Raw genomic sequence first — 57,671 nt, forward strand, 5'->3', positions numbered from 1 at the left:
GGTGTTTAATCCTCAGGGCCACCGGATTGCCTATATCCCGGTTCCTGAAAAGTGGACCGCCAATGTTTGTTTTGGAGGAAAGAACCGCGACCTGCTTTTTATGACTGCCGGAACCAGTATCTATACGCTTCGGATGCAGGTAAAAGGCATCAAGAAGTTTTAAAGGTGCCGTACCCGAAACACTTGCAGGTACAGGCAAAATCATTCTTTTGCCGGTAAAAAGGACTGGCTTTAATTGCCAGGCAGCGCCGATAGGCGCCTTTTTATTTTAACAGGTATTACTTTTTTCTGACGACCAGTAACCAGTCGTTTTCCAGCTGCAGATACCCGTAATCGTAGCAAAAAAAGTAGGTGAGCCCTTTTTTCGTTTGGTACTGGTTGGTCATGTATTTGAACTGAAATCCGGCCAATCGAAGCTTGTCGCGATGTATGGCAATTGTTGTCTCTGTTTGTTTCAGTTGCTCCTGCAGTATTTTCCGGTTTTTCCGAAGAATGGCATTAACATTCCGGATGAGTTTCTCGGGGCCGTTTTTTAATGAGTTATTGTGTTGATTTCGGCAAAAATCATCACAGAACTTTTTATCGGCCCTCCCTTTTATTGGTTTTTGGCAGGAAAGGCATAATTTTCCTAAGGTGTCGGTGTTTGGCATAATTACTTGATTTTCCTTATACAATATACAAAATTATTCTATTATAAGTGTTTGTAAACGCTTATAAACGTTTACTTCCGTAAGTAAACGTTTAATAACCGGATAATACTTTTAAAGAGATGCATCTTTGGGGTGCAGATCCGATAGCGCTGTCGGTTCAGCAGCATAACAAATATGATCATCGCCGAAAGGCCCAAAACCAAAGTCATGCACACAATTAAAAACAAAGTTCAACTGATCGGTCATTTAGGCAGTGCCCCGGAAATAAAAGCAATTGCCGGTGGGAAAAAAATGGCCCGTTTTAGTATTGCCACCAATGAGCGTTATAAGAACACCAAGGGTGAAAAAGTAACCGAAACTCAATGGCATAACCTGGTAGTCTGGGGCAAACTTGCCGATATGGCCGCAAAGTACCTGGAAAAAGGCAGGGAGATTGCTATTGAAGGAAAACTGGTCAGCCGCCAGTACGAAGATAAAAATGGCCAGAAGCGTTATTACACCGAGGTACAGGTACAGGAGTTATTGCTCCTGTCCGGCGGTCACCGGGGTGTTGCCGAATAACACCTTTTGAAAAGCGCCGTTGCTAACCACAGGGTTGCCCTCATAGCCGGCAGCCCTTTTTGACGTGTTGAGGGAGGATGGCATTCCTGACCATACGCTTTATATCTTTCCAATGGTTACCGTTGATGCGGAATTAGAGGAGATCGTGTTTGTGCGATCCTTTTTAGCAATGAACAGTAATTTTCCGTTTGGGGAATTACCGAATGCGAAACTGTACATCCGTTGATAATTGCTCTATCTTTGTATTGCACAAATATTCCTGTGAACTTAAAACCTGTCATCATGAGAAAAATGATTTTCATGCTCGTAGCGCTTGGCACCCTTTTCTTCGCCGCATGTAATACTTCAAAGCAGCCCAAAAGTGGAAATGCCGGCGGCACAACGGCCATCCTGGGGCAAAAATGGAAACTGACGGAACTGGCGGGTAAGCCGGTACCGGACCAGATCAATCAAAAAGAACCCTTCCTGCAATTACAGGGCAGTGATTCACGATTTACTGCTTCCGGAGGCTGCAACGGCCTTGGTGGAACCTTTAGCCTGCAAGACAATAACCGGATCCGTTTCAAGCCCGGTCCGTCAACTTTAATGGCATGTGAGCATATGGAAATAGAGCAGGGACTGATAAAGGCGTTGGAATCGGCGGATAATTACACGATTCATGGCAGCGAACTTTCGCTCAACAAAGCGCGGATGGCACCACTTGCGCGTTTCCGGGCGGTGTCCGCTGAAACGGGGGGCAGTGCCTTAAATGGCACCTGGGAACTGAACTATATTTCGGGCTCACGGATTGCGTTTGAAGGGTTGTATCCTCGTATACGCCCCACGATTGTTTTTAACCTACCGCAGACTACAGCCAATGGAAACAGCAGTTGTAACCGGTATAATATCTCTTTCACGATAGATGATCATTCGATCCGGTTTAAAGAACCTGCAAGCACAAAAATGTTCTGTGAGGGAACAGGAGAGGCCACCTTCTTTAATACCCTGAAAACAGTGAACAGGTACGATATTGTAGGGAATTCGTTACACCTGATTATGGGCGATATTGCAGTGATGCGGTTCGAACGTAAATAAGCGGAAGCCATTGTACATGCCGGCCAAGTGTTTATGAAGGCTCCGGTGATTATTGGAAGCCGCTGATTCATGATCATATAAAAGATGCAGTCTGGTTGGAGTGGCTGTTTAATGGGCGAAGCGGATACGGGCCGGAACAATCCTTTAAAAATTGCATGACAAACACAGGAATGGGTATAACAAAATCCAGGAGGCAGCTCCCAAATAGGGACGGTTTATAAAGCCGCCTGTAAAGCAATCATGTTGAATCGTTATAAATAAAAAGAAGGTATCATCAATCTTTGCCTTGCTACCCGGTATAGACCAGGTCCATACGATAGCAGGCTGCAACGGATTTTTGATACCACCTTTTTTAAACTTAAACGTTCGGTTACGCGATGTTAACCTCCTGCCCGGGTTTATTTGTTTCCGGGTTTTTACGGAATGTAATTTTTAATACACCGTCGGTATAGTTCGCGTGGATCTCATCTGTCAGTACTTTATCGCTCAACTGGAAGGAGCGCTCAAAGGCGGCCGGCTGATACTCCTGGTAAACATAGTTTCCGTTTTCTCTTTGATCGGGGGACGTATACCGGATGGTAAGGATAGATTCCTTTACTGAAATCTTAAAATATTCCTTTTGAAGACCGGCCGCATACAAGGAAATAATAAAGGCGGTTTCTGTTTCTTCAATGTTAACAGGTTTTGAGCCGTTCATATATTCCTGTAATTTTTGCATCCATGGATGTCCGCCACCAAACGGGCGGCCTCCAAACTTTTTGCCAAAGAAGCACCGCTGCTGATTAAAACGGGGATCGAAGTGCTGTTGCGTATTGCCGCCTATAGATTGATTTGTAAACATGATTTTTTTGTTTTTGTGTTTAATAAAAGATAATTAATGAATGGGAATAATGGCCGGAGTGCCCTGGCTTTTTTTACCAGCGATGGGCTGCAGGGTGCTGTTATGGTGTAGCTCTTTAAGATAGGGATTGGCACTCCATTCGAGACCGTTACCCTCCGCCCATTTTTGCCGGGTTTTTTTAATGATCTTACCGGCGATAAGAGCGATCAGGCTAATACCGATTGCCAACAGCATCAGTTTAAAGAGCAGGAACAATACCAGTGATGCTAAACCGATCAGCAAGGTAAGTCCGGCAAGTCGTGGAAGCATGAACAGGATTTTGTGTTTCATTTTTTCATTTTTTAATTTTAAAACGGTTGTTTCTATTGAAGACGACGGCGTTTTATTTTTACTTTAAAAACGGAAGATTATTTTTTTGAGTGCCTATTGTTATTTTCGAGGAAACCCTTCAACCGTTCATTCGCGGCATAAAGAGTAGCCCTCATCTAACCGGAAGGTTGCAGAAGGTAACAGAACGCCGTTCCGGGTGATCAGGTGATCATCGCTGTTTCATTTTTATTGTTGGAGACTGATGCTTTTTTGGATGCATTATGTACAAACATCCGGTTCGCTGTTTTTATGGCACCGGATGTTGAAGTGCTTTTGCTTTTTAGCGCAATGCCGGTTGAAGTGGCGATTGTCACTTTTGCCGCTGAATTTGACGCATTCGCACTGGTGCTCCGGAGTTTTGTTTTTTACTTTTGCAAAAGAAGACCGCTTCTGTAAGAACGGACGAAATTAATAACCTTTAATTTGAGGATCAATGGGTGTGGATCAAATGAATAAACCTGCCGGGCAGTATGTATCGGTAAACGGGATTCAAATGTATTATGAAGTTCACGGAAATGGAAAGGGTATGCCGCTGGTATTAATACACGGCGGTGGCTCTACCATTCCTTCCAACTGGGGTGTATTGCTTCCGCTATTTGCGGAGCACCATACAGTCATTGCCATGGAACTACAGGCACATGGCCGTACCGGCGACCGCAACCAACCCGAATCGTTCCGGCAGGATGCTGCAGATGTACAGGCGTTGCTAAAGCTCCTGCAAGTGACCAGCGCAAATATCATCGGGTTTAGCGATGGTGCCTGTACCACAATGGAAATGGCAATCCGGTATCCGGAGATGGTTCACAAGATCGTGCTCATTTCCGGTAATTACAAAAGAGAAGGGATGATCCCCGGATTTTTTGAAGGACTGGAGGCCGCCACGTTTGCTGATATGCCCGGGCCGTTAAAAACAGCCTACCTCGATGTAAACCCCAATCCGGAAGGACTATTGAATATGTTTCAAAAAGACCGGGAAAAACGGCTGGCGTTTCAGGATGTTCCGGAAGAACTGCTGAAGCGTATAAAAGCCACCACGCTGCTAATAGTTGGTGATCAGGATGTGATTACTGTATCGCATACGGTTGAAATGCTGAGCCAGATACCTGGAGCCCGGTTGGCAGTACTTCCGGGCAACCACGGATCATTTATCGGGGAAGTGCTTGCAGGAACGGCCGGAAGCCCTATGCCGGAGATTGCCGCAGGTATTATCAGGGATTTCCTAGGCAACGACTGATTGCTGTTGCTATGCAGAACGATCGCTGTTACTGATACATCGTTTAAAACCGGAGATTGGCATCGGCAACGCAGAACACTGATGCAGATTACATGAAATAAGATTGTGTGGAGCATCCGGCCGAGACCGGTGGTTGCTTTTACGCTATTGCGGGGCAAATAACTTTGTCTCCGTAATAGCAAGCTATCATCTTTATGAAACAGAATATTAGAATCCCGCAACTAACATATGGGCAATGGCTGTTCCGCAGAGAACTGCGAACACCCATTACGCAAGTGATTTGTATAATAAACAAAGTATTTACTTTGTTTATTATGATAGTTTCTTTATCTTTGACCCGTAAAAGCGATGAAGGATAGCATGCTGGCCGGTCTGGTACTGCGCGCTGTTGTTGCAGGCTGTTCCGCATGGTACTTCTGATCGTAAAAATATTCACCAAAAAAGAGAATCACATGACACATCAATTACCCGAGCTGCCGTATGCATACGATGCATTAGAACCTCATATCGATACAGCAACCATGCAGATCCATCACACCAAACATCACCAGGCCTATGTCGACAACCTGAATAAAGCCATTGCCGGTACGGAACATGAACAAAAGACACTGGAAGCGCTTGTCGCCGCAGCCGGCTCCATCAGTCCGGTTGTACGCAACAATGCCGGAGGGCATTGGAATCATTGTTTTTTCTGGAACAGTCTTTCTCCCAAAGGAGGTGGCATACCCACCGGTGCATTGGCGGCAGCCATTGATCAGGGGTTTGGTTCTTTTGAAAAGTTCAAAGAACAATTTCAGACGGCAGCGATTTCGCGCTTTGGTTCCGGATGGGCGTGGCTGGTGCTTACGGATGACGGCCAGTTGGTGATCACCTCTACTCCCAATCAGGACAATCCTTTAATGGATGTAGCCGAGGTAAAAGGCCGGCCGATTATTGGTGTAGATGTGTGGGAGCACGCGTATTATCTTCGATTCCAGAACCGGCGCCCGGAGTACCTGAACGCTTATTGGCAGGTTGTAAACTGGGAAGCCGCGGATGCCTTATTCAATAACCGTTAAGGCATAACTGGTGGGCGGGCGCCCGAAGACCCGGAAACAGTGCCGATACGATATATGCAGCATGCGAAAAAAGCAAAAAGTTTTTTTGCAGTCTTTTTGTTGAAACGAAAGAAATGCTTATCTTTGCCCCCCACAAAACGGCCCCGTAGCTCAATTGAATAGAGCATTTGACTACGGATCAAAAGGTTTCAGGTTTGAATCCTGACGGGGTCACTTAAGATCAAGGAGTTACAGATAATGTAATTCCTTTTTTTATGTATATTGTTTGGTATGATCCTTGACAATCTTGTTTGAATTTTTGATCCGTGTAGCAATTCATAAATCTACAGTACATGAAAATAGCTTTTTGGGCGTTGGGAAAGCAGCACGAGGCTTATGTTAAAGAAGGAGTGGAAGCGTTTTCCAGCCGCATCGGCAATTATTTCCGGCTGGAATGGGAGCTGATCCCGGCGCCGAAAGATGCGGCACAGCTCGGTGCTCCGGAGCTGAAAAAAAAGGAAGCAGCGGTAATTCTTTCCAAAATTGCAAAGGAAGATTATCTCGTGGCATTGGAGGAGCGCGGACGCCAGATGAGCTCCGAAGGATTGGCCGCTTTTTTGCAAGGTCGCGCCAATGCCGGTACCCGGCGCATTATTTTTTTGATCGGCGGCGCCTATGGGCTGGATGAAACGGTTTTGAGAAGAGCCAATACGTTATGGAGTTTGTCGCAACTGGTGTTCCCGCATCAGCTGGTGCGTCTCATTCTTGCGGAGCAGGTATACCGTGCCTGTACCATTATGAAAAACGAAAAATATCATCATTCCTGAAACAAAGAGTAAGAAATGGAAAATTAGAAATGAGAAATGGGAATTTGTCGCTATTTTTAGCACATGGAACTAACCATTACGCTCATTATCACTATTATTACCGTGGCTGTTTCCCTCTGGGGCTTCAGTAGCTCAAAAGTGATCGACAACCTTATTTTTTTCGGACCTGCCATTTCCCGGAACCGCCAGTACTACCGGTTTATTACGCATGGACTGATTCATGCAGATCTGATGCACCTGGCGTTTAATATGATCGCGTTGTATTCCTTCGGTATTGCACTGGAAACGTATTTTTTCCCTGACGACCGGGTTTTTGGTGCAGATGCACCGATGTATTTTGCCGGCTTGTATATCGGAGGGCTGGTAGTGGCGAGTCTTCCGGACTATTTTAAGCATAAGGATGATTATTACTTCAGAAGTCTCGGTGCTTCGGGTGCCGTTTCTTCGGTGATCTTTGCTTGTATCGTATTATTCCCTACACTTCCCATCCGCTTTTTATTCCTGCCCGTGGACATTCCTGGCTGGATATTCGGCGGGCTATACCTGCTGATCTCGGCCTATCTTGACCGGCAGGGTGGTGGACGCATTAATCATGGCGCGCATTTATGGGGCGCAGTATTTGGCATTGTTTTTATCGTGCTGTTTGTAAGTATGAAGGGGCAGCTGAATGTTTTCGAAAACTTTATCCACCAGATACGGAGGTAGTTTCGGCTCCGGGCTGTTTTAGATATTTATTCCGGGCAGTTGGTCTTTGCAGAAACATTACCGAATGAAGCACCTGTTCGCTTAAATCAACATTTAGCCCTTGACCTTACTGCCTATAATAAGTATGGGGACCTTTAACCGATGCCGTACATTGTTGATGGTGCTGCCATATATAAAATCTTTCAGTCCCTTATGTCCATGCGCCCCCATCACCAGCAGGTCGGCTTTATGATCCATAACGATCCTTGGGATTTCACGGGATGCAATGCCATAGCCAAGTTCCCATACTACGTTGTATCCTTTTTGACGGATCTGTTTGGCATAGCCGTCTAAATATGCCTTATCTGTTTTTGATTCCTCGTCTTTTATTTCCTTGTTATTGAACCGTGCCGCCACGCTTTCAACCACGTGGATCAGTACGAATTTTGTCTGGGTGTTTCCCTGTCGTAAAGCCTGTGTGATGAGTATGCTGTCAGTTTTCCCAAAATCAACCGCAATGGCGATGATGTGATATATGTTAACGCCGTTTGTAAGATCAAGAGCCGCAGGCTCGGGATGAACGGGGGAAAAGCTTGGTTTAAGCTTTCTTTTGCTGAAAGGATAAAAGATGGTATAGGCTAACAAGATCAGGATTCCGGTGCTCGCCAGGATGATCAGCAGCTTCCAGCCCCAGGAAGCAGTGGTGGCAAAATAACCGGTGATGGCGTCGGCGACCATGCGGCCGTTTAAATAGATCAGCACGGCCGTGATGATCCATGCAAACAATTTCGTAACCGTTTTGATGGTAAATACCCCCATGGTGTTCCGGTCGCTTACAAAATGAATCAGCGGAATGATAGCAAATCCCAGCTGCATGCTCAATACCACCTGGCTGAAGATGAGCAGCTGGTCTACTTCGTTTTCGCCGTAAATGCCAATGACCAGGATAGCGGGAACGATAGCAATAAGCCGGGTCAGCAAACGGCGCACCAAGGGATTGATCCGCAGTTTTAAATATCCTTCCATAATGATCTGCCCCGCCAGCGTGCCGGTTACCGTGCTGCTTTGGCCGGCAGCGATTAATGCCACAGCAAAAAGCTTGGAGGCAAAGTTGCTGCCGAGATGGCTGGGCAATAACTCGTAGGCCTGGCGGATCTCTGCTACATCGGTTCTGCCGGTTTTAAAAAAAACGGTAGCAGCCAGCACCAGGATGGCGGCATTGACCAGGAATGCCATATTCAGTGCAATGGCACTGTCCCAGAAATTATACTTTAGTGCCTTCCGGATGCCTTCTTCAGTATTTTTAAATTTCCGGGTCTGTACCAGGGCCGAGTGCAGGTAAAGGTTGTGCGGCATTACCGTGGCGCCAATGATACCGATGGCAATATATAAGGCGGCATCATTCTGGATATGGGGTACAAAGCCGGAGGCCATTTCCCGGGGATCGGGTGATGCAATAATGATCTGCACCAGGAATGACATGCCAATGATAAAGATCAGCCCGATCACAAAGGCTTCCAGCTTGCGCATGCCGAACCGCTGCAACAGCATCAGTAAAAAAGTATCCAGCACGGTAATCAGTACCCCATACATCAACGGCATGCCCGTTAGCAATTGCAACCCGATAGCCATGCCCAGCACTTCTGCCAGGTCGGTAGCGGCAATGGCAATTTCCGCCAGTAGGTACAGGATAAAATTGACGCCCCGCGGATAGGTCTCGCGGTTAGCCTGCGCCAGGTCCTTATGCCGTACGATTCCTAAACGGGCGGAAAGGCTTTGAAGCAGGAGCGCCATCAGGTTGCTCATCAGCAATACCCACAATAAGCTATATCCAAACTGGCTGCCACCAGCGAGATCCGTTGCCCAATTGCCGGGATCCATATATCCCACGCTGACCAGGTATGCCGGTCCGAAAAATGAAAGGATCCGCCGCCATTTGGGCTTATTGGTTTGAGTCGTATCTACCGACTGATGTACTTCGCTCAATGAAATATCGGAATGATGTTTATTCATGGCCCTTTACTAAAATGTTTTGCGATAGTTCTTTTGATATCTGTGTCGTTTGTTTGCCCCCGGTTTTTATTTCCAGCGACTGGTCGTACGAAAACCGTTTCCGGACTTCAAGCAGGGTGCCGATTTTTATATTTTTTTCATCCAGCAGCTCCAGTATGCCTGTTGATTGATCGGCGATCTGAACCACTTCTACGGGCGTCTGCAACGGTATCTCCGATAACAGCTTATTGGAGCGTTTGGCAATATGTCCTTTTTCATCCGGGATAGGATCGCCGTGGGGGTCAATGCGGGGAAACCCTAAAAAGGCATCGAGCTTGTTGATCAGACTGATGCTGCCTACGTGCTCCAGCTCTTCTGCAATATCGTGTACTTCATCCCAATTAAACCCAAGTTTTTTTGAGAGGAAGTATTCCCAGAGCCGGTGCCGCCGGATGATCATCAGGGCTGTTTTCCGGCCTCCATCGGTGAGGTTACAGCCATAATAGGCCCTATAGTGAACGATTTTTTTCTGTTTTAGTTTTTTAAGCATATCCGTAACAGAAGCAGCTGCTGTTTTCAGCAGCTCTGAAAGCTCGTTGGTGCTCACCGGTTTCCCGTCCCGTTCCAGGTGATAAATCGCTTTTATATAATTTTCTTCCGTATGCGAAAGATTTGAAGACATCAAAATAAAAATTTAGACAAATCTAAAAAAAAGTTACAAGTAAGCGAAAATTTTATTTTTTACACAGTTGCACCGGATTTTATTTATTTTGTTGTATAATTGAATGTATGCGTAAACCTTTATACTGGTCCCTGATTATAGCGGCTGTATTTCTGATTGCCTGTGGCGGAAAAAAGAAAAAGAAGATGACCGGCGATGAGGCGGTGAATATTGAGGAGTTTATGGAGGCGTATCCAACCTTGTCTCTTCCGTTTGTTTATGGGGATACGTCCTTTCCGGCGCATGAAAAGGATTCGCTGCGCATTGCTCCTGAAGTGTTACACCAGTTTATACCGGATTCCGTTACCCTTAAGGTTTTTGGTCCCCGTTCTCATCCGGCCTACTACCCGGTAGGGGCGGTTCAGGCAGGAAAAGGTGCTTTTTACCTGCTGACGAGAGGCATCGACCGGGACCGGAAGGTATTGCTGATTACTGCACATGATCAAAAAAAACAGTTCATCGCCGGTTTTCCGGTGATCAAACTGACACCGAATACCAACGTATCCATTTCTGTAACGATTGATCCGCGACTGAATATCAATAAGGATCTGACCCAGAAGTTGCCAAACGGTATTGAGATCAGCGGGCATGATGTTTTTGTGCTGAATGAAGCCGCAAAAAGCTTTTCACTGATTATGACGGACAGCCTGGGGGATGGTTTTACAGAATTGATCAATCCGATCGATACCCTGCCCCGCAAACAAAAATATTCCGGCGACTACGGCGATAATAAAATGAACCTGATATCCATCCGCGACGGACAACGGGAAGGCCGGGTGCGGTTTTTTATCCACCTGGAGAAAAACGATAAAGAATGTGTGGGCGAACTAAAGGGAGATGCCCTGTTTGCTTCGCCAACCATTGCAGAGTACCGTCAGGGCGGTGATCCCTGCGTATTGCGTTTTATATTTGAAAACGACCGGGTTTCACTGGAAGAAGTAGAGGGGTGCGGTTCCAGGCTGGGCGCTTTGCAGTGTTCTTTTAACGGGGAATATTTAAAGAAAAAAGAAAAGAAGAAAGCAAACACCTCACACGGAAAATAATCACCGCAGCAGTACCCGGAATACGTACACGTACATATGGTCGCTAAAACAAACTTACATAAGGGGCTGCTTCAAAGTCATGATATTGGGGCAAGCTTTTGTCATAAAACAGGTCGCTTCATTGCCTGAAATCTTCGTGCTAATACGCTCATGCTTTTGCCGGATGGTATCTGCCTGGCAGACGGATCTCAAAGGCTGCGGGTCCTGGGTTTCTATGGGGAAGACCGCCAGTTGATCACATTGGTAAACCGGAAGCCGGTGCTATAGCCGGCCGATACGGATGGAGCAACAAAAGGAAGCGGCCAGGGTTTGATTAAAGCATCCCTGGTGCCGGTAAGAGCCGTGTTCCCGTATTTATTTGTACCTTGTAGCGGAATCATTGCTTAAACGATTAAATTTTCGCATATGAAAAAACAAACTGGTTCGCTTATACTGGGGACGCTGGCTGCATCCCTGGTTTTTTCTGCCTGTTCACGACAACAGGAAAATACGGCGGTGACGCCTGTACAAACAGTAGCGAAACGGAGCGCGTCTTCAATGGTTACGCCCGCAGCGCTGGACCTGATGAGCGGAAACCCGGTATTGCCTCCCTTTACTGCGGATCCGGATATCCTGTATGCCAACGGGCGCTATTATATTTATACTACCGCCAATGGTCCTACGGTAAACGAATTTCACGCCTACTCCTCGGCTGATCTGCTGAACTGGACAGATGAAGGCGTGGTATTTAATTTGAACAACGTCAGCTGGTCGCATGCCGATGGCTGGGCCCCCAGCGTGGTGGCCCGCAACGGTCAGTATTATTTTTATTTTACGGCCAGTAAAAAGATCGGAGTGGCAGTGGGGCCGGGCCCCACCGGGCCGTTTACCGATATCGGTGCACCGCTGGCCACAGGACTCGGTACGGATCCGATTGATCCGATGGCGTTTATTGATACAGACGGGCAGGCCTACCTGTACTGGGGGAATACGACGCTGAACATCCAGAAACTGAACAACGATATGATCTCGTTCACCGGCACCCGGAGCAATACGAAGCCATCGAATTATTTTGAAGCCCCTTATATGATCAAACGCAATGGGACGTATTACCTGATGTACTCCGTAAATGACTACCGCAACAGCGATTACCATGTGGAATACGCCACTGCTGCGTCACCCATGGGCCCCTGGACCGTTAAAGGGCGTATTACGGCTCCTAACGGCAATATTCTGGGGCCGGGGCATAATGCGGTGATTTCAAGGCCGGGCTGCAGTAGTGAATATTATTTTGTGTATCACCGCAGAACCAGTACCAATGTAGATGAGCGGCAGGTGGCCATTGACCGCATGTTCTTTGATGCAGCGGGCAATATTATGCCGGTGAATATTACTACCTCCGGTGTGATCGGGATTACGGGATCTGCACCCTGTACGGTTCCCAACCCGATGGCCAATGGAATCTATGCGATCCGGTCGAAAGTGAATACCAGTTCCGGGCAGGGACTTTACCTGGATATTCCTGCCTGTGCTACCGGGAATGCGGATGTGCGTACCTGGACGCGCACCAACTGTAACGGGCAGCGCTGGGCATTAACCTACCAGGGAAACGGATTTTACAAGATCATCTCGCAACAGCCCAATCATAAATCACTGGACCTGGATGCCTGCAAACTGGCCGTGGGAACTAATATACAGGTTTGGGACCAGCTCAACAATGACTGCCAGCTCTGGCGGATCGAAGATGCCGGCAACGGTTGGTATCGTATAGTAGCAAAAGCCAGCGGCAACGTCATGGACCTGGCCAACGGAGATCCCACGCCGGGTGCCGATATCAGATCCTGGTCGTGGAATGGAAGCGATGCCCAGCTTTTCCGGTTTGAAGCGGCACCCTGACGCCTGTTAATAACGCGATTGTTTAAATGCAGCATCCATTGCGGCAGCTTCCGGAATAGTCAGGTCCTGCTGCGCTATAACGATCCGATAGGTAAATGTTTGCGACCGGCCCGGTTGCAATACCAGGTTTAAGGAGTCGCGTCCATTACTAAATACGGCCCTGCCCAGCGGATTAAGCGCAAACAAACCGTAACCACGCGCATGCCAGTAAGTAGGATAGCCGGTATTGGAGGGATGGTCAAACATGGCAATGGTAACAGATGCCCCGTCTTTTTTTCCTTTGAGCATCGCCCAGGTTCCCTGGCTGCTCCATACGGCATCCCCGGTTTTTCCATTGGAGGCATAATACATACCTGTAGGTACCCCTGTGCCCGGAGCAGGCACCGTTGTTATGTTCCCTTTATCATCTGTAAATGATTTTGAGGTTGCGGAAGGCATTTCCAGTTCTTTGGCAAGCCTGATGGCGAAGAAACCATCCTTTACATCTTTAAATACAACCGGGTTCCTGAGTGCGGTTAGCGTGGTCTTACGGGTAATATAAAACCGGTTGTCCTTTATTTCAAAGAAATAGGTTGTATGCTCATTCAGAAATGTTTCCTGCGCCTGATTGACCCAGGTTGCTGTAACCCCCAGTGTTGCCTTACGCCCAGACGCCGACTGATTCAGGATCTTTTGATGCACAATGGTGCCATAGTGCTCTTTTTTTGCGGCAGCAATAGCTGATGAATTGTTCCAGAAATCGATCCCGTTTACGGATTCATAATTCATCCAGATGCCTACGTGATGCGGATGGTCGGTACTTTCACCGGGGATGGGCTTTACCGGGAATCCTCTGGTAACCGTGATCCCTCCAAGTGTATTTACTGGATACAGAAAGGGCTTGGCAATACTGTCTGTATAGCAGTAGGCGGTCAGCAGTTGCCCGTTATACAAAATATCTATCTGTTTCTGAGCAGGACGGGAGATCAGTTCGAAACCGTTCCGGGTGGTTTGTGCGGCCACTGTTGTGCAAGCAAAAAATGAGAACAGGACAAGGAGACTTTTTTTCATATGATGCTTTTAAAGAATCGTGAAGGAGTTCAAAGATAAGAAAGGCCAACAAAGAGGAGAAATGAAAACTGCGGCTTACCATTTTCACCTGGTGACCGCAGTTTTCTGTGGTGGATATTGGATCAGAAGCGGTAGCTGACACTGAACCGGATGTTGCGCGGCGGTTCCGTTTGGTAATAATAGGCCGGTTTTACCGAGCTCCAGTCACCATATACGGCAGGCAGCTCGTAATAGGAGCCGGTGTACAGATAGCTGTTAAGTACGTTGAACAGATTTAACGTAAAGCGGTACCGGTCCTGTGTATAAAATAACCCGGCATCCAGCTTGAAGTAATCCGGCAACTGCTGACCCTGTGTGGACCAGCCGGTGTGCCGGCCGATCAATGAGGTAAATCCTCCAGAAATACCCAGGCCCTGTAGTATTCCTTGTTGCAGCTCATAAGAGAGCCAGGCATTGGAAGTATGTTTTGCATAGCCAGGTATGATCGTTCCTACGGTATAGCTACCCGCTGCCCCCGACGAAACTTTGGTAATCAGACTTTCCGTAAAGGCATAGTTAGCCATAGCGGTGAATCCGGGAAGGATGCTGCCTCTTGCGTCGAATTCGATACCCCGGGCCGTTTTTTCTCCGAGAACAATGCTGGTGGGCTGATTGGGATTAGGCGCATTAGGATCGGCTGTCAGCTCGTTTTGCTTTAAGATACGGTATACAGACAGTGTGGTCAGCCACCGGTCGTGAAGCCAGCTTTTCTTGATCCCCAGCTCCATGTTATTGCCGGTGATGGGTTTTATTTTACCTCCGTTGCTGAGTGTACCCGATTGCGGAATAAATGCCTGGTCATATAAGCCATATACAGACAGGTTTTTGCTAACTGAATAACTAAGACCGGTTCGGGGGGTAAAATGCCTTGCCTTCGAATAGTTGGTCCCCGTTCCATAGATCTGGCTCACGTCAGTATAGCGGCCGGCAAGGGTCCATCGCAAACGGTCCTGAAAGAAAGCCAGCTCATCTTGTATATATACGCTGGAATACCGCTGTGTCTGGATTCCTCCCGCTGCAATAGCCCGTTCTTCTAACGGTTTGCTTCGGTCAAATTCCGGGTAGCCATTTACCGGAATGTTATAATCCGGATGTGCGGGATCAAATAATGCTCCTATGGAATCGAGATTATGTGATTGTCCCCAGTCTGCATAATATTTTTTATTAGCGGCATCCACACCCGTCAGCACGTGGTGCCGGATGCTGCCGGTGTGAAATGCTCCGTTTAAGAATACCTGTCCCAGTGCCATATTGCTTTTGGCGTCCCAGATACCAACATTGCGGATCAGGTGGCCGGTAATGGAATCCATCATGGATGGCCAGGAACTCATACCTGCCTGGTTGTAGTTAAAATAAGCACCTTGTGCGGTAATCTTCCAGTTGGTATTAAACGCATGCTCAAACGTAAGGTATCCGCTTTGATCATTGATGCGGGTGGGTGGCAGGCCGGGATTGGTAAAGCTGAGGTTGCGCGGATAAGTGCCATACCCGGATTTAGAGAAGATGTAATACGATCCAACCTCCGTCATCTTTGCAAACTGGCCATTATACTCCAGTGTTAGCTTGGTGTTTGGGTCGAGCTGATAAGAGATCACGGGTGCCAGCACATACCGGTTGTTGTATTCAAAATCACGGTGCGCACCGCGGTTCTGTGCTGCCATGTTCAACCGGTATAAAATTTTTTTGTCTTTGCTAAGCGATCCGTCAAGGTCAAGACTGCCCCGGTAAAGGTCGAAGCTGCCCATGGTAAGATCGATAGCTCCTTTGGTGGTGCCCGTGGGTTTTTTGGTAACGATATTATATAGGCCGCTGGGATCTCCATTGGCCAGCATAAACCCTGCAGGACCTTTTACAAACTCCACCCGGTCTACAAAACTCATGTCTTCAGTAAGCGGCCCCCAGTACGAAGCCACTACGTTAAAGCCATTTCGAAACGCCTGTATCTGGGAGCCGCGTGTGGTAATATTGGCATAGAGATCGCCCCAATGCTCAATCCGTGTAGTGCCGCTTACGTTCCGTACCAGTCCATCACTCATGCTGATCGTCTGCTGCTGTGCCAGGGTGGTCTGGTCAATCACCTGTATGTTTTGTGGCGTTTCAAGCAACGGGGTTTTCAGGCGCAAACTTACCGAAGCGTGTTCGATACTCTTACGCGCATTTACAAATACCGCGTCCAGCTGTTGGGCCGTTTCGTTAATTACAAAATCGGCTTTAAGCGTTGTTCCTTTTGCGAGGGTGATGTTTTTTTGCTGGGTGGTGGTTTCGGCAGCCGAGAGCAACAGGGTCCAGGATCCCGGTTTGATATTTTTGATTTCATAGAATCCCCGGTCATCACTTTGTACGGCATGTGGTGTGCCCTCAACGGTGACGGTGATATAGGGCGCAGGCTTTCCATCGGAGGTGGTAACGAAGCCCTGTATTTTTCCGGACTGGGCAAAAAGGGGCGCAACGGTCAAAAAGAGGAGTATTGATAATAATGTGTGCTTCTGTTTCATAATCGTTCTGCATTAAGAAGCGCAAATCTATTTTACAGTAAAAAGGATCGTTTACGCTATCGGGAAAAAGAAAGCGCGGGCCGTTTTTATTACATTGAGATTACAATTGAAGAAACGGATGGGCACCCATCGCATAGATGAGCTCGTCTGAAGAATGACGGGAATAGCTATGATTGATTGTGCAGCAAGCCCTCACGGTAATCCCCGCCGGACTGGAGATGTCAGCAGCGGCTCGTAGTATGGTTTTGCGCATGTCTTCGATTTCAACAGGTGCCAAGTGACCCGCTGCCGCTATTATTCGTACAACAAAAAGAAGAGACCACCGTGAGGTGGTCTCTTTATCATTCAGCATACAATAAATCCTGATTAGTGATGCTCCGGCTGCACTTTTACAGCGGATCCTGTTTTGCTTTTTCTCAATCCACCTCTCAGATCCACCAATACTGGTGCCGCTACAAAGATAGAAGAGTAAACCCCGGTTATCACCCCGATCAACATCGCAAAGGCGAATCCTCTAACGGCTTCCCCGCCAAATATGAACAGGATCAATACCGTAATAAATACAGTAAAGGAGGTCATAACAGTACGGCTCAACGTGTCGTTAATGGCTTTATTCACCAATGTTTTCTGGTCCATATTCGGGTATAGTCTTCCGTCTTCACGGATCCGGTCAAATACCACCACGGTATCATTCATTGAGAAACCAATCACCGTAAGAATGGCCGCAATGAAATGCTGGTCAATTTCGAGCGGGAAAGGTACCCAGTCTCTTGCATAAGAGAACACGATCAATGTTACCAATGCATCGTGCAGCAGCGAGAAGATGGTTCCCAGCGAATATCTCCAGTCGCGGAAACGAAGGAAGATGTATACGAAGATGGCCAGTATCGCCAGCACGGTGGCAGTAACCGCACCTCTTTTCAAATCATCGGAGATCGTTGGCAATACCTTCTTGGTACCCATTTTATATTGCGTGTCAAACTGTTCAAATGTAGTACCCTGCGGCAGGTGATTTTTTAACCCGCCAAACAGTTTATGAGCTACGATCGAATCTGCTTTTGTGGTATTCGGATCCGTGATCAGGTAAGATGTGGTAATATCCAGCGCACTGGCATCACCTACGGTTTTGATAAACGGATTCTCATTGTCAAACGCAGCTTTTACATCGTCGCGCACTTTTTCTACATCTACTTTTTTACCAAAATCGATCCGGTAAGAACGTCCGCCGTTGAATTCCACACCATAGTCGAACCCGTGGAAGATGGTGCCGATGGATAATAGCAGGATCACTACTGATATACCATAAGCTACTTTACGGAACTCGATAAATTTAAAGGCACTGTGTTTGAAGATGCTGCGGCTCAGGCCGGTGAAGTATTTCAGGTGATGATTTTTGTTGGTGAACCAATCGGTAACCCAACGGCTTACCAGGATACCGCAGAACAGGGAGAGTAACAATCCCAAGATCTGTGTAGTGGCAAAACCTTTTACCGGTCCAAGCCCGAAATAATACAGGATAAAGGCGGTGATGAGCGTGGTTACGTGACCATCGAGCACCGGTGCCAGGGAACGGCTGTAACCATCGTTAATGGCAGAAATATAACTTTTCCCTTTTGTCAGCTCTTCCTTAATACGTTCATAAATAATTACGTTACTATCCACTGCCATACCAATGGTCAATACCAGACCTGCGATACCCGGTGCTGTAAGGGTTGCACCCAAACCGGCCAGTACACCCACTGTAAACAGCAGGTTTAAGATCAGGGCGATATTGGCTACCCATCCGCTGGTGTTATAATAAATCAACATCAGGATGAAGATTACTATAAAGGAGATCGTAAAGGACATCAAACCTCCTTTGATGGCCGCCTCTCCAAGGGTTGGCCCAACGGTTTCATCTGATACAATCTTGGCCGGAGCGGGTAACTTACCAATTTTAAGAATATTGGCAAGGTCTTTTGCTTCTTCGGCACTAAAGCTGCCGGAGATGCTGGAGCGGCCCCCTTCAATCACATCGTTAACTACGGGTGCCGAATACACCTGGTTGTCTACCACGATGGCAATATGCCGGTTTTTGTTGGCGCGGGTCATATCAGCCCATACGCGGCTGCCGATGGCATCCATTTCAAGGGATACATTGGTTTTACCAGACTGGTCATAGTCGGCGCCGGCATTGGTTACATGTTCGCCTTCCAGCTTCGCCTTATCGCGTCCGTAGGTTTTGATGGCGTATAGGGCTACCATATTGCTTTTCTTATTGCCTATTTTTTCAGGCATCCCGTACATCCAGGCAATTTCTGAAGGGAACTGGGAGCGGATGGCGGGAGATGTAAGCATGGCACGTACATCAGCTGTATCTTTAATATTTACCTGCCCGATAATACCCATGTCTGCCAGGCCGCCTTTCTGATCTACCGGAGGCACTAAAATCCCCCAGATATGCTTTTTCATTTCCTGTTGCTGATCAGCAGCAGCGTCTCCTGTTTTAGGAGCGTTTTTATCCGCTTTGGCCAGTTCCGACAGCTGATTCTGCAGCTTGTTGGTATCAGTGGTAGCTGTTTTTGCAGAATCGGGCTTGGCTACCGCACCTGCGGCAACAGCGGCTGAGTCTGTTTTTGCAATGCTGTCTTTTGTTGCTTTTCCTGCATTCTGAGCGTAATAGATTTCATCTGCTTTTTGCAGGTTGGCCCACAGTTCGGAAATGTTATAAACTTCCCAGAACTGGAGGTTGGCAGAGGCCTGCAGGTTTTTGCGAACCCGCTCCTTATCCTGTACGCCGGGCAGTTCTACGGAAATGATCTGTTTGCTGGGATCCGGGTTGATGCTGGGCTGCGCTACCCCGAACTTATCGATACGGGTAGTAATCAGGCGGGCCGTATTGTCAAAAGCAGCCTTGGCCTGCTCCTGCAGGAACCGGGTAACCTTGGCATCATTGTCTGTAACCTTAATGTTTTCGCGGTTGGCTGTGGCAAACAGGGAGGCCAACGGCGTATTCGGGCTTAGTTTTTTGAACTCTTCCACAAAAAGGGTAATGAAGTTGGCATCGCTGTTCCCTTTGCGTTTATCGGCATTCGCCAATGCCTTTAAGAAATTGGGATCTTTTGAATTGTTGGCAAGCGTCTGTAGCAATCCGTTCATCTCTACTTCCATAGTCACATTCATACCCCCCTGGAGGTCAAGACCCAGGTTCAACTCTTCCTCTTTCGCTTTCTGGTAGCTGATGGCACCGGTAATTCCATAGGTAATGGTTTCATCTTTGGTGCTGTCTTTTAAGCGGGTCAGGCGATCGTTGTAAATCTGGTTCAGGGTTTCCTGGTACACCTCCTGGGAATCTTTATTGGAGGGGAACTTTTGGGCAGCAGTCTGGTGATTTGCATTTACATAATTGTGCGCAATCTTTTCCAATTTCTTTTCGTGGTTGCGTACAAACCATGTAAATGACAGCTGGTAGAGTGAGTAGATAATGAGTAAGATTGTAAAAAATCTAACCAGTCCTTTGAGTTGCATACGTATTTGTTAATTTAATCTTTGGTTCCTCTTTAAATTTAAAGGGGGCAAAGATAAGGTTTAAAGACATATAGTGGATTTGGTTTTATAAACGGATTTTATACTGTATAAATTTTTAGTTATGGGTGGATTTTATAGAATATTTCGATTTTTTGAGATTTTAAGTTCGAAGCTGTCACTCTAACCCCTAAATTTGCCTGAATTTGTTTAAAAATCAATTATAAACGTTTAAAATGTCGTTATCTTCTCTTTTACAGCGGTTTAGTGAGCCTGAAACGCTGAAAATGGCCAAATTAGGCCGCGAATTGAGGGCACAGGGGATCGATGTGATCGATCTGAGCCTGGGTGAGCCCGATTTTGATACGCCCGAGCACATTAAAGAGGCTGCCATTAAAGCCATTAATGACAACTGGAGCCACTATTCCCCGGTAGCGGGTTTTCTGGATGCACGGGAAGCTGTTTGTACCAAACTGAAAAGAGACAATAACCTGGATTATAAGCCGGAACAGATTGTGATTTCCACAGGTGCCAAGCAAAGCCTGGCCAATGTGATCCTGGCATTGGTAGATGATGGTGAAGAAGTGATCATTCCCACACCGTACTGGGTAACCTATTCCGAGTTGGTGAAGATCGCCCGCGGAAAAGTAGTGGAGATCCGGACTACGGTAGAACAGAAATTGAAGATCACCGCTGCTGATCTGGAAAAAGCCATTACGCCCAATACCAAGGCCTTCCTGTTTTCTTCACCCTGTAACCCTTCCGGGGCCGTTTACAGTAAAGATGAACTGGCCAGCCTGGTGGAAGTGTTTAAAAAACATCCGCAGATCTATATCATCTCCGACGAGATTTATGAATACATCAATTATGTGGGCAAGCATGAGAGCATTGCGCAGTTTGAAGAAATTAAAGACCGCGTCATTGTAGTGAATGGACTGGCAAAAGGATTTGCAATGACGGGCTGGCGGATCGGTTATACCGCCTCAACTGTAGAAATCGCAAAGGGTATGGAAAAACTGCAGGGGCAGATTACCAGCGGTACCAATACTATTGCTCAAAAAGCGACTGTGACGGCCCTTACGGCGGATCTGGCCCCCTCTATGGAAATGACCAAAGAGTTTACCCGCCGTAAACAACGGGTGATGGAACTGATCAATGACATACCCGGAATCACTTGTACCGAGCCTGATGGTGCATTCTATATCTTCCCGGATATGAGCAGTTATTTCGGAAAGTCGGATGGTGAAACCTCCATTACCAACTCCGCGGATCTTTGCATGTACATCCTGAACAAGGCGCATGTGTCCTCTGTAATGGGTGCAGCTTTTGGTGAACCGAATTGCGTACGTTTTTCGTTTGCCAACAGCCTGGAGAAAATTGAAGAGGGCTGGAGCCGCATAAAAAAGGCGCTGGCCGTTTTGAAATAGAACAAATATCAACCTGATTGAAAAGGACGTCCGGAATGGTGCGTCCTTTTTTTTAAATCATTCCGGCACAAGGGCAGATTCGGGTGGCAACATAATGCCGGTATTGTTTTTACATGGGTTCTGCTTAAAGTTTAGTAATTTTAAACTGCGGATGTGAGAAATCGGTTGGTCTATTTTCCCTACAAAAACATGAAAACGGTTCGTTCCTATGGTTTGCTGTTAATAGCAGAGCTTCTGTTTGCGTTGGTGCCTGTGCTGGCACAACGTGCGGTTGTGACCGGGCGGGAAGCCCGTGAATTGCTGTGGGCGCCGGATAGCAGGGCAAAGGTAGATTCCATCATCGCGTTTGCTGCGAAGCACCGAAAGAACGATTCGGTAGATACGCTGTTTAAAATCGGCTTTAATCTTGTAAACCGGCTTGCTTATAAAGATGCTGAAGCCCGGCTCCTGGATGCTTACGGTGTTTACAACCGTGACTTTTCCAGGTATGCGCTCGCATTGGCCAATCATAAAGACAGCCGGGAGCTGGCCCGGAAAACGGGAGACATCCAAACGGAAATTCATGCTACCAATAATATCGGGGTGGTTTACCGGCGCCTGGATGAAAACGGAAAGGCGCTTACCTACCATATGGAAGCGTTGCGCCTTGCGGAGAAAGTAGGGGATGATTACAGCGCCAGCGTGGCATTAAACAGCATTGGAAATATTCATATTGTGCTCGGAAATTACTACGATGCGATTACGTATTTCCGGAAGAGTTTGCCCATTGCACAGAAGGCCAATAATATGCTGGGCATGGCCATGAACTATAATAACATTGGTGAAGCGTATGAATATATGGGCAAGCTGGATTCTGCCGACAGCTATTATAAACAATCGCTGTTTTATAATAAGCAGATCAATAATCATAAGGGACTTGCCATCTGTTATAATTCCATTGGTAATGTTTTAAAAAAACAAAACCGCGTTCAGGAAGCGATCGCCCTGTTTGAAAAGGCGAAACACATCACCGATACCCTGGGCGATGGCCTTTACAGCGCTAACAATTATAATAACCTGGGAAACGCCTACCTCTTGCTGCACCAGTACATCCAGGCAAGAAACATGTTCTTTGATGCCCTTGCTATTTCCAGCCGTATTGGCACGATGACGGAGACAAAAAGTGCGTATGAGGGATTGATGAAACTGAACGAGATGACGGCACACCTGGATTCTGCATTGTTTTATAGCAAACTGTTTAAAAAGTACAGCGACAGTATTGTAACAGAAAGCAACAACCGGCATGTGCGGCAGATGGAGGCTATTTACGATACGGAGAAGGAGCAGGCCCGGATTGTTTTCCTTGAAACCAACCGGAAGAACGACCGGATCTTTCTTTTCGGGGCACTGGTGTTGTTCCTGCTGATCCTAACCTCCGGCATCCTATACTACCTGCGCTACCGGTTGCTGGAGCGTAACAAACGATTGAGCCAGGAGCTGGAGATCCGTTCTCAGATTGCCTCCGATCTTCATGATGATATGGGATCTACCTTAAGTAGTATTCATATCTTTAGTGAGCTGCTCCGTACCTCGGGCACCAATAAGGAAGAGCTGCTGACCAAGATTGAAGCCAACGCAAAAGACACGCTGGACGCGCTGGATGATATCATCTGGCTGGTTAAACCGTCCAATGACAAGTTTAGTAACCTTTGCCAGCATATCCGGGAATATGCTGTGCCCATGTTTCAGTCGAAAGGAATTCATTTTCAAATTGACTTTCCTGAATCCATCTCAGAGATCCCGCTGCCGATGGATACCCGGAGAAATATCTTTCTGATTGTAAAAGAATCTGTGAATAACCTCGTCAAATACTCAAAATGTACCGAGGCTTCGATAATTGCCCGGAACGAAGAGACGATGATCTTTTTTGCCATAAAGGATAATGGAATCGGTTTTGATCCTGAAAAACTTACGGACCGCAACGGCGTAAAGAATATGTACGCCAGGGCCCGGAAGATGCAGGCAGGGATCAGGATTGCTACCGGATGTGGGAATGGTACATTGGTGGAATTTTGGGTGACAAAAGAGAAAGCCGCGGAGGCCTGATATACTTGAAAACAATTCTTGCCGGTTATTTCCCAATTGCTATCTTTATTCAAACGCGTTTGCATGAAAAAACTTTTTTATTTCCCGTTTGTATTACTGACGATGAAAACCATGGCGCAGCTTCAATATCCCGTAACCCGGCAGGAGGCCGTTACGGAAGACTATTTCGGAACCAATGTAACAGATCCCTACCGGTGGCTGGAAGATGATAATAGCGCAGCAACCAAAGCATGGGTACAGGCCCAGAATAAAGTAACCGATGCCTATCTTTCCAGGATCCCTTACAGGAACCAGATAAAACGCAGGCTGGAATCCTTATGGAATTATCCCAAGTTTGGAGCCCCTTTTAAAAAAGGCAATTACTATTATTTTTATAAGAATGACGGATTGCAGAACCAGGCCGTTTTGTACCGTACAAAAGACCTTAACGGCGCTGCTGAAGTATTTATTGATCCTAATACGTTAAGTAGCGAAGGCATTGCTGCACTCGGCGGTCTGTCTTTTACAAAGGATGGAAAACTGTGTGCGTATTCCGTATCAAAAGCCGGCAGCGACTGGAGCGAGATCTTTGTGATGAATACCGAAACGAAAGCGCTGCTTCCGGATAAGATTAACTGGACCAAATTTGGCGGAGCGGCCTGGAAAGGCAATGAAGGGTTTTATTACAGCGCCTATGATGAGCCCGACGAAAAATCAAAGCTGAGTAAAAAGAACGAATTCCAAAAGGTATTCTATCACCGGTTGGGCACACCGCAAAAAGAAGATGTGATTGTTTACCAGGATCAGGCGCACCCGCTGCGGTATTTTGGAGTAGGACTAACAGAAGATCAACGTTTCCTGATCCTGAATGTTACAGAGGGCACCAGCGGCAGTGAACTTTGGTACCGGGATCTTAATGATCCGGCGCAACAGGAATTTGCGTTATTGGTAAAAGGTTTTGATACGGAGTCTTCTGTAATTGAAAACAAAGGAGACCTGCTTCTGGTAAATACCAACTACCGGGCACCCAATTACCGGGTGGTAGTGATCGATCCCAGGCAGCCGGCAAGAGAAAACTGGAAGACCCTGATACCGGAGCAACAGGAAGCATTGCAGGGAGTGGGTACGGCGGGCGGCCATCTTTTTGCCAGTTATCTGAAGGATGCGGCTTCAAGGGTCGTTCAATATGATTTCGACGGCAACAAAATCCGGGATATCGCATTGCCGGGGATCGGCTCTGCCTGTGGTTTTGGAGCCGACCAGGAAGACAAGACCTTCTATTATACCTATAGTTCCTTCGCAACTCCTGCAGCCATCTATCAGTATGATATTAACTCGGGAAGGTCTGCATTATACAAGAAAGCAGCGCTGCATCTGAACACAGAAGACCTGGTAACAGAGCAGGTGTTTTTTACGAGCAAGGATGGTACCCGGGTGCCCATGTTCTTAACCTATAAAAAAGGATTGAAAAAGGACGGGAACAACCCCGTACTCTTATACGGCTATGGCGGGTTTAATATTCCGATGACGCCAGGCTTTAGTGTGAGCAATGCCTTTTTCGTGGAGCAGGGGGGCATTTATGCTGTAGTAAATCTGAGAGGCGGCAGCGAATATGGAGAGGCATGGCATAAAGCCGGCATGCTGCTGAACAAGCAAAATGTATTCGATGATTTTATTGCGGCTGCAGAATACCTGATTGCTGAAAAATATACCAATAAAAATAAAACGGCCATCAGGGGTGGCAGCAACGGAGGGTTATTGGTTGGCGCGGTAATGACCCAACGCCCGGATTTGTTTAAGGTCGCCATCCCGCAAGTGGGGGTGCTGGATATGCTGCGCTTTCAGAAATTTACGGTGGGCTGGGGATGGACCGTGGAATACGGCAGCGCCGATTCGGCCACCTATTTTCCGTATCTCTACCGGTATTCGCCCTATCATAACCTGAAAAAAGGTGTTCGCTATCCAGCCACGTTGATCACCACGGGAGATCACGATGACCGGGTGGTACCGGCACATTCCTTTAAATTTGCTGCACGTTTGCAGGAATACCACAAGGGAGCCAATCCCGTGCTGATCCGTATAGAAACGAATGCCGGGCACGGCGCAGGCAAACCCACTGGCAAGGTGATTGAAGAAGCCGCAGATATCTGGGCGTTTACCATGTATAACCTGGGAATGAAATTCAAAGAGTAGGCGGTTAAGCAGACCACTTTACTTAAAAAAGGACCTGAAGGCTTGCGGAAAACAACCGGTTCCGGCGAGCACCTATAGCAGTTGCTATATAATTTTAAAATAAAAAGTAGTAGAAAACATGAAGAAAGCATGGATGCATGAAGACTGGGCAATCGTATTACTGGGCGGGCTGATCATTCTTTTAGCCCTTTCGGGCCTGATCATACCGGTTCCGGTTTATTCCTGGAAAAATGGAACCGATCTTACATCAACTGTTCTTTCTTCCTCCAACCTGTTAAATATCGGAAAGCAGTTGCTGATAGTAGCACCTGTTGCGGCGCTGGCCGCTGTACTTACCAGGAAGCCGCTTAAAACAACTGTTCCGGTATTTGTAGTAATCTTTATGATCACCCAGGCTGCACTGGTATTGGCCGGAAATAGTGTAATGAAGGATCTGAACCTGGAAGCCGTTATTTTCTCGCTGGCACTGGGACTGATCATTGGTAATTGTTTTAAACTGCCGGATTGGTTCCGGGAAGTATTGAATGCCGAGCTATATGTGAAGATCGGGTTGGTGTTGCTGGGGTGTTCCGTTATTTTTTCGGATGTGATGAAGGCCGGCGGCCTGGGATTGGTGCAGGCGCTGGTCGTTGTTTTGTCTGTATGGTATTTTGCCTTCTGGCTTTGCCGGAAGATGAAGGTGGATGATGATCTCACCATGATGATCTCCAGTGCTGTTTCCATTTGCGGCGTATCGGCGGCTATTGCTACTTCCGGAGCCATCAAAGGCGATTCGAAGAAGTTGTCGTATGTGATCTCGATGGTATTGGTTACGGCAGTGCCAATGATGATCTTTATGCCGGTAATTGCTAACTACCTCCAGTTACCAGAACGGGTAACCGGGGCCTGGCTTGGAGGTAGTATCGATACTTCCGGTGCGGTTGTAGCCTCCGGTTCACTGGTAGGAGAGGAAGCTCTGAAGATTAGTACGATTGTAAAGTTTTCACAGAACGTATTGCTGGGAATTGCTGCTTTTGCGATTTCGGTTTACTGGACCTACTCCAAGAGCACTGCTGCAGGCAGCCAGGAGAAGCCTACGCTGAAGGTGATCTGGCAACGGTTTCCCAAGTTCATACTGGGGTTCATCGGCGCTTCGCTACTGTTTTCTTTTTTGATTACACCAGAGGTAAATGCCTCTGTTAAAAACGGGTTAAAGAGTCTTCAGGGCTTGTGGTTCGGACTCGCATTTACCAGTATCGGGCTGGAGACCCGCTTTGCCGACCTGTTTAAAAACAACAGCAGAAAGCCGTTGTGGGCATTCCTGATCGCTCAGTTATTCAATGTGATCATTACCCTGATTATTGCCTTTATATTGTTCCGGTAAGGGGATTTCTGACAAACCTATTAATATACGAAGAGCCTGGTTCGGTTAATACAGCGCCTCAAACGTCAACGGTTAATACCAAACATTAAATGTCAAATATCGAATATCAGCTGTCAAAATAAACGCCCCCTGCCTCGGGCAGTGTCTTCAGTGCCCGGCCGGGAAAGAACATGCAGATGATCTGTATGGTTAGGCTTGCCGGTTTGTCGTCCTGCCACCTGGTGTTTCCCATTATTTGCATATAGCAGGCTGTGTGTATGGCACATTATTTAGAACCCGTATAAAAATGGTCACAATATGGGTGTAGCGACCCACTCTTCATTGTAATCAAGACAGGCTGGAGGCTCGCTAGCTAAGAGAAGTAGCAGGCCCGACGTTGTTTCGAAATGGGCCGGACGGCACTCGATCCCTCTATCTGGTTCATCACTTCGGAATAAATTCAGAAATTACTTCAAGTATACAAGCCCTGGCTTCTGTAGCATAGAGTATAACATTAAACCAACAGGAACTTCTGGTCAGTAAACTTTGAAGAAGCATAGCCTCGGTTTAATGGGTTAGCAAAGGACTTTGTTTCTTGTTAATAGTGTACAGCTAAAAGTTGAGCGCCATCGGCTCAATCTATAAGTTTTGCATAGCGGTACTATGCGGTTAATATTAAGGATGAATAAAAAAAATCCCGGCAATTGCTGCCGGGACTGAATACTTTAAGAGAGGGATACTTATTTTCCGGAGTCTGCTTTGGGAGCCGGCTGAGCAGGCTGTTGCTGTACACCACTGTTAAAGGGTACTGCAGGGGTAGTCTGGGGCTGAGCCTGTTGAACCGGTTGTGTACTCACATCCTGTAATCTTCCGTTGGTTGTGCCGCCCACTTTAGAGCCGGAAACAAAGAAGGTTGAAAATAAACACAGGAGGCCGATTACTGCGGCAAAGATCCAGGTTCCTTTTTCCAGTACGTCGTTGGTTTGTTTTACACCCATGAACTGGCTGCTTACACCCCCGAAGGTGCCTGCTAAACCGCCACCTTTAGGGTTTTGGATCAACACGATAAAGCTTAAAATAACACAAGCCAGTATGATCAATATTACAAATAGAGTTGTTAACATGAATTATTTCTTTAAATGTTCGATTTTCGCTGCAAAATAAGCTCTTTTAGAGGGATTTAGCAAACTTAATTTTTGATAGATCTCAATTGCTTTTGCTTTGTTTCCCTGTTTGGCCCATACTTCTGCCATGGCTGCGGTTTCCTCGTTCTCGCCATCGAGCGATTTTTCCGCCATTTTCTCGATAACAGCTTCATTTTTAGCGCTAAGTCGTACTCCTGCCGTGGCATCAGGCAGGCGGCGCATTTCTTTCAGCCAGGAAGTAAAGCTTTTCAGCTGGCTTTCAAACTGGTCGCCCGTACCGTTTTCATCGTTTATTTTGATACCCTGGGATGCAAAATAATCAACGGTATAATAAGGCGTAAATAATAAGCCAGCCTTTGTGGTGTCCAGGGGTTCCAGTTTTAAACCAGGGATGATAAGGGGAGCTTCCTGGTCAATGGCTGCTGCAGTGCCGCCGGTTGTTTCAGATGGTTCTATCTCCGGTTCAACAGGAAATGGCTCCGCCGCGGTAGCCGGTTTATACCCCGAAAAGAACAGGTATTGCAACAATAGCGGATCTTTAAAATAAAGCAGGGTTTTCTGCCACTGGTTGTGAAACCCATCGTCATTGGTCTCTTTTAATCGTGCAGCAAGCAATAGTTGCAGTGCCGGTGCATAGGGATATTGCTGCACCATCTTTTTCAGATCGGCTACTGGCATAGGATGCCCCTGATCGGGAAAGGCCGCAAAAGCAATGGCATTTATAAAATGATTCATGATTTATTGTTAACCGCTATGCGGATTTCGGTGAATGAATGCGATACATACTGCCGGCAAATGTCGCTCCTTCAGGAAGAAATTCCGGCCCGGTAACCGCGGTTTACCAGTTGGAAAATATCCGGTTAAAGATGTCGTCGGAAAGGCTTCGCAGCATTTCCGATTTCAGTCCCTGTTCGGCCTGCTGCAGGGCAAGCGATCCATCGTAATCAAAGCTGCGGGTGACATCATACTTCTTGGTTTGCTGGGAATGGTTATCGCGAACGTCAATATGTACGCCTACATTTAAACGGTTGGTATTAGCCCGCTGGTTGGAAATACCGGAAGTGGAAAAGGAGTAGGAGGTGATGGTACAGTTGATATCCCAGTCTGCATCGTCGCCGTTGGTTTGCTTCATACGGGTCTGACTAACGATCTTCTGTTTCAGGCGTTCTGTAAGTTCCGGTGCCAACTGGGGGTTTACATATGAAGCCTTGTTCTGGATAATACCAACCCGAACCACTTTAACACTATCCGGGATGCTTACATCTTTAAATTTATAAACGCCACAGCCGGTTTGGGCGAATGCCAGCACCAGGGCTGCCGATATGACCAGCATTGCCACAAGGGCTTTATAATTCTTCAATATCATATTCTTTTAGTTTTCTGTAAAGCGTACGCTCGCTGATGCCCAGATCAAGCGATGCATCTTTTCTTTTGCCTTTATGCTTCTTAAGGGCTTTAATGATCAGTTCCTTTTCCTTTTCCATGATGTTAAGGCTCTCGTCTACTTCTTCGTGTGCATCAATGGTATTATCCACAATCACGGGTGCTGCAGATTGTTGCGGCATACTCAGCTGTACCGGCTGATAGGTGGTGGCTGGTGCAGGAAGGAAACCGGAATCATGCCCGTTATTGAGGTCTTTCAGCTCGTTGATAAGTGATGGATTTTGTGCTGCAACGGAAGGATTCTGTAGTACCTCCAGGAACATACGCTTAAGTTCGTTTACATCTTTTTTCATATCGAAAAAAAGTTTGTAAAGGATTTCCCGCTCGTTTTGAAATTCGTTCTGGTGCGGTGCCGCTGAAAGGGCCGGCAGCCGGTTATTGGAGTAGGGCTGGAGGTAGCGGCTGAGTGCCTTGGCAGAAATCTGTTTGTTTTCTGATAAAACAGATATCTGCTCCGCAATATTTTTTAGTTCACGGATATTACCGGGCCAGGGATATTCCAGCAACAGGTTCTTGGCATCTTCATCCAGCTGTACCGACTGGGTCTTGTATTTATCGGCAAAGTCTGCTGCAAACTTTCGGAAGAGCAGTACAATATCCTCTTTCCTTGCGGAAAGCGAAGGCACCCGGATGGGAACGGTGCTCAACCGGTAGTAAAGATCTTCGCGGAATTTGTTTTGTTCTACCAGTTTCAACAGGTCTTTATTAGTGGCTGCAATAACGCGCACATCTGTTTTCTGCACCTTGCTGGAGCCAACCCGAATGTACTCGCCGGCTTCCAGTACCCGCAACAGCCGGGCCTGGGTGCCCAGGGGCATTTCCCCGATCTCGTCCAGGAAAATGGTACCGCCGTTCACGGTTTCAAAATATCCCTTTCGTGCATCCACAGCGCCGGTGAAGGAGCCTTTTTCATGTCCAAACAGTTCGGAATCGATGGTTCCTTCGGGTATGGCGCCGCAGTTTACGGCAATAAACGGGTTGTGCTTCCGGGACGAAAGCGAGTGGATAATGGAAGAAAAGGCCTCTTTACCTACACCACTGTCGCCGATGATCAGTACTGTAAGGTCGGTGTTGGCTACCTGTACTGCCACCTGCAACGCATAGTTTAATTCCGGGGAATTGCCTATGATGTTAAAGCGGTTCTTTATTGATTGTAAATCCATGGATAAGTTATTCAAAATTTTGTAACAGCTAAATCGGCTGTTTTTAAAGCAACAAGTGCGTAAATATGAGTTCTTTTATGGTAGCTCTTACCACTAAATCCATTTCCGGGTTCCGGCCCCTAATACATGAAGACTTTTTACCGCTGATTTTTTTTACAGCGGCCAATGATTCTGTTCATGTAATTTGCAATTTCCGGGGCCATAATATTCAAATATATTATTATATTATACGATTTCCCCAAACAAGGTGGCCTGGGTACAATCATGGATGGCAACCTGCACATAATCGCCTTTTTTATGAGCTGCCTTTTCCTGCTTGGAAAAGATGACCACTTTGTTCTGGGAGGTGCGGCCTACCCACTGCTCAGCACTGCGCTTGCTGTCGCCATCGATCAGTACCTTAAACGTTTGCCCTACATCTTTCTTATAGTTCTCCAGGGACAGCTGGTTCTGCTTTTCAATGATCTCCTGCAGCCGCTTCTTTTTCAGCTCCAGCGGCACATCGTCCTGGTAGCGGCGCTGCGCCAGCGTGCCGGGGCGTTCGCTGTAAAAGAACATATAGCTGAGGTCATACCGGCTGTAATCCATAATGGAAAGGGTGTCCCGGTGATCCTGGTCATCTTCAGTACAAAAGCCGGCAATAATATCGGAAGTGATGCTGCAGTCCGGGAGAATTTCCCGGATACGGTCAACCTTGCTCCTGTACCATTCACGCGTATAGGTACGATTCATCAGCTGTAATATACGTGTAGACCCGCTTTGCACCGGCAGGTGAATGCACTTGCAGATGTTTTCGTGGGCCGCCATCGTATGCAATACGTCATCGGTAATGTCTTTTGGATGAGATGTGGAGAAGCGGACCCGCAGTTCCGGAGAGATGAGGGCGACCTGCTCCAGCAGACTGGCAAAGCTTACGGCATCGGCTTCCGTTCCCTCTTTGGGAATATAATGGTATGAATCTACATTTTGCCCGAGGAGGGTTACTTCCTTATATCCCTGGTCAAAAAGATCCCGGCACTCACCAATAATGCTGCCCGCGTCCCGGCTACGCTCTCTTCCCCTGGTGAAGGGCACTACACAGAAGGAACACATATTGTTACACCCCCGCATGATGCTTACAAAGGCACTCACGCCGTTGCTGTTCAACCGTACGGGAGCAATATCGGCATAAGTCTCTTCCCTGCTCAGCAGCACATTCACGCTTTTTTGCCCGTCGTTGGCTTCGTTTACCAGGCGGGGCAAACTGCGGTATGCATCCGGACCCACCACAATATCTACCAGCTTTTCTTCTTCCAGGAATTTCGATTTAAGGCGTTCTGCCATACAGCCCAGTACGCCAATGAGGGTACCGGGTTTGCCCGCCTTTAATTTTTTAAAATCAGTGAGGCGTTTGCGAACGGTTTGCTCCGCCTTTTCACGGATGGAACAGGTGTTTACAAAAATAAGATCGGCTTCCTCCACATTACGGGTAGCACCAAATCCTTCTTTATTTAAAATGGCTGCAACAACTTCACTATCAGCGAAATTCATCTGACAACCATAACTTTCGATGTAAAACCGCTTCCCATAGATGTTAGGGTCATTTTTAAAGGGGGCAAACTGCTCTCCCTGGCGTGCCTCATCATGCACCTTCGCTGTAGCTAGATCCAACATACTGTACTCGTTCATTTAAAATCACAAATATAGGTAAATCTATCGGTTGTATGACAGGATGGCAGGTTTGAAATGTTAATTTTAGCCATAGTCAGGGCTTTCAGCGTTTAGCCTTCCGCTTCCGGCTGTCAGCATCCAGTCCTTAGCTTCCAACGTTTTGTTTCCGGATTTGCATCCGGTTGCTGCTCATTGATCACTCAGAAATCTTTCGGCAGGAAGAGTTTATACCGTTCCAGGATCTTTCCATCGGCATAAAGCTCAAAATTGACATACCCGGCTTTATAAAAGTAAGACCGGTCGAGTTTAAACCGTTTTTCTTTAAGGTTTTTCAGCTCAAAAAGCGGCTGGTTGGTTTCTGTAAAGAATTTGAGATCATATTTGCGGGAGTCCATGGGCAGTTCTACGCGTACATACCGGTCCGGAGTCATAAAAATATACCGCGACTGGATAAATCCCGCCGGAAGGAAATCAGCGGTCTGCGCTACCGGTTTGTTATTCACATTGACATCATTAGGGGCTACAGCAACGCCGGAGGTATCCACCATCGGGCGCTTGGCCCTGGTCATTACATAGCGGCTGCCATCCAGCAATACATATACCCTGTAGTACATACTGTCGTTGGGAGGATTGGGATCCGAAACCCCGTTATCCTTTAAATTGGGATCGGGTGGGGCACCAATGGATTGAAAATACCGGGTACTGTCGTAAGAACGCTGTACAGAAATCATTTTTACGGACGGAAAGTTATGAGTCCAGGAAACAATCACCCGTTTGCCCACTTTGATCACAGAAAAATCTTTAGGGAGGTCTTCCTGGCCAAATGAAAAATTACTGATTACAGATCCGATCAAGAGTAACAATGCTATTTTTTTCATATCCTGTGCGCTGTATCTTCTGTTTTTGATTCAAACAAAGATAGGATTGCTGGTTTGAATCCCTAAAAAATTAACGTTCCTTTTGACAGCGAACGGTTCCCCTGCAGACCGCCGCTGTGGACCACCAGGAGGTTCCTGCTTTGCAGCAGATCCTGCTGCAGCAAGGCTTTCACCCCGTAAAAGAGTTTGGCTGTGTACACAAAATCGGTTGGGATGCCCGTATGATGATACAAGTCGTTCATAAAACGGATCAACTCGGAGGTGTATTTTGCATAACCCCCGAAATGGAAATCATGATGAATGGTATACGTGCGCGTTACAGGCGCCAGCAGCCGGTCCATCTCCTGCTGCAGGCTTTGATGGTTTTTTAAAACGCTGAAACCGGTAACGACGGTGGTTTGGGATGCCGATTGCAACAAGCCGGCCATCATGGTACCGGTGCCGGTGGCGCAGCAGATATGATCAAAGACGCCGGAAGCAACAGGGATGGTCGCAGCGCCCTGCATACCAGGAACGCCATAACCTCCTTCCGGAACGATCAACCAATTTTCTCCGGAGAAGGACGGGGGAACCTGTTTTTGCCGGTAGGCTTCCCGGGTAATAAAGTGCAGCTCCATCCCCAGCGCTGCGGCGTCCTGAAGGGTGGGTGAATAAAATCGGGGCGCTTCTCCCCGGATGATACCCGCGCAGCGGATCCCTTCCAGCTTGCAGGCCGCGGCGGTGGCCAGTATATGATTGGAATAGGGCCCGCCAAACGTAACAAGGCTTTTTTTGAGCTTTTTGGCATTCTCCAGGTAAAACCGGAGTTTATACCATTTGTTTCCGCTGATCTGCGGATGAAGCCGGTCGAGACGGAGCACGTATACCCGCGTTGCGGTATTGCCCAGCCAGGGTACGGGATCCCAAGTGACTAAATCTTCGTGAATAGCTTCCATTGCTTTTATAACGGCGCACCGATCCGATACATCGGACGGCTAATTTACCTATTTTTGAAATCTCGTTAAGTACAATTACAACAGATAGCATACGAAAAAAAAAATTGAATGAAACCAACATTAGTGATTTTAGCAGCCGGTATGGCATCCCGTTACGGAAGTATGAAACAGGTAGAGGCTTTTGGCCCCTCCGGAGAAACCATTATGGATTATTCGATCGCAGATGCCATTAAAGCAGGGTTTGGTAAGATTGTGTTTTTGATCCGTAAACAGTTTGAAGCCAATTTCAGGGAGTTGTTTGCCTCCAAGCTGGATGGCAAGGTGAATTATGAGTTTGCATTCCAGGAACTGGATATGTACCTTGACGGAGCAGCGATTCCGGCAGAACGCACCAAACCCTGGGGTACCGGTCATGCGGTATTAAGCACTCAAAACGTAGTAAAAGAGCCTTTTGCTGTTATCAATGCGGATGATTTTTATGGCGCCGATGCGTTTAAAAAGGCGTTTGAATTTTTAACAACAGGGGTGAATGAAAAAACATATGCTGTTGTTGGATATAATATTATGAACACATTGTCCGATCATGGCACCGTGAACCGTGGTGTTTGCGGTCTGGATGCGAAAGGAAATCTGGAAAGTGTCGTAGAACGGTATAATATTGCCGAGAGCGGAGATGTGGTGATTTCTGATGATGGCCTGGAACCGAAAGAACTTTCAAAAGACACAACGGTTTCCATGAACTTCTGGTGTTTTCACCCGTCTATTTACAAATTGTATGAAGAGCAGTTCCGTGAGTTTATAAAAGAGAATCTTACGGTTCCGAAATCAGAGTTTCTGATCCCGGCTGTAGTAGATCATTTTATTAAAGAAGGTGGTGTGGTAAAAGTGATCAAAACAGATGCTCCCTGGTTCGGTGTTACCTATAAAGAAGACGCTCCAGCTGTGCAGCAGCAGTTAAATGAGCTGATTGCGAAAGGGGAGTATCGTGATAACCTTTGGGGATAAATGAGGATAGTCTCTAATGATATAGATCCGGCCCTGTGCCGGATTTTTTTATCCCCTTCCGGAAAATTTTTTGTGTTGCATGACTAAAAGACCTGTCAGTCTTTTAAAGAAGTGTAGACGGCTTCAGGAAGAAACGGACTGGCGTCACCGTTATTCTTGATGATATCGCGTACGATGGTGGATGCCACCGAGGTGTACTTGGGCTCACCCGTTAAAAATATCGTTTCAATGGTTGGGTCCAATGTTCGGTTGGCGTCGGCAATGGTTTTCTCATATTCGAAATCGCTTACATACCGGATGCCGCGTAAGATAAAACTGGCGCCAATCTCTTTGCAGAAATTAACCGTTAGTCCTTCATAGATGGCACCTTCGATACGCGAGCTATCCGGGTAAATAGCCTTTATCCAGCTCAATCGCTTTTCTGCACTGAACATGGGGCTTTTGGAGGTATTGATGCCAATGCCCACAATAATCTTATCAAACAAGGGAAGCGCCCTGTTGATAATGTCTACATGTCCGAGTGTGATGGGATCGAAGGTCCCGGGGAATAAACAGATTCTTGACATAACGCCAGGTTGTATACGCTGTTATTGATTTTTATTGGAAAGCAAATATAGTACAGCCATCCGTACCGCCACGCCATTTTCCACCTGCTGCAAAATGATGGATTGCCCCGAGTCGGCCACATCACTGTCCAGCTCCACGCCCCGGTTAATGGGACCCGGGTGCATGATCACCACATCCTTTTTCAGATTTTCCAGTAATTTCCGGCTGATACCGTAGGAAAGATTGTATTCCCGGAGCGATGAAAAAAGTACCTGGTTTTGCCGCTCCAGCTGGATGCGCAGCACGTTGGCCACATCACACCAGTTCAGTGTTTCCTGTAAATTATAATTCACCGTTACTCCAAACGCTTCTTCAATATATTTTGGCACCAGGGTGGGTGGCCCGCAAACGGTAACCTTTGCGCCCATCTTGGTAAGCAGGTACATATTGCTCATGGCCACCCGGCTGTGCATGATATCCCCAATAATAGCCACTTTGGTTCCGTTAAGTGTGCCGATCTTTTCCCGGATCGAGAACGCGTCCAGCAAACCCTGTGTAGGATGTTCATTGATCCCGTCGCCCGCATTTACAATTGCGGCAGAAATGTGCCGGGACAGGAAATGAGGCGCGCCGGTAGCGCTGTGCCGCATTACCACCATATCCACCTTCATGGAAAGAATATTATTTACGGTATCCAGGAGGGTTTCTCCCTTGGATACGGAAGAGCCGGATGCGGTGAAATTGATCGTGTCGGCCGATAACCGTTTTTCGGCCAGCTCAAATGAAATGCGCGTGCGGGTTGAGTTTTCGTAAAACAGGTTTACGATGGTTACATCCCGCAGGGACGGAACTTTTTTTACTGGTCGCTGTAAGACTTCTTTAAACTGTGTTGCTGTATCTAAAAAAAGGGAAATATCACCTTTAGTAAGGTCCTTGATACCCAGTAAATGTTTGGTGGAAAGCTTCATTAAAGAACAAAGATAGGGTAAATGGTTGAATATGAAAAACACAGGATGCCTCTGCGGGCTCTGTTATGATCAATATGGTGGCCCATCCTGGTCAATTGTTTTGTAAGCCGCGGATGCGCTGATTTGGATTGGGATGAATGTGAAGCAACCATCAGCAGGCCCGCAGGCCCATTGATGGTTGCTTTCTCTATCTTCCGGAATATATTAATCCTTATTGCCCCTGAGCCAGACTGTATGCTTTTTTACCATCCCACTCATTGAGCAGTTCCAGTGAACAGATCTTGAAGTCCCCGCTCAGGCTTACATAAAGCCCGATCACGTCCTGCTGCGTAAGCGGGTGGTTGTCGATGCTTTCAAAACGCACATTGTACTGGTTTACCAGGTTGGTATATACCGAGCCCGTAGGCCATACCTGGGTGCCACGGTTGCTTACGTTTACAATATTGAATTTTACCCCCGCATGGCGCTGGCATTTTTTGGCGATCACTTCGGGAAGTTCCGAACTTTCAATAAACATATCCACACCTACGATTTTTTCCTGGCTGGTTTCCTTCGATTCCAGCATTACGTTTTTATCCAGGTGCAGTACCGTGCAGGAGCTGGCAACATCGGCCAGTTCGGGCTTGGCATTCTGCTCAGGTTTTTTACCCAGGTTGGTAATAACAGCATTGGCAAATTCCGTAGTGTTCACGGAAGGAATGGATTTGTCGCCAAAGTCGCCGGTATGCACGCCCTGTTCCAGGGTATAAAGCAATGCATTTTCGATCTGGGCTGCCTTTTCCAGTAATCCAAGGTGGCGCAACATCGCGATGCCACTCAGCAGCAGCGCGGTGGGATTGGCAACATTTTTACCAGCAATATCGGGAGCGGTTCCGTGAACGGCTTCAAAGATGCAGATATGATCACCGATATTTGCAGAAGGAGCAAAGCCCAGTCCGCCCACCAAGCCGGCACAAAGATCGGATACGATATCCCCCTGAAGATTGGTCAGCACTACCACATCAAAATTATTGGGCTGTACCACCAGTTTCATGCAGAGGTCGTCTACGATTACATCATCAGCCTTCAGTTCGGGATACTCTTTTGCTACTTCATAAAAACATTCGAGAAACAATCCATCCGTAATCTTCATGATATTGGCCTTGTGACCGCAGGTGATCCTGCGTGCATTTTTCTGGCGGGCCATTTCAAACGCATAGCGGATTACCTGCATGCTTCCGGGCCGGGTAATAAAACGGCGGCTCAGGGCTACATCATGCGTTAGCATGTGTTCGATACCGCCATAGGTATCTTCAATGTTTTCACGTACAATCGTAATATCGATCGGAATCCCCGCTTTGCTAAAAACCGTATCCACGCCATGCAGGGTTTGAAACACCCGTTTGTTGGCATACGTGTTCCAGGTTTTACGGGCGGTTACATTGATACTTTTAACACCTTTTCCTTTGGGCGTTTCCATCGGGCCTTTAAACAAAATACCCAGCGCTTCGATGGTTTTCTTTGCCTCGTCCGTCATCCCGTTATTGAAGCCTTTGTCGAACACCCATTTTCCCATGTCTACATAATCATATTCCAGGGGTACGTCAGCGGCTTTAAAAATGGTGATCACTGCATCCATAATTTCCGGGCCGATACCATCGCCTTTTGCTACTGCAATTTTCATGAAGAACGTTGATTTACTTTTAATGATTTGTTGAATGATTGAAAGCCATGTTAAATATTATTGGGTTTCAGACTATAATAATTTATTACCTAAAAAAATTAAATAGGTGAATCCATTTAACAAGCTCAATAATGCTGCAAAGGTAGGAGAATCTGCCGCCATAATAAATGGGAAGACCATTAAAAAATGCTATATTTACCAAAACTCCCGTAAATGAGCAGTTTAATTTCGGCAGGTATTCATGTAACTGTAGAAGTATTCTTTCAACCGGAATACAGCAATGCATTGCAGTCTGAATTTATGTTTGCTTATCGCATTACCCTGGAGAACTACAACCCGTTTTCCGTAAAATTATTGCGCCGCAGCTGGTATATTTTTGACAGCAATGGCAGCTACCGGCAGGTAGAGGGCGAGGGCGTCGTAGGTGTACAGCCGGTGCTGACTCCCGGGGAATCTTATCAGTATATGAGCGGATGCAACCTGCGTTCAGAGATGGGCAAAATGAAGGGAAGCTATGAAATGGAGAATCAAAACAGCCATCAGCTTTTTTCCGTGGAGATTCCCGAATTCGAGATGATCGCTCCTTCTAAATTCAATTGAGAATCCCCAGGGGGATTTTTTTTTGAAATAGTGTACTAAAAATATTAGCATTGTAAAGCTAAAATAATTAGCTTTGTGTAAAACTGTTTTTATGCAAGCGATAGAATCTGCAAAAGCGGTGGCCGTTGCTGAATACCTGTTATTGATTACACCTCATGAGGACCTTTTCAACCGGATCCGGTTGGAAAAGCAATCTTTTTTTGAAAAGTACAAAGCCCCGGAGGCGATCCGGGGCAAACCTCATCTCACGCTGGTGCGGTTTAAACAGTTTGAAGGGGCAGAGGAGCGCATCCGTCAGAAGCTCCGCAACCAGGCCGCCGCCTGGTTGCCTTTTTGTGTGGAACTGGCGGATTACGGAAGCTTTCCGTCGCATACCATTTATTTAAATGTGGCCACAAAAACCGGAGTCCAGAACCTGGTTAAAAGTATCCGCGCCGATAGCCAGGCATTGATGAAAATGGATAAGGACAATAAGCCGCATTTTATACTGGAGCCGCATATTACCATTGCGCGGCGCCTGAAACCCTGGCAGTACGAGGCCGGTTGGCTGGAATACCGTAATAAACCGTTTAACGGGAAGTTTATGGCCAGTGCCATGACCTTGTTAAAAAGAGCTGATGAAACAACGCCTTATAAAACGGTAGAGCGCTTTGTGTTTGCCGGAAGACCTTTATTGCCGAAGCAGGCGGTGATGTTTTGAATTCGAAAATGTGAGAATTTGAAGATGTGTAAATGTGGAACCTGAATTGCACATCGGGGATGAAACGGATCTAACGTGCAACGTTGAACCTTAAACTTGAAACATTAAACCTCGAACAAAAAGCTACCATGGAAAAAAAGCTACATCAGGATCATTTTAAAGTATCCGTTTCAAAAAAGGAAGAAGCACAGCAATACCTGCAGGGCCGCGGTGCGCAGATCAATACGCCCAACCGGTTTCTTAAAAACGAAAGGGTAAAGGAGCATATAGAATCCATTGATGATTGGGAAGAAGCAAATCTGCCTACGCAGTACCTGGAACAGGAAGCGAAGACCATTGTCAATAAAGTGGAGAGTCCGGACGTGGGGATGGGTTATAGCATGAATGCCTATGCTGGTTGTGAACATGGCTGCATTTACTGCTATGCACGCAATGTGCATGAATACTGGGGATACAGTGCCGGGCTTGATTTTGAACGCAAAATCATTGTAAAAAAAAATGCGCCACAGTTGCTACGCAAGCAACTGATGCATCCCAAATGGGAACCCATTCCCATTATGCTGAGCGGGAATACCGACTGTTATCAGCCTGCGGAAAAAAAATACCGGCTTACCCGCGGCCTGCTGGAAGTATGTAATGAATTCAACCAACCGGTGGGGATCCTTACCAAAAATGCAGGCATCCTCCGGGATAAAGATGTGTTGCAGGAGATGGCAAAGAAAAACATTGTGCGGGCAATGGTTTCCATCACCTCATTTAATGAAGATCTGCGCCGGGTGATGGAACCCCGCACAACGACTGCGTTGCAACGGCTAAAAGTCATTGAGGAGCTGAGTAGTGCCGGTGTAACGATGGGGGTTATGATGGGGCCTATGATTCCGGGATTGAATGAGCACGAAATGCAGCGGATTATGAAGGCGGCATCCGAACGGGGAGCTACATTTACCGCTTATACGTTTATCCGGCTGAATGGCGCCATCAAATTCCTGTTTCACGACTGGTTGTATAAAAATTTTCCAGACCGGGCGGATAAGATCTGGCACCTTATCGAACAAAGCCATAACGGAACGGTGAACGATTCCCGCTGGGGGCTCCGGATGCGCGGTGAGGGAAGTATTGCGCAGATCGTGGCGCAGCAATATGCCAAGTATGGCAAGCTGTATCATATGAACGAAGGTGAAACCGGGATGAATCAACGGGCATTCCGCCGACCTGGTCAGCAGGGGGTGTTGTTTTGACGGAGCAGTTGAGTCCTGGGATGGTTTTGAGCTATTAGTCTTCAGCAATCGGGTTTCAACTACCGTTTTCAATGATCTGTTTTTGTCCCGTTTTCTGTATTTTGATAACATCTACAGGACGAAGCTGGTGGCTGGTTGCTGACAGCTAACCGCCGTCCGCGTCTCTAAATATGACTCAAATATTAAGGGCCGGGCATAGTTTTCCACAAATTTTAAGGCAAAGTGGAAAATATTTTTTATGCCCGACCGGGCAGATTTGATAATTTTCTGAAAATTTTCCAGTTGAAGATTTATGAGTGAAGGATCGCGGTGTGTTTCATAAACAGATAAAACCAGATTCATATGCATAATAAAACAAAACAATGGAGGAGACTGACCGGTGAAAAAATCAATACGTACATTGAAGACGAACTGCTTGGCGTAATCCAGCGCGAGCGCCAGATGGGTAGCCAGCTAAAGGTATGCATTGGTACCGATAGCCAGGTTAAGGGTGCCGACACCGAATTTGCAACAGCCATTGTATTTATCCGGAAGGGGCGTGGCGGTTTTATGTACCTGAACAATGAAACCACAAGGGAAAAAATGAGTATCCGTCAGCGGATGATGGTGGAAGTGGCCCGCAGTATTGAAGTAGCCTATGCGTTGAGCGGTGTTTTTAATACCCACCAGGTGGATATGGAAGTACATGTAGACATCAATACCGATCCGATGTATAAAAGTAACGACGCGCTCAAAGAAGCCATTGGGTATATCACCGGGATGGGGTTTGCATTTAAAGCCAAACCGGAAGCTTTTGCAAGTTCCTGTTGTGCCAATAAGGTGGTACAGTAGCGCCGTTTGTTCCAGGCTCTGATACCTTCTGGGATAGGTGCCATTCCGGAGCCCCGCGGCATGGGTGTCAATTTATTTTTGGAAAATGTGGGAATTTGAGAATTTGAAAATGGAGGTCGTTCCTGCTCCGTGAACTTCCTCTGGCCGATATTGTACAGGAAAAAGTGAATGGCAAGTAGCGAGAAGTTAAGTAAATCAAGCATAAGAACGAATCCAAACCACCACGGCGGGCACGCCTGGAACTTTAAACCTGAAACAAATAAACGCACCAAGCAGAAACGAAACCCAACCCTAACCCTTGAACTTGAAATATATCCTATGCCCACCGTCCTCTTAAACAATAACTGATGCTTTATGAGAATGAGATGGCGGGCTAAACGATCCGCCGGGTGCGCTCCTTCATCAGTGCGATTGCCTGTTCGCGGGTTTCAAACATGTTGTTAATGTTCACGAGGTTATCTGCAAGCTTGTTGTATTGTTTAGTCATCAGGTAGATAAAAATATGCAGGTAATGGATGCCATCAAATACAATGGCTTTCCGGGAAGCGAATTCATCCTTCCGTTTCAGAAACTCACCCGGCATCTCCGTGTAATGCAGGCCCGGGCGCAGGTGATGTATGATATGATACCCGTCGTTCCAGCAAACCTGGTTATAGGTGGTATTGATGCAATTAATGGAATTGGTATAAAGATCTTCCGGGTTTGTACGGTCGATAAATGAATGCTGTGTCCAATTGCCGAGCATCATTACAAAACGGGCAAATAAAAGCGGAGCAAGAAACACTACCAATGTGGCTTTCAGGTTCACAAAACACATGATGATGCAAAATATCAAATACGTAATCTCGCCAAAGCTGAGGCGCCTGGCAAGCTTTCTGCGATTCCGCTGGGTAAGATACCGAAAAGTGTCTTTTACACCGGTAAATATAAAATTGAAAAAATAGGCAAAGAAACAGCGCAGGCTGTCGCGTTGATAGTACATGGTACTGCTGTCGTCATGTTCATTATTATTTTCCACATGATGCATGCCCATATGATGACTGAAATAGCCTTCGGGTGCATGGCCAAACAGCGGGCAAAGGACCCAGGTAATATAAGTATGTGCGGCTTGCTGATAAGCCGGTTTGAAGATTTTCCGGTGGCAAAGGCAATGAAACATGAGCCCGAATCGTCCTTTAAAGTAAAATTGTGCCAGGTAAAAATAAGGGACTGCTACCGCCCACCACGCCCATCCCGTTAGCAAAGGCGTAAAAAGCAGGATGGCAGGAGGAATTACGGTTAAATGAATGACCGTTAACAGCCGGATAAAAGGAAGATCCCTTTTGTCATTCATCCATTTCAGCCAAAATCGCTCATAAGCGTTAAAAGATTCCCGGGTCCGGTATACCGGATCCGTTAATTCCGACAACATTTTCATAAAGGGAATTTTAATGATGCAAAATGCAGCAGGGCAATATAAGCATCTTTTTGGAGGGAGCAGGTTAAATTGTCTATAGAGAATGTTAAAGTATATTTGGCTTTATTCTTTGTTATCATAAGATTACATTTGTAACGATTAAAGGAGGTTTCATGAGGATCGCTCTAGCGCAACAGAATTATCATATCGGCAATTTTGAGGTAAATACCGGAAAGATCATCGCTGCCATCGGGAAGGCAAGGGAAGAACAGGCAGATCTTGTAGTATTTACAGAATTATGTGTGTGCGGATATCCGCCACAGGATTTTCTTGAGTTTGATGACTTTATTAGGGCCTGCGAAACAGCGATACAGCAGATTGCTGCATCTACATCGGGTATTGGGGTATTGATTGGGGCACCCTGTCGTAATGAAAAAACAGAAGGGAAGGATCTTTTTAACGCGGCGTACCTGTTGGAAGACGGGGCTGTTAAAGGTGTCGTACACAAAACCCTGCTGCCGAATTATGATATTTTTGACGAATACCGGTATTTTGAACCGGCAGACCAATGGAAGGTGCTGGAATTCCGTGGTAAAAAACTGGCGGTTACTATTTGTGAAGATATCTGGAACATGGGCGAAAACCCATTATATGGTATAACGCCCATGGATGAGCTGATAAAGGAAGAACCGGATCTTATGATCAATCTTTCGGCCTCTCCCTATAATTATGCCCAGGATGTGGTGCGCAACAGCATTGTAAAAGCACATACACTAAAGTATGGGCTGCCCATGATTTATTGCAACACCGTGGGATCGCAAACGGAAGTGGTATTTGACGGCGGCAGCCTGGTATACGACAATAAGGGCAATAAAGTAAAGGAATGCAGGTATTTTGAGGAAGATTTTTATGTGCTGGAACTGGAAGCGCTTTTAGCGGGGGCATCGCCGGCAGTGTCGGAAACGCCGACATTTTTCTCTGCATCTGAAGTGGGGCTGGGTAAAAATACCCTGGAATATTTATCGGATGAAAAAAATATTGAAGAGATCTATCAGGCATTGGTATTGGGCATTAAAGACTATTTTACAAAAATGGGTTTTACCAGGGCGATCCTTGGTGCATCCGGGGGGATCGATAGCGCCCTTGTGCAAGCATTGGCGGTAGATGCGCTTGGAAAAGAAAATGTATGGGCGATACTCATGCCCTCACAGTATTCTACCGGGCATTCCGTATCGGATGCGGAGCAATTGAGCCGGAACCTGGGCAACTCATATAATATGGTGCCCATTAAGAATATTTATGACGCTTTTCTTGGCGAGCTGGAACCTATTTTTAAAGATCTCCCGTTTGATGTGGCGGAGGAAAATATCCAGAGCCGCAGCCGTGGAAATCTGCTAATGGCTTTGTCGAATAAGTTTGGTCATATTTTATTGAATACATCGAATAAAAGTGAACTGGCAACCGGATATGGTACCCTGTATGGGGATATGGCGGGCGGTATCGGGGTCTTAGGCGATGTATATAAAACACAGGTATATGCGCTGGCCCGGTACATTAACCGGAATGGGGCGATCATTCCTGAACATATCATCACCAAACCACCTTCCGCGGAGCTGCGCCCGGGACAAAAGGATAGCGACAGCTTGCCGGATTATGCGGACCTGGACACCATCCTGGTCGAATACATTGAAGGGCGGAAAGGCCCGCGGGAGATAGCGGCAATGGGATACGACAGGGCATTGGTTGACCGGATCCTGAAGATGGTGAACCGGAACGAATACAAGCGGAAACAATTCTGCCCCATCATCCGGGTAAGCTATAAAGCCTTCGGGCCGGGTAGAAGAATGCCGGTGGTGGGGAAATACCTTTCATAGGCTGGCAGGTTATTTGCAGGAAGGGAGGGAAGTGAAGGTGAATCGTCAATAGTAAATTGAGGAGCGGGAGGAAGACTATTGATAGAGGGGGTTGTATGCTGGGCTGAATGCTGATAACTTAAATCTCGAATCTCAAATCTCAAAAATATTATGGCAAAAACAGGAGAAGAAATAAGGCAGCTAAATGAGCGGATCGTTGGGGCTGGTTATTTTGTAGACGCCTTGCGCAAAGAGATCGGTCAGGTTATTGTGGGGCAGCATCATATGCTGGATCGCTTATTGATCGGGCTGCTAAGCAACGGGCATGTGTTGCTGGAAGGGGTTCCCGGGCTGGCAAAGACGCTTACGATCAAATCCCTCGCCACTGCCATACAGGCCGGCTTTAACCGCATTCAATTTACGCCGGATTTGCTGCCGGCTGATGTAATCGGAACACTGATCTACAACCAGCAGCAAAATGAATTTGTAGTGCGCAAAGGGCCGATTTTTGCAAACTTTATCCTTGCAGATGAAATCAACCGGGCACCCGCCAAAGTACAATCAGCCTTATTGGAGGCGATGCAGGAACGGCAGGTTACGATCGGAGATCATACATACAAACTGGACGATCCCTTCCTGGTACTGGCTACTCAGAATCCGTTGGAGCAGGAGGGTACCTACCCGCTGCCCGAGGCCCAGGTAGACCGCTTTATTATGAAGGTGATTGTTCGCTACCCCGAAATGCAGGAAGAACAGCTCATTTTAAGGTATAATGTTCAGGGCGAGCAGCCGCCGCCGATCCGGCCGGTTGTGAATATTCAGGAAATATTGGATGCCAAGAACCTGGTGCGTGAAATATACCTCGATGAAAAAGTGGAACGGTATATCCTGGATATTGTGTTTGCTACCCGTTATCCGGGACGCTACCAGCTGGAAAAATTAACGCCCCTGATCTCATATGGTGCATCGCCGCGCGGAAGTATTAATCTGGCGCTTGCAGGAAAGGCACAGGCATTTTTAAATAAACGCGGGTTTGTGATCCCCGAGGATATCCGAAGTGTGGTGTATGATGTGTTGCGGCACCGGATCGGGCTTACCTATGAGGCAGAAGCCGAGAATATAGCTGCAGAAAATATTATTGACGAAGTACTGAAAGCGGTGAATGTGCCGTAGGAGGGAATAGTGAGAAGTTAAGTTATAGTTAATGGATGTCTGGAGGCTAAAGACTGAACGCTGAACGCTCAGTGCTGATAGCTCAAATCTCATATCTCAAAAAAAAATCATTGCGGACACGTGAAGAAATATTAAAAAAAGTACGGGAGCTGGAGATTAAAAGCAAAAAGCTGGCAACAGAATTGTTCTCGGGGGAGTATCATAGTGCTTTCAAGGGTAAGGGCATGTCATTTAAAGAAGTACGGGAATATACACCGGGCGACGATGTGCGTTTTATCGACTGGAATGTATCGGCTCGGATCGGGCATCCCTACAGCAAAATCTTCGAAGAAGAACGGGAACTGACGGTGATGTTGCTGATCGATATCAGCCCAAGCGGTTTGTTTGGTACTTCCTATGGCCGTAAAAGGGACGTAGCTGCGGAGATCGCGGCTGTGCTTTCTTTCTCGGCCGTAGCCAATGCTGATAAAGTGGGGGCGGTTTTTTACAGTGATAAAATTGAGATGTATATTCCACCCAAAAAGGGAAGACAGCATGCATTGTTTATCGTACGGGAAATGCTGGGACTGGAGCCCTCCGGCAAAGGAACCAGTACCGCAACGGCGATCCGCTTTCTGACCAATGCAATGAAACAGGGTTGTATCGCATTTGTGCTGAGCGATTTTATAGATGCCAATTATGAAGATGCCCTGCGCGTAGCCGGAAAAAAGCATGACCTCATCGGGATCAAATTGTACGACCGGATGGATAAGGAGCTGCCGGATGCGGGGTTGATCCAACTGATGGATGCAGAAACCGGAGCCCTTCAGTGGGTTGACTCCGGAAACGCCTATGTGCGCCGCAAATATGAAGAGGAGTTTTTCAGGATTACGGCCTATTGCGCCGCGGTATTTAAAAAATCCAATAGTGATCTGTTGCACCTGAAAACCGGTGATGATTATATTCATGTATTGCGCCGCTTTTTTAAAAGCCGGGTTAAAGGCAGTATTAAATAAAGAGTAAACAACGGATGTGTAAGAAAGGAGCCTGGATCATTGGGGTATTGTATCTGCTGACAGTGGTGCTGCCTGCTTCGCTTTATGCACAGGGGCCTTCAGTTACTGCTTCTGTTGATAAAAATAAAATACTGCTCGGAGAACCTGTTTTATTGACCCTTGAGATCCGTGGTTCGGCCAACAGCAAGGTACAACCCCTGAAGCTGGACTCAATTCCTCATTTTGAATTTTTATCAAAGGACAGCACTGTAAAAGAGGCACAGGGCGGGCAACAGATAATACGACAGTACTTCCGCATCACCAGCTTTGATTCCGGCCGCTGGGCCATCCCGCCGATCGTTCTCAGTCCGGAAGCCAAAACAGCTTCCATCCTGATGGATGTGGTGTTCACCGATCCGTTTGACCCCAGCCAGCCTTATCACGACATACAGGATATCCGGTCGGTGCCTTTCAAGCTCGGAAAGCAGTTTGAAAAATGGTGGTACATGATCGCATTGTTACTCATTATGATCACCCTGATCATTTACTGGATGACTGGTGAAAAGAAACCCCGGGTGGAAACAAAAGTGTATCGAAGTGCTTATGCAAGAGCCAAGCACCAGCTGGAAGCATTAAAAACATCAGGGGTACCAGAGAGTCGCTTTTATGCCCGGCTGGTGGAGATCCTGCGGGCTTTTTTATCCGAGCGAGCCCGGGTGAATTCGCTCCAGCAAACGTCCGGTGACCTTGTTGAAAAAATAAAGCCCCTGTTTGCGGATGAGCAGCTCTACCGCAGTCTGGCACAGGTGCTGTCGCTCTGTGACCTGGTGAAATTTGCCAAATATGACCCGGAGGATACAGAAGCGCAATCTGCTTACGAGGTGATCAACAAAGGGATAGATCATATCGAAGAGGGCATCCGGAATGCAGCAAAAACAAAAAAAGAAGCGCATCCTCATCCTGTAAAAGGAGCTGGAGAGACGACCGATAAAAAATGATTTACGACTGGTTACAAAATATCAAATTTATCTGGCCGGAGAATTTTATTTTCCTGGCGCTGATCCCGTTCCTCATTGCGCAATATATTAAGAATGGGAAGCGGGGAAAAGGCGCAATTCTTACTTCCGGGCTTCAGGCCAAAATACCCGGCACCTTTAAAACGCGGTTCCGTCACCTGCCTTTTATATTGCGGTTGATCGGAATCGGTTGCCTGGTAACGGCCCTGGCACGGCCTCAGCATCAGCAGGAGCTTACCCGCAGCGAAGGTGAAGGCATTGATATCATGCTGGTAATGGACGTAAGCGGCAGCATGCTTACGCAGGATATTAAGCCCCGGCGGTTTACGGTTGCTAAAGAAGTGGCCATCGAATTTGTAAAGAGCCGGCCAACGGATCGTATCGGCCTGGTTATTTTTTCAGGAGAGGCCTTTACGAAAGTACCGCTGACGCCAGATAAAGCGACTCTGCTGGATCAGCTGATGCGGTTGAAAGTGATGGATGACGGGTACCTCGAACCAGGTACCCTGATCGGAGAGGGACTGGCTACCGCTGTAAACAGGATTAGTAAGGGGGGCAGTAAAACAAAGGTGGTCATTTTACTAACGGATGGTAAGGAGGATGCGCCGCCCACCCGTATCATCGACCCGGAGATGGCGCTGGAAATTGCCAAGGCGAATAAGGTAAGAGTGTACTGCATCGGCCTGGGAGTAAGCGAATTTACCGAAGAACAAATGGCTTCCGGTGTGCGGAATTTCCTGGATGAAGACCTGTTAAAAAAGATCGCCGGTCAAACCGGTGGACAATACTATCATGCGGTTGATAAAACTTCTCTGCAGGCGATCTACAACCAGATCGACAAACTGGAAAAGGCAAAAGTGGAGATCATCCGGTATAAACAAACAGAGGAAATGTTCCTGCCGCTGGTGCTGGCAGCGCTGGCCCTTTTATTAATCGAAGTGCTGCTCCGGTATACCTGGTTTAAACGCTTTCCATAATGCGGGGTGTTGTTTCCCCGCGAAAAGAATTACTATCCAAATAGTGAATGACGTTTGCCTGCATTTTTTGCGTAAATGCAACGTAGAAAAAACATCGGCAAAGACCAGTGGAAAACTCAACTACAATCACGGAATAGGTTCCCGTATCCCTTTTTTATTTTTAAATAATGTTCATTTATTGGAACAATTCCGGAGTTTTGGTATCTTCAGGAAGTATTTGATGATTGCAGTAGAGCGAAAATCGTTTAGCGATGGTGTTTTTTTGAAGTTGTTTATTCATCCTTAAAACATAAATCATATGAAAGTAACTGCTGTATCAAAGTTCTTTGCAGAACTGATCGGAACCATGGTATTGGTGCTTATGGGATGCGGAAGCGCTGTTATTGCGGGCGCAGACGGTACAACCGGCGTTGGCCTGCTGGGCATTGCCTTTGCCTTTGGATTAAGCGTAGTGGCAATGGCCTATGCAATTGGTCATATATCCGGTTGCCATATTAATCCTGCCATCTCTATTGCCATGGTGGCAGCAGGACGTATGAAGGCGGGTGAAGCAGCCTATTATATTTTGGCCCAGATTATCGGTGCTATTATCGGCGCGGCCATTTTATGGGCGATCGCAAGCGGAAAAGCGGAGTATATGGGTGGATTGGGGCAAAACGGGTACGGTGATTTTTCCCCGCAAAAATACAATCTTCAAAGCGGCCTGATCGCGGAGGTCATCTTTACATTTATTTTTCTGCTGGTGATCCTTGGATCCACTTCAACCAAAAATATCAACGGAGGCTTTGCAGGTCTTAGTATTGGGCTTAGCCTGGTGCTGATTCATATTGTGGGTATCCCCATCACCGGCGTTTCTGTGAATCCGGCACGTAGTATTGGTCCGGCCCTGCTCAAAGGCGGGGAGGCGCTAAGCCAGGTGTGGTTGTTTATCGTGGCGCCCATTGCAGGTGCCGTACTGGCGGCCATTGTATGGAGTTTGCTGTTGGAGCGACCCGAGCAGAAAGCCGCCTGATCAAAAGATGTGATGCTCCCGGAACCCGGGAAGTTAGAAAGAGTAAGCAGCAGCGTTGTACCGTGAAGGGGACGATGCTGTTGCTTATTTGTTACAGCAAAATGAAGAAGGAATCTTGAGACATGTAAACTGCATCGGTATATGGGTGTAATCTGCGACCTTCATGAGCCATTCCTCTATGGTCGCCCGGTTACCCAAAAAAACTTCATTAGATATTTAGCACCTCTTATAACATCCCCAGTTGCTGCCAGAGTTGAAAAAAGCGCTGATCCCCCGGATAATATTTTTTAAGGGTTGCTGCATAAGATTTAGCGGCTTCCAGATTATTCTGTTGCAGGTGCAGCACGCAAAGTGCATAATTAATATCCGCATCGGAAGGTGCCAGTTGCAGCCCTTTCAGGTACTGTTGCTCTGCTTGTTTATATTGTTGCTGTTGCTGCAGTAAAATGGCATAGTTATAATAAACCCTTGGGTTCTGCGTTTTCAGCTCAATAGCCTTCTTTAAACTTTTCTCAACGTTATCGGGTTGGTTTAGCTCGTTATAGAGCAGGGCGAGATTAAAGTAAATACGGTCGTTTTTAGGATCAATACGGGCAGCTTCTTCCAGGCTTTTTAATGCCGCCTGGTTATTCCCTTTAATATTATACACCGTCGAAAGATTCAGCCGGGCGTAGTTCATCTGGTTATCTTTCTGCAATCCTTTCAGATAAAAAGATTCGGCTTTATCATAGTTCTTCAGTTTTAAATAGTAATCTGCCGCCATGATATTTCCGGAGGCGAAATCTGTTTGATAAAGCACATGGTCGTTGAGCTCGGCCAACGCGTTGGTATAACCAGCTCCCAGGCCGGCGATCAGATCGGCATCATTGGCGCCCAGTACGAGGTTGGCTGCAGCAATACGTACCGCCCGTACTTTATCAGTAAGCATTTCCTGGACGGCATCCCGCCAAAGAGCCGGGGCAAAATTATTTAAACCGGTAACCGCCCGGTAGCGCACCTGGGCGTCTGTATTATGCAGTTCCCGCAGCACACCGGCAACCGGGTTGTTTCCATCCTGAACGCCCGATAAATAGTGTACCGCAGTGGCCTGGATGATCGGCGGGGTGGCGGTGTCCTGTATCAGTTTGATAAGGTGTGCCTGACTGCCCGCATCCATTTTACTTCCGGGGATCAGGTCTTCTGCAAAATGATAGGCGCGTGTGGGGCCATACCATTTATTAACTGCGGCGGCCGCCCATGCGGCAGGTTGATTGGTATGACAGTTATTGCAGGCATTGGGCGTGCCGTATTGAACCGAAAGATCTGGTCGTGGTACGCGGAATGTATGATCGTGCCTCCAATCGTTACCCATATAAAACTTGCCCGGCATATGGCAGTTCTTACATTCGGAGCCGGCAGTGTTTACTGGATGAAAGGTATGTGTAGGCGCATCGTATTTCTTGTCGTGGCATTGAAGGCAGGCCCCATTGCCGGCAATCAGCAATTTACCGGTATGCGGGTTGTGACAATTGCTGCATTTTACCCCATGTTTGTACATCTTGCTTTGCAGGAAAGAAGCATAGGTATAATCTTCATCATCTGCCTGCCCGTCTGCATGAAAGAATTCAGTGGAGGGGATTTCCGGAATATAATCATCCAGGATCTCGCTGCTGTTTTTCAGGTCGGCGCTGATATTTCCTTTACGGGCATGACAGGGGAAACAGGTCTGGATCTGCGCCAGCTGGCTGCTGTTCTTAGGTGCCCGCAGGTACGAACCTGCCTGTTTGGTTCCGTGTTTGTAGTCATCACCGTTTATATAGTCAATATGCTGTTTGGCTGGTCCGTGACAAGCTTCGCAACTTACGGTGAGCACACTGTAGGTGGTGTTGTAGCTATCGGTTTCGGAGTTGTAATTCTTTTTTAGATTGGTGCTATGGCATTCGGCACACATGGTATTCCAGTTTTGCCCGTTACCCGTCCAGTGCAGCCAGTCGTTAGCGGCAAGCTTCTGCCCGGCATACTGGTGAAACCATTTCTTGTCCTTGCTGTTCCAGGATTGCCGGGTAGCCTGCATGCGGCCCCGGTCAAATTCAACCAGGTATTGCTGGAGGGGATAGTATCCAAACGTGTATTTGATCTGGTAATCATGATTCTTACCGTCCGGGCCCTCCGTATTAATAAAAAATTTACCGTCTTTCTTAAAGAATGTGGAGGTGACACCATCGGCGGAATAGGAAGCGTTGTTAAAGTTGCCCAATACGGTAGAATCATTGGCGGGCTGCATGGCTTTAAAGTGATCCGAAAGCTGCCACTGGTCATGTTCGCTTTTATGACAGCTGATACAAGCCGCATCCCCCATATAATCGTTGACTGTTTGCTTTTCCCCGCTTTTTTTTTCCGGCTGCGAGCAGCGCACGATGATCAGGCTGCCCAAAAAAAAGAGCAGGATCGAAGAAAGCACAAGAAAGGTTTTTTTGTGATGCGTCCACCTCATAAGGAACAAATATAAGTATCCGTTGGCAGCTTTCAGACTTCAGTCTTCAGATTTCAGCCTGGTATCCGTCAAATCTGAAATCTCAATTCTCAATTCTGAAAGCTCAACACTGTCTGTTACTTGCTTCCCTTCAGGCGCTCCTGATTTACCAACATATGCGCCAGTCGCGTAGGTTCAGGAATGCGGTATTTGCCGCAACATTGGGTGATGATCTCCAGGCTTTGTGCCATGCTTACCTTATTGCCTGGCGATACAAATACCGGGTTGCAATTGGGTTTGGTGCGTAAAACAGTGCCAATCCGCTCCTCTTTATCCCATAATGGAGACTGGTCAAAACGATGATTTCCCGGCTCCTGGTATACACCTGTAAGACGGGTTTTGGCACAACCGATGGTCGGGTGGTTCATTACAAGCCCAAAATGAGTGGCGATGCCCAGCCGCCGGGGATGTGCCATACCATGTCCGTCCAGTACCAGGATATCGGGTTTCAGGGCCAATGCTTCCCACACTTTTAATAATGCGGGTACCTCCCGGAATGCCAGCAGTCCGGAGATATAAGGAAATTGAACCGTACACGTAACGGAGGCATGTGCCTGTACTACCATTTCGGGATACTTTAGTACTACGATACCTGCATATACGGTCGTTTCAAATTTGTTGAACGATATATCTGCTCCGCCGATAAACCGGACCGGTGCGGTAAGCGGTTTGAGGTCTATTTGTTCACGTAATTGCTTTTGCAGGGCAACAGCCTCAGAGGGGGTGAGGGTGTCGTAAAACTCGGGTGTGATCATGTTTTAAAGATACGGCATTTGCTGGATCATCTGTAAGGTTGCAGCACAAAGCATCTTTGCCTACAGGTCAGGGGGTGAACGCAGAAATTAGGCATTACCAGCGGAAAAGGTCAGCGTAAATCAGCGAGGAAAATCAGCGAAAATCCGCGGGCAAAACCGCCTGCTAATTGTTGTCGGCCACCGGGAGGGTTACCACAAATTCTGTTCCCGCTCCAAATTCACTGTGTACGGCAATGGATCCGCCCTGTGCTTCGATCAGTTCTTTGCTGATGGAGAGGCCGAGGCCCGTGCCTTCTTTTTTAGAGCCGGGGATCCGGAAATAGCGGTCGAATATCTTGTCGAGATAAAAGGGCGCAATGCCCTGCCCCTGATCCTTCACCGTAAAAAGTACGTGCTCCCTGCCGGCAGCAACCACTATGGTAACCGGGCTGTTCTCATGGCTGTAGCGGATGGCGTTGGAGATCAGGTTGCTGAAGATCCAGGCGGTTTTATCGGCATCTACATTTAAAAGTGGAAGCGCTGTTGGTATCTGTACCTGTAACTGGATATTCCTGGAGGCCGCTGCCGTTTCGTTGATCTGTACCGCTTTTTGGATCAGTGCTTCCGGATGGCACAATACCGGCTGTAGCTGGAGTTTACCACTTTCCAGTTGGGTTACGTTCAGTAATTCACTGGTTATTTTCAGCAGGCGGGCCGCGTCCTCCTGTATGCTTCCGACCAGTTCTTTTTGCTCCGCGTTTAAATTTCCGATACGGTCGTTTTCGAGCAGCTGGGCGCTCATTTTTATAGAAGAGATGGGGGTTTTAAGCTCGTGAGAAACCGTAGCAATAAAATTGGTTTTTGCATAATCCAGTTCTTTGAAAGGCGTAATGTTTTTTAAAAAGATCACATCACCCAGATGCTGCGCTTCGGTTTCACCGGTTGGAATAATGCTGATCGGGATAATCGCCTTGTCGAAATAACTTTCTTTATTATCCGCGTATATTTTTAATGGTTCCTGTGCAGCAACCGGTTCAAAAAAATCGCGGATCAGCATCCGGATCAGGTCGTTGCTCACTGCCAGGTCCTGTACCGGTTTCCCGAGCACTTCCGCGGGCCGTGTATTGGTGATGCGGGCGGCTTCTTCATTTATAAAAATGACGCTTTTGTTTTCGTCCAGTCCGATCACCGGTTCGTGTATATTATTAATCAGCGTTTCGATGCGCTGCTTTTCATTCATCAGTCGCGCTAGATTACTGTTGTTATATTCTTCGAGCTTTTGCGCCATGGTATTGAAAGCCTTTGCCATATCGCCAAATTCATCCGGCTTGTTGTAGTAGATCCGTTGGGAATAATTTTTGGAAGTAATGCTGCGGATACTGGATGTGAGGGTTTTGATCGGGTTAGAGATGGCGGCCGGCAGATTGAGCAGCAGGGTAAAGGCGATGATAAAACAAAGGGTTCCGCTTACGGCAATCCACACAATGGCCTTGTCGGCGGTTTTTCCTGCAATAGTACTTTTCCGCTGAATCGCCTGCATATTTAGCAGCATAATATCTGCAAGGTCTTTCCGGATCTGATAGATTAGCAAGGTATCCCCGGGGGTCTTTTTGATCTGCTGGAAATCGGTATTTACCCGCTCCGTAGCTTCCAGCTCATTGGGCTCGGTAATATTCTCTTTCTGACGTTTTAACTGGGCTTCAAATTTTTGCTGTATACGGGGTGATTGGATTCCTTCATCCAGCGCCAGCAACATCTCCCGGGAATAAGATACCGAGTTGTAATTGGCCACCAGGATGTTCTTGGTATCTGCCGAAAGCCGGTTAATGTAAATGCCCGAAAGGATGGCCAGGAAGGCGACCAACGCAAAGAGCGCACCCAATCCCAGCACCAGTTTTGTTTGAATACGCATTTCTTAATTTTTATACATCAACAAAAATAAAACAACCTTAACTTAGGATCACCAGGTCGATCTGGCTATCGCTTAGTTTTTTTAAGAGATTGCTGAAAATATTGGTGGCTGCAATCACCTGCATTAAACTCAAATGGGGTTTGCCGATACAAATGGTGGTGATTTTCCGTTCTTCTGCCTGCTCCACAATTGCAGCTGCGATCCGGTCTGCCTTTACTTTAATGATCTCTGCACCCAGCTCTGTTGCCAGCTGAAAATTGTGAATGAGGTAGCGCTGCTTGTCTAACCGGATCTTGTCTGCACTTTCCGCCGGCGTTTCCACATACAACACATACCATTTGCTGTGGTAATAGTTCGCCAGGCGAGCTGTTTTCCGGATTACGGTTTTTGACGTTTTTTCGTTGCTGCTGATGCAGGCCATAAAACGTTCCTGCTGCAATGGAAGCTTTACCACCTCGGCCTCCACCTTTCGCTCTACAGCGGACGCTACTTCTTTTAAAGCCAGTTCACGCAATTGCAGGATGTGATCGTGTTTAAAAAAATTGTTAAGCGCCGACTGGATCTTGTCGTTTTTATAGATCTTGCCTTCTTTCAGACGGGTGATCAGTTCGTCAGATGGCAGGTCGATATTCACTACTTCGTCGGCTTCCTTAATGATGCTGTCCGGAATCCGCTCGGCTACATTCACGCCGGTAATGGCTAGGACATCTTCGTGCAGGCTTTCAATATGTTGAATGTTTACGGCTGAAATTACGTTGATCCCCGCGTCGAGGATCTCCTGAACGTCTTGCCAGCGTTTATTATTGCGACTGCCTTCGATATTGGTGTGGGCCAGCTCATCTACCAAAACCACTTCCGGCCGCAGGCTGATGATGGTGTCGGTGTCCATCTCTTCCAGTTCCTTACCCTTATAAAAAAGCCGCCGTCGCGGAATTTCAGGCAAACCTTCCAGCAGGGCATGGGTTTCCTCGCGGTGGTGGGTTTCAATATATCCGATGCGTACATCGATGCCGTTGCGTAGCAATACATGAGCCTCCTGTAGCATCCGGTATGTTTTTCCCACGCCGGCGCTCATGCCAATGTAGATTTTAAACCGGCCACGTTTATTTTTCTGAATGAGTTTTAAGAAATCGGCTGCTGCATCCATGATGATGGTTGTTTAAAAGGAAAATGCTATTGCGCTTGTAAATGCGAAGTTATTCTTTGATGGAAGATCCTGATTTAAAAATATGCGATCTTTGCTGTTCAAGCCCCTGCCTTCGATCCGCCAAACGAACCGGTTGGTGATTTTACGGTCGATATTGAGGCTGTATCCCCATGTTTTAAACCCATGCCCGGTACCCGTAGGAATGATTGTTCCATACGGGTCGCTAAAATATTCACCCCGGAGCCCGATGCTCCAGTTGTCGTTGAACCAGGAGGTGATCAGCACCGGCGTATACCAGGTGTTGTAATGGCTGCTGCCCTTTGCCTGCTGCTCCATACCGATATCAAATCCGAGGGTGAACAGAAAATGTGATGATAGCTGGAACTGACCGTAAAAATCATGAAAGTAGCGCCATTGCCGGATGCTGTCCGGTTTATCGTTACCGATGAAGGAGCTGCTGTTGAGTGTTATCTTATCCGATGGTTTAAACGTAAGCTGGTGGCCGAATGCCAGGGTGTTGTTCCCGTTTAGGCGTTCGATGCGCTGCCAGCCGTTTAACAACAAACCACTGATATACCATTTACCATTATTGGTGGTATAGGAAAGGCGAACCCCTGTTTCAAAATAGGGCGAGTTTTCTGCGGCGATGCTTCGCGTTAATGTCTGGCAATCTTTTCCGATAGCACTTTCCCAACCGATATGGGAGGGGAGTACGCCGGCATCGATCCAGAGACTGCGCTTTTTTGTAAGTTTGAGGCCGGCGTTGGCTTCATAGATGTTCTTCAGCACATCTTTTTCGGCGGCCATGTTATCGCTGCTGTAAGTGCCGGTCATCAGCCCGATGTTTCCTCTCACACGTTCCGTGCTATAGCTGGCTTTTACCAGGGCAAGGTTGATATTAACCGTGTTGTGGCGGTTGTAGCTGTACAGAAAGGGCTGCCGGATATGATTGGCCGGCTTTCCTAAATCATAACTATAAAATGCTTCGCCGTAGCCGCTGATCTTAAGCGATTTTTCAGTGCTGTCTGTTTGGGCAATTGCCTTTTGAAGCGCGGTAAATGGAGCTGTCAGTGCCAGGCAAATAATACCGTTGCGGATTGTTCTGCTGTTCATGCGTTTGTTTTCTTGTGTTGTTTGAGGAGATCGCCTATGGAGCCGGCACCGCTTCTTTCGCAAAG

At 47.1% G+C, this 57,671-nt stretch carries 49 protein-coding genes and 1 tRNA gene; 25 read left to right on the forward strand and 25 right to left on the reverse strand.

Annotated elements, in window-relative coordinates; genetic code table 11:
- Position 1 precedes the first annotated feature (1 nt).
- Positions 2–163, forward strand: a complete 162-nt coding sequence (locus tag LL912_RS00295) for an SMP-30/gluconolactonase/LRE family protein (protein WP_235552544.1) — start codon at positions 2–4, stop codon at positions 161–163.
- Positions 164–278: 115 nt separating this feature from the next.
- On the opposite strand, the gene LL912_RS00300 is transcribed toward LL912_RS00295, so the two are convergent.
- Entirely contained in the window at positions 279–650 is a 372-nt protein-coding gene (locus tag LL912_RS00300; RefSeq protein ID WP_235551551.1) for an NFACT family protein, read from the reverse strand.
- Positions 651–857: 207 nt separating this feature from the next.
- Here LL912_RS00300 and LL912_RS00305 point away from each other — a divergent pair, with 207 nt between their 5' ends.
- Both LL912_RS00305 and LL912_RS00310 read left to right on the forward strand, forming a co-directional pair.
- Positions 858–1,211 carry a single-stranded DNA-binding protein gene (locus LL912_RS00305; RefSeq protein WP_235551552.1) on the forward strand — a complete coding sequence of 118 codons (354 nt, stop codon included), beginning with the start codon at positions 858–860 and terminating at the stop codon, positions 1,209–1,211.
- A 282-nt stretch (positions 1,212–1,493) separates the two neighbouring features.
- On the forward strand, positions 1,494–2,285 hold the full coding sequence (locus LL912_RS00310) for an META domain-containing protein (RefSeq protein WP_235551553.1): 792 nt from the start codon (positions 1,494–1,496) through the stop codon (positions 2,283–2,285).
- Between the two features lie 370 nt (positions 2,286–2,655).
- Here the strand turns inward: LL912_RS00310 and LL912_RS00315 are convergent, their stop codons facing one another.
- Entirely contained in the window at positions 2,656–3,126 is a 471-nt protein-coding gene (locus LL912_RS00315) for an Hsp20/alpha crystallin family protein (RefSeq protein WP_235551554.1), read from the reverse strand.
- A gap of 33 nt (positions 3,127–3,159) precedes the next feature.
- Positions 3,160–3,456, reverse strand: a complete 297-nt coding sequence (locus tag LL912_RS00320; protein WP_235551555.1) for a hypothetical protein — start codon at positions 3,454–3,456, stop codon at positions 3,160–3,162.
- Positions 3,457–3,928: 472 nt separating this feature from the next.
- Here LL912_RS00320 and LL912_RS00325 point away from each other — a divergent pair, with 472 nt between their 5' ends.
- The 5 genes from LL912_RS00325 to LL912_RS00345 all read left to right on the forward strand — a co-directional run bounded on the left by LL912_RS00325 (position 3,929) and on the right by LL912_RS00345 (position 7,298).
- On the forward strand, positions 3,929–4,729 hold the full coding sequence (locus LL912_RS00325; protein WP_235551556.1) for an alpha/beta fold hydrolase: 801 nt from the start codon (positions 3,929–3,931) through the stop codon (positions 4,727–4,729).
- Between the two features lie 452 nt (positions 4,730–5,181).
- Positions 5,182–5,787 carry a superoxide dismutase gene (locus LL912_RS00330; protein WP_235551557.1) on the forward strand — a complete coding sequence of 202 codons (606 nt, stop codon included), beginning with the start codon at positions 5,182–5,184 and terminating at the stop codon, positions 5,785–5,787.
- Positions 5,788–5,926: 139 nt separating this feature from the next.
- A tRNA-Arg gene (locus LL912_RS00335) sits at positions 5,927–6,000 on the forward strand.
- Between the two features lie 119 nt (positions 6,001–6,119).
- Positions 6,120–6,593, forward strand: a complete 474-nt coding sequence (locus LL912_RS00340) for a 23S rRNA (pseudouridine(1915)-N(3))-methyltransferase RlmH (protein ID WP_235551558.1) — start codon at positions 6,120–6,122, stop codon at positions 6,591–6,593.
- 63 nt (positions 6,594–6,656) lie between these two features.
- Complete coding sequence (locus LL912_RS00345; RefSeq protein WP_235551559.1) at positions 6,657–7,298, forward strand: rhomboid family intramembrane serine protease; 642 nt, start codon at positions 6,657–6,659, stop codon at positions 7,296–7,298.
- Between the two features lie 93 nt (positions 7,299–7,391).
- Here the strand turns inward: LL912_RS00345 and LL912_RS00350 are convergent, their stop codons facing one another.
- The gene (locus LL912_RS00350; RefSeq protein ID WP_235551560.1) at positions 7,392–9,290 is read right to left on the reverse strand and encodes an Nramp family divalent metal transporter; all 1,899 of its coding nucleotides are present in this window, start codon (positions 9,288–9,290) and stop codon (positions 7,392–7,394) included.
- Complete coding sequence (locus tag LL912_RS00355; RefSeq protein ID WP_235551561.1) at positions 9,283–9,951, reverse strand: metal-dependent transcriptional regulator; 669 nt, start codon at positions 9,949–9,951, stop codon at positions 9,283–9,285. The genes LL912_RS00350 and LL912_RS00355 overlap by 8 nt, the downstream gene beginning before the upstream one ends.
- A 107-nt stretch (positions 9,952–10,058) precedes the next feature.
- Here LL912_RS00355 and LL912_RS00360 point away from each other — a divergent pair, with 107 nt between their 5' ends.
- Positions 10,059–11,033 (forward strand): hypothetical protein, encoded by a 975-nt coding sequence (locus tag LL912_RS00360; RefSeq protein ID WP_235551562.1) that lies wholly within the window; start codon positions 10,059–10,061, stop codon positions 11,031–11,033.
- A 212-nt stretch (positions 11,034–11,245) separates the two neighbouring features.
- Here the strand turns inward: LL912_RS00360 and LL912_RS00365 are convergent, their stop codons facing one another.
- Entirely contained in the window at positions 11,246–11,413 is a 168-nt protein-coding gene (locus tag LL912_RS00365) for a hypothetical protein (RefSeq protein WP_235551563.1), read from the reverse strand.
- Between the two features lie 25 nt (positions 11,414–11,438).
- Between LL912_RS00365 and LL912_RS00370 the strand changes: the two genes are divergently transcribed.
- A complete protein-coding gene (locus LL912_RS00370; protein WP_235551564.1) occupies positions 11,439–12,908 on the forward strand; it encodes a family 43 glycosylhydrolase in 1,470 nt (489 codons plus the stop codon).
- A gap of 6 nt (positions 12,909–12,914) precedes the next feature.
- On the opposite strand, the gene LL912_RS00375 is transcribed toward LL912_RS00370, so the two are convergent.
- From LL912_RS00375 to secDF, 3 genes are all read right to left on the reverse strand, one after another.
- On the reverse strand, positions 12,915–13,958 hold the full coding sequence (locus tag LL912_RS00375) for a DUF6807 domain-containing protein (protein WP_235551565.1): 1,044 nt from the start codon (positions 13,956–13,958) through the stop codon (positions 12,915–12,917).
- Between the two features lie 122 nt (positions 13,959–14,080).
- A complete protein-coding gene (locus LL912_RS00380) occupies positions 14,081–16,492 on the reverse strand; it encodes a TonB-dependent receptor (protein ID WP_235551566.1) in 2,412 nt (803 codons plus the stop codon).
- A gap of 366 nt (positions 16,493–16,858) precedes the next feature.
- Positions 16,859–19,999: a protein translocase subunit SecDF gene (secDF, locus tag LL912_RS00385; RefSeq protein ID WP_235551567.1), complete on the reverse strand. Its 3,141-nt coding sequence runs from the start codon at positions 19,997–19,999 to the stop codon at positions 16,859–16,861.
- Between the two features lie 233 nt (positions 20,000–20,232).
- Between secDF and LL912_RS00390 the strand changes: the two genes are divergently transcribed.
- The 4 genes from LL912_RS00390 to LL912_RS00405 all read left to right on the forward strand — a co-directional run bounded on the left by LL912_RS00390 (position 20,233) and on the right by LL912_RS00405 (position 27,043).
- On the forward strand, positions 20,233–21,423 hold the full coding sequence (locus LL912_RS00390) for a pyridoxal phosphate-dependent aminotransferase (protein WP_235551568.1): 1,191 nt from the start codon (positions 20,233–20,235) through the stop codon (positions 21,421–21,423).
- A 189-nt stretch (positions 21,424–21,612) separates the two neighbouring features.
- Complete coding sequence (locus LL912_RS00395) at positions 21,613–23,508, forward strand: tetratricopeptide repeat-containing sensor histidine kinase (RefSeq protein WP_235551569.1); 1,896 nt, start codon at positions 21,613–21,615, stop codon at positions 23,506–23,508.
- A gap of 63 nt (positions 23,509–23,571) precedes the next feature.
- Positions 23,572–25,680: a prolyl oligopeptidase family serine peptidase gene (locus LL912_RS00400; RefSeq protein ID WP_235551570.1), complete on the forward strand. Its 2,109-nt coding sequence runs from the start codon at positions 23,572–23,574 to the stop codon at positions 25,678–25,680.
- A gap of 118 nt (positions 25,681–25,798) precedes the next feature.
- Positions 25,799–27,043: a YeiH family protein gene (locus LL912_RS00405; protein WP_235551571.1), complete on the forward strand. Its 1,245-nt coding sequence runs from the start codon at positions 25,799–25,801 to the stop codon at positions 27,041–27,043.
- Between the two features lie 719 nt (positions 27,044–27,762).
- Here LL912_RS00405 and secG read toward each other — a convergent pair.
- From secG to LL912_RS00440, 7 genes are all read right to left on the reverse strand, one after another.
- Complete coding sequence (gene secG, locus LL912_RS00410) at positions 27,763–28,146, reverse strand: preprotein translocase subunit SecG (protein WP_235551572.1); 384 nt, start codon at positions 28,144–28,146, stop codon at positions 27,763–27,765.
- Between the two features lie 3 nt (positions 28,147–28,149).
- Positions 28,150–28,902: a hypothetical protein gene (locus LL912_RS00415; RefSeq protein ID WP_235551573.1), complete on the reverse strand. Its 753-nt coding sequence runs from the start codon at positions 28,900–28,902 to the stop codon at positions 28,150–28,152.
- Between the two features lie 103 nt (positions 28,903–29,005).
- Complete coding sequence (gene lptE, locus LL912_RS00420; protein ID WP_235551574.1) at positions 29,006–29,533, reverse strand: LPS assembly lipoprotein LptE; 528 nt, start codon at positions 29,531–29,533, stop codon at positions 29,006–29,008.
- On the reverse strand, positions 29,514–30,773 hold the full coding sequence (locus LL912_RS00425; protein WP_235551575.1) for a sigma-54 interaction domain-containing protein: 1,260 nt from the start codon (positions 30,771–30,773) through the stop codon (positions 29,514–29,516). Before LL912_RS00425 ends, lptE begins: the two co-directional genes overlap by 20 nt.
- Positions 30,774–30,998: 225 nt before the next feature.
- On the reverse strand, positions 30,999–32,426 hold the full coding sequence (miaB, locus tag LL912_RS00430) for a tRNA (N6-isopentenyl adenosine(37)-C2)-methylthiotransferase MiaB (protein WP_235551576.1): 1,428 nt from the start codon (positions 32,424–32,426) through the stop codon (positions 30,999–31,001).
- Positions 32,427–32,623: 197 nt separating this feature from the next.
- Complete coding sequence (locus tag LL912_RS00435) at positions 32,624–33,301, reverse strand: hypothetical protein (protein WP_235551577.1); 678 nt, start codon at positions 33,299–33,301, stop codon at positions 32,624–32,626.
- A 62-nt stretch (positions 33,302–33,363) separates the two neighbouring features.
- Entirely contained in the window at positions 33,364–34,236 is an 873-nt protein-coding gene (locus LL912_RS00440; protein ID WP_235551578.1) for a 1-aminocyclopropane-1-carboxylate deaminase/D-cysteine desulfhydrase, read from the reverse strand.
- 108 nt (positions 34,237–34,344) lie between these two features.
- Between LL912_RS00440 and LL912_RS00445 the strand changes: the two genes are divergently transcribed.
- A complete protein-coding gene (locus LL912_RS00445; protein ID WP_235551579.1) occupies positions 34,345–35,241 on the forward strand; it encodes a sugar phosphate nucleotidyltransferase in 897 nt (298 codons plus the stop codon).
- A 95-nt stretch (positions 35,242–35,336) separates the two neighbouring features.
- Here the strand turns inward: LL912_RS00445 and coaD are convergent, their stop codons facing one another.
- The 3 genes from coaD to LL912_RS00460 all read right to left on the reverse strand — a co-directional run bounded on the left by coaD (position 35,337) and on the right by LL912_RS00460 (position 38,418).
- On the reverse strand, positions 35,337–35,807 hold the full coding sequence (gene coaD, locus LL912_RS00450) for a pantetheine-phosphate adenylyltransferase (protein ID WP_235551580.1): 471 nt from the start codon (positions 35,805–35,807) through the stop codon (positions 35,337–35,339).
- 21 nt (positions 35,808–35,828) lie between these two features.
- Complete coding sequence (locus tag LL912_RS00455) at positions 35,829–36,755, reverse strand: aspartate carbamoyltransferase catalytic subunit (protein ID WP_235551581.1); 927 nt, start codon at positions 36,753–36,755, stop codon at positions 35,829–35,831.
- A gap of 211 nt (positions 36,756–36,966) precedes the next feature.
- On the reverse strand, positions 36,967–38,418 hold the full coding sequence (locus LL912_RS00460; protein WP_235551582.1) for an NADP-dependent isocitrate dehydrogenase: 1,452 nt from the start codon (positions 38,416–38,418) through the stop codon (positions 36,967–36,969).
- Positions 38,419–38,631: 213 nt separating this feature from the next.
- On the opposite strand from LL912_RS00460, the gene apaG reads away from it, so the two are divergent.
- The 4 genes from apaG to LL912_RS00480 all read left to right on the forward strand — a co-directional run bounded on the left by apaG (position 38,632) and on the right by LL912_RS00480 (position 41,787).
- The gene (gene apaG, locus LL912_RS00465) at positions 38,632–39,018 is read left to right on the forward strand and encodes a Co2+/Mg2+ efflux protein ApaG (RefSeq protein ID WP_235551583.1); all 387 of its coding nucleotides are present in this window, start codon (positions 38,632–38,634) and stop codon (positions 39,016–39,018) included.
- 91 nt (positions 39,019–39,109) lie between these two features.
- Positions 39,110–39,718: a 2'-5' RNA ligase family protein gene (locus LL912_RS00470; RefSeq protein ID WP_235551584.1), complete on the forward strand. Its 609-nt coding sequence runs from the start codon at positions 39,110–39,112 to the stop codon at positions 39,716–39,718.
- Positions 39,719–39,846: 128 nt separating this feature from the next.
- Positions 39,847–40,956: a PA0069 family radical SAM protein gene (locus LL912_RS00475; RefSeq protein WP_235551585.1), complete on the forward strand. Its 1,110-nt coding sequence runs from the start codon at positions 39,847–39,849 to the stop codon at positions 40,954–40,956.
- 342 nt (positions 40,957–41,298) lie between these two features.
- Positions 41,299–41,787, forward strand: coding sequence for a ribonuclease H-like YkuK family protein (locus LL912_RS00480; RefSeq protein ID WP_235551586.1), 489 nt, complete (start codon positions 41,299–41,301; stop codon positions 41,785–41,787).
- A gap of 373 nt (positions 41,788–42,160) precedes the next feature.
- Here the strand turns inward: LL912_RS00480 and LL912_RS00485 are convergent, their stop codons facing one another.
- Positions 42,161–43,204 carry a fatty acid desaturase family protein gene (locus LL912_RS00485; protein ID WP_235551587.1) on the reverse strand — a complete coding sequence of 348 codons (1,044 nt, stop codon included), beginning with the start codon at positions 43,202–43,204 and terminating at the stop codon, positions 42,161–42,163.
- A gap of 152 nt (positions 43,205–43,356) precedes the next feature.
- Here LL912_RS00485 and LL912_RS00490 point away from each other — a divergent pair, with 152 nt between their 5' ends.
- From LL912_RS00490 to aqpZ, 6 genes are all read left to right on the forward strand, one after another.
- Complete coding sequence (locus tag LL912_RS00490) at positions 43,357–45,057, forward strand: NAD+ synthase (RefSeq protein WP_235551588.1); 1,701 nt, start codon at positions 43,357–43,359, stop codon at positions 45,055–45,057.
- Positions 45,058–45,207: 150 nt separating this feature from the next.
- Positions 45,208–46,209 carry an AAA family ATPase gene (locus tag LL912_RS00495; protein ID WP_235551589.1) on the forward strand — a complete coding sequence of 334 codons (1,002 nt, stop codon included), beginning with the start codon at positions 45,208–45,210 and terminating at the stop codon, positions 46,207–46,209.
- Positions 46,210–46,319: 110 nt separating this feature from the next.
- Positions 46,320–47,204 (forward strand): DUF58 domain-containing protein, encoded by an 885-nt coding sequence (locus tag LL912_RS00500; protein ID WP_235551590.1) that lies wholly within the window; start codon positions 46,320–46,322, stop codon positions 47,202–47,204.
- A 14-nt stretch (positions 47,205–47,218) separates the two neighbouring features.
- Positions 47,219–48,181 carry a BatD family protein gene (locus LL912_RS00505; protein WP_235551591.1) on the forward strand — a complete coding sequence of 321 codons (963 nt, stop codon included), beginning with the start codon at positions 47,219–47,221 and terminating at the stop codon, positions 48,179–48,181.
- Entirely contained in the window at positions 48,178–49,176 is a 999-nt protein-coding gene (locus LL912_RS00510; protein ID WP_235551592.1) for a vWA domain-containing protein, read from the forward strand. Before LL912_RS00505 ends, LL912_RS00510 begins: the two co-directional genes overlap by 4 nt.
- A 298-nt stretch (positions 49,177–49,474) precedes the next feature.
- A complete protein-coding gene (aqpZ, locus tag LL912_RS00515; protein ID WP_235551593.1) occupies positions 49,475–50,188 on the forward strand; it encodes an aquaporin Z in 714 nt (237 codons plus the stop codon).
- A 226-nt stretch (positions 50,189–50,414) separates the two neighbouring features.
- On the opposite strand, the gene LL912_RS00520 is transcribed toward aqpZ, so the two are convergent.
- The 5 genes from LL912_RS00520 to LL912_RS00540 form a co-directional block, all read right to left on the reverse strand.
- On the reverse strand, positions 50,415–52,661 hold the full coding sequence (locus LL912_RS00520; protein ID WP_235551594.1) for a tetratricopeptide repeat protein: 2,247 nt from the start codon (positions 52,659–52,661) through the stop codon (positions 50,415–50,417).
- Positions 52,662–52,777: 116 nt separating this feature from the next.
- Positions 52,778–53,455, reverse strand: coding sequence for a deoxyribonuclease V (gene nfi / locus LL912_RS00525; RefSeq protein ID WP_235551595.1), 678 nt, complete (start codon positions 53,453–53,455; stop codon positions 52,778–52,780).
- 163 nt (positions 53,456–53,618) lie between these two features.
- The gene (locus tag LL912_RS00530; RefSeq protein ID WP_235551596.1) at positions 53,619–55,346 is read right to left on the reverse strand and encodes a sensor histidine kinase; all 1,728 of its coding nucleotides are present in this window, start codon (positions 55,344–55,346) and stop codon (positions 53,619–53,621) included.
- A gap of 37 nt (positions 55,347–55,383) precedes the next feature.
- Positions 55,384–56,493, reverse strand: coding sequence for a sensor protein KdpD (locus LL912_RS00535; protein ID WP_235551597.1), 1,110 nt, complete (start codon positions 56,491–56,493; stop codon positions 55,384–55,386).
- Positions 56,494–56,505: 12 nt separating this feature from the next.
- On the reverse strand, positions 56,506–57,606 hold the full coding sequence (locus tag LL912_RS00540) for a porin (protein ID WP_235551598.1): 1,101 nt from the start codon (positions 57,604–57,606) through the stop codon (positions 56,506–56,508).
- Positions 57,607–57,671: the final 65 nt, after the last annotated feature.

Origin of the sequence: Niabella agricola, from assembly GCF_021538615.1 — a bacterium.
Lineage (GTDB): Bacteria > Bacteroidota > Bacteroidia > Chitinophagales > Chitinophagaceae > Niabella > Niabella agricola.

What these genes read in the sequence shown, in the direction of transcription:
- LL912_RS00300 (WP_235551551.1), bottom strand. Translation starts at nt 650, where the DNA reads ATGCCAAACACCGACACCTTAGGAAAATTATGCCTTTCCTGCCAAAAA.
- LL912_RS00305 (WP_235551552.1), top strand. Translation starts at nt 858, where the DNA reads ATGCACACAATTAAAAACAAAGTTCAACTGATCGGTCATTTAGGCAGT.
- LL912_RS00310 (WP_235551553.1), top strand. Translation starts at nt 1,494, where the DNA reads ATGAGAAAAATGATTTTCATGCTCGTAGCGCTTGGCACCCTTTTCTTC.
- LL912_RS00315 (WP_235551554.1), bottom strand. Translation starts at nt 3,126, where the DNA reads ATGTTTACAAATCAATCTATAGGCGGCAATACGCAACAGCACTTCGAT.
- LL912_RS00320 (WP_235551555.1), bottom strand. Translation starts at nt 3,456, where the DNA reads ATGAAACACAAAATCCTGTTCATGCTTCCACGACTTGCCGGACTTACC.
- LL912_RS00325 (WP_235551556.1), top strand. Translation starts at nt 3,929, where the DNA reads ATGGGTGTGGATCAAATGAATAAACCTGCCGGGCAGTATGTATCGGTA.
- LL912_RS00330 (WP_235551557.1), top strand. Translation starts at nt 5,182, where the DNA reads ATGACACATCAATTACCCGAGCTGCCGTATGCATACGATGCATTAGAA.
- LL912_RS00340 (WP_235551558.1), top strand. Translation starts at nt 6,120, where the DNA reads ATGAAAATAGCTTTTTGGGCGTTGGGAAAGCAGCACGAGGCTTATGTT.
- LL912_RS00345 (WP_235551559.1), top strand. Translation starts at nt 6,657, where the DNA reads ATGGAACTAACCATTACGCTCATTATCACTATTATTACCGTGGCTGTT.
- LL912_RS00350 (WP_235551560.1), bottom strand. Translation starts at nt 9,290, where the DNA reads ATGAATAAACATCATTCCGATATTTCATTGAGCGAAGTACATCAGTCG.
- LL912_RS00355 (WP_235551561.1), bottom strand. Translation starts at nt 9,951, where the DNA reads ATGTCTTCAAATCTTTCGCATACGGAAGAAAATTATATAAAAGCGATT.
- LL912_RS00360 (WP_235551562.1), top strand. Translation starts at nt 10,059, where the DNA reads ATGCGTAAACCTTTATACTGGTCCCTGATTATAGCGGCTGTATTTCTG.
- LL912_RS00365 (WP_235551563.1), bottom strand. Translation starts at nt 11,413, where the DNA reads ATGATTCCGCTACAAGGTACAAATAAATACGGGAACACGGCTCTTACC.
- LL912_RS00370 (WP_235551564.1), top strand. Translation starts at nt 11,439, where the DNA reads ATGAAAAAACAAACTGGTTCGCTTATACTGGGGACGCTGGCTGCATCC.
- LL912_RS00375 (WP_235551565.1), bottom strand. Translation starts at nt 13,958, where the DNA reads ATGAAAAAAAGTCTCCTTGTCCTGTTCTCATTTTTTGCTTGCACAACA.
- LL912_RS00380 (WP_235551566.1), bottom strand. Translation starts at nt 16,492, where the DNA reads ATGAAACAGAAGCACACATTATTATCAATACTCCTCTTTTTGACCGTT.
- secDF (WP_235551567.1), bottom strand. Translation starts at nt 19,999, where the DNA reads ATGCAACTCAAAGGACTGGTTAGATTTTTTACAATCTTACTCATTATC.
- LL912_RS00390 (WP_235551568.1), top strand. Translation starts at nt 20,233, where the DNA reads ATGTCGTTATCTTCTCTTTTACAGCGGTTTAGTGAGCCTGAAACGCTG.
- LL912_RS00395 (WP_235551569.1), top strand. Translation starts at nt 21,613, where the DNA reads ATGAAAACGGTTCGTTCCTATGGTTTGCTGTTAATAGCAGAGCTTCTG.
- LL912_RS00400 (WP_235551570.1), top strand. Translation starts at nt 23,572, where the DNA reads ATGAAAAAACTTTTTTATTTCCCGTTTGTATTACTGACGATGAAAACC.
- LL912_RS00405 (WP_235551571.1), top strand. Translation starts at nt 25,799, where the DNA reads ATGAAGAAAGCATGGATGCATGAAGACTGGGCAATCGTATTACTGGGC.
- secG (WP_235551572.1), bottom strand. Translation starts at nt 28,146, where the DNA reads ATGTTAACAACTCTATTTGTAATATTGATCATACTGGCTTGTGTTATT.
- LL912_RS00415 (WP_235551573.1), bottom strand. Translation starts at nt 28,902, where the DNA reads ATGAATCATTTTATAAATGCCATTGCTTTTGCGGCCTTTCCCGATCAG.
- lptE (WP_235551574.1), bottom strand. Translation starts at nt 29,533, where the DNA reads ATGATATTGAAGAATTATAAAGCCCTTGTGGCAATGCTGGTCATATCG.
- LL912_RS00425 (WP_235551575.1), bottom strand. Translation starts at nt 30,773, where the DNA reads ATGGATTTACAATCAATAAAGAACCGCTTTAACATCATAGGCAATTCC.
- miaB (WP_235551576.1), bottom strand. Translation starts at nt 32,426, where the DNA reads ATGTTGGATCTAGCTACAGCGAAGGTGCATGATGAGGCACGCCAGGGA.
- LL912_RS00435 (WP_235551577.1), bottom strand. Translation starts at nt 33,301, where the DNA reads ATGAAAAAAATAGCATTGTTACTCTTGATCGGATCTGTAATCAGTAAT.
- LL912_RS00440 (WP_235551578.1), bottom strand. Translation starts at nt 34,236, where the DNA reads ATGGAAGCTATTCACGAAGATTTAGTCACTTGGGATCCCGTACCCTGG.
- LL912_RS00445 (WP_235551579.1), top strand. Translation starts at nt 34,345, where the DNA reads ATGAAACCAACATTAGTGATTTTAGCAGCCGGTATGGCATCCCGTTAC.
- coaD (WP_235551580.1), bottom strand. Translation starts at nt 35,807, where the DNA reads ATGTCAAGAATCTGTTTATTCCCCGGGACCTTCGATCCCATCACACTC.
- LL912_RS00455 (WP_235551581.1), bottom strand. Translation starts at nt 36,755, where the DNA reads ATGAAGCTTTCCACCAAACATTTACTGGGTATCAAGGACCTTACTAAA.
- LL912_RS00460 (WP_235551582.1), bottom strand. Translation starts at nt 38,418, where the DNA reads ATGAAAATTGCAGTAGCAAAAGGCGATGGTATCGGCCCGGAAATTATG.
- apaG (WP_235551583.1), top strand. Translation starts at nt 38,632, where the DNA reads ATGAGCAGTTTAATTTCGGCAGGTATTCATGTAACTGTAGAAGTATTC.
- LL912_RS00470 (WP_235551584.1), top strand. Translation starts at nt 39,110, where the DNA reads ATGCAAGCGATAGAATCTGCAAAAGCGGTGGCCGTTGCTGAATACCTG.
- LL912_RS00475 (WP_235551585.1), top strand. Translation starts at nt 39,847, where the DNA reads ATGGAAAAAAAGCTACATCAGGATCATTTTAAAGTATCCGTTTCAAAA.
- LL912_RS00480 (WP_235551586.1), top strand. Translation starts at nt 41,299, where the DNA reads ATGCATAATAAAACAAAACAATGGAGGAGACTGACCGGTGAAAAAATC.
- LL912_RS00485 (WP_235551587.1), bottom strand. Translation starts at nt 43,204, where the DNA reads ATGAAAATGTTGTCGGAATTAACGGATCCGGTATACCGGACCCGGGAA.
- LL912_RS00490 (WP_235551588.1), top strand. Translation starts at nt 43,357, where the DNA reads ATGAGGATCGCTCTAGCGCAACAGAATTATCATATCGGCAATTTTGAG.
- LL912_RS00495 (WP_235551589.1), top strand. Translation starts at nt 45,208, where the DNA reads ATGGCAAAAACAGGAGAAGAAATAAGGCAGCTAAATGAGCGGATCGTT.
- LL912_RS00505 (WP_235551591.1), top strand. Translation starts at nt 47,219, where the DNA reads ATGTGTAAGAAAGGAGCCTGGATCATTGGGGTATTGTATCTGCTGACA.
- LL912_RS00510 (WP_235551592.1), top strand. Translation starts at nt 48,178, where the DNA reads ATGATTTACGACTGGTTACAAAATATCAAATTTATCTGGCCGGAGAAT.
- aqpZ (WP_235551593.1), top strand. Translation starts at nt 49,475, where the DNA reads ATGAAAGTAACTGCTGTATCAAAGTTCTTTGCAGAACTGATCGGAACC.
- LL912_RS00520 (WP_235551594.1), bottom strand. Translation starts at nt 52,661, where the DNA reads ATGAGGTGGACGCATCACAAAAAAACCTTTCTTGTGCTTTCTTCGATC.
- nfi (WP_235551595.1), bottom strand. Translation starts at nt 53,455, where the DNA reads ATGATCACACCCGAGTTTTACGACACCCTCACCCCCTCTGAGGCTGTT.
- LL912_RS00530 (WP_235551596.1), bottom strand. Translation starts at nt 55,346, where the DNA reads ATGCGTATTCAAACAAAACTGGTGCTGGGATTGGGTGCGCTCTTTGCG.
- LL912_RS00535 (WP_235551597.1), bottom strand. Translation starts at nt 56,493, where the DNA reads ATGGATGCAGCAGCCGATTTCTTAAAACTCATTCAGAAAAATAAACGT.
- LL912_RS00540 (WP_235551598.1), bottom strand. Translation starts at nt 57,606, where the DNA reads ATGAACAGCAGAACAATCCGCAACGGTATTATTTGCCTGGCACTGACA.